This is a genomic window from Rhizobium sp. WSM4643, from assembly GCF_025152745.1.
Classification (GTDB): domain Bacteria; phylum Pseudomonadota; class Alphaproteobacteria; order Rhizobiales; family Rhizobiaceae; genus Rhizobium; species Rhizobium leguminosarum_I.
The window spans coordinates 2139405-2195698 of sequence record NZ_CP104040.1; the positions used below are offsets into that span (position 1 = coordinate 2139405).

Annotated in this window: 55 protein-coding genes and 1 pseudogene (2 of these 56 cut by a window edge); 36 read left to right on the top strand and 20 right to left on the bottom strand. The window is 61.5% G+C overall.

Features of this window, described 5'->3' with window-relative positions; genetic code table 11:
* The 3 genes in view from gcvT to gcvP are tightly spaced (at most 23 nt apart) and all read left to right on the top strand, a layout consistent with a single transcriptional unit that may run on beyond the window.
* A protein-coding gene (gene gcvT / locus N1937_RS10890; RefSeq protein WP_260058708.1) for a glycine cleavage system aminomethyltransferase GcvT crosses the window boundary here: on the top strand, window positions 1–1128 show its 3' portion. 9 nt of this gene lie to the left of the window's left edge; only the last 1128 of its 1137 coding nucleotides appear in the window; the start codon falls outside the window, past its left edge; the stop codon is at window positions 1126–1128.
* 23 nt (window positions 1129–1151) lie between these two features.
* Entirely contained in the window at window positions 1152–1514 is a 363-nt protein-coding gene (gene gcvH, locus N1937_RS10895; RefSeq protein WP_017964444.1) for a glycine cleavage system protein GcvH, read from the top strand.
* Window positions 1514–4378, top strand: a complete 2865-nt coding sequence (gcvP, locus tag N1937_RS10900) for an aminomethyl-transferring glycine dehydrogenase (protein WP_260058718.1) — start codon at window positions 1514–1516, stop codon at window positions 4376–4378. The genes gcvH and gcvP overlap by 1 nt, the downstream gene beginning before the upstream one ends.
* A gap of 285 nt (window positions 4379–4663) precedes the next feature.
* Here gcvP and N1937_RS10905 read toward each other — a convergent pair whose 3' ends face one another.
* On the bottom strand, window positions 4664–5632 hold the full coding sequence (locus N1937_RS10905; RefSeq protein ID WP_260058719.1) for an SDR family NAD(P)-dependent oxidoreductase: 969 nt from the start codon (window positions 5630–5632) through the stop codon (window positions 4664–4666).
* 95 nt (window positions 5633–5727) lie between these two features.
* Between N1937_RS10905 and N1937_RS10910 the strand changes: the two genes are divergently transcribed.
* The 3 genes from N1937_RS10910 to N1937_RS10920 all read left to right on the top strand — a co-directional run bounded on the left by N1937_RS10910 (window position 5728) and on the right by N1937_RS10920 (window position 8285).
* Window positions 5728–6348: a TetR/AcrR family transcriptional regulator gene (locus N1937_RS10910; RefSeq protein WP_260058721.1), complete on the top strand. Its 621-nt coding sequence runs from the start codon at window positions 5728–5730 to the stop codon at window positions 6346–6348.
* 430 nt (window positions 6349–6778) lie between these two features.
* Window positions 6779–7813, top strand: a complete 1035-nt coding sequence (locus tag N1937_RS10915) for a glycoside hydrolase family 25 protein (RefSeq protein ID WP_260058723.1) — start codon at window positions 6779–6781, stop codon at window positions 7811–7813.
* Window positions 7814–7979: 166 nt separating this feature from the next.
* Window positions 7980–8285, top strand: a complete 306-nt coding sequence (locus N1937_RS10920) for a flagellar basal body rod C-terminal domain-containing protein (protein WP_260058725.1) — start codon at window positions 7980–7982, stop codon at window positions 8283–8285.
* A 58-nt stretch (window positions 8286–8343) separates the two neighbouring features.
* Here N1937_RS10920 and sufA read toward each other — a convergent pair whose 3' ends face one another.
* From sufA to N1937_RS10960, 8 genes and pseudogenes are all read right to left on the bottom strand, one after another.
* A complete protein-coding gene (gene sufA, locus N1937_RS10925; RefSeq protein WP_017964450.1) occupies window positions 8344–8736 on the bottom strand; it encodes a Fe-S cluster assembly scaffold SufA in 393 nt (130 codons plus the stop codon).
* A 92-nt stretch (window positions 8737–8828) separates the two neighbouring features.
* Window positions 8829–9209 carry an SUF system Fe-S cluster assembly protein gene (locus N1937_RS10930; protein ID WP_003559708.1) on the bottom strand — a complete coding sequence of 127 codons (381 nt, stop codon included), beginning with the start codon at window positions 9207–9209 and terminating at the stop codon, window positions 8829–8831.
* A 12-nt stretch (window positions 9210–9221) separates the two neighbouring features.
* Window positions 9222–10463 (bottom strand): cysteine desulfurase, encoded by a 1242-nt coding sequence (locus tag N1937_RS10935; protein ID WP_260058735.1) that lies wholly within the window; start codon window positions 10461–10463, stop codon window positions 9222–9224.
* Between the two features lie 13 nt (window positions 10464–10476).
* A complete protein-coding gene (gene sufD, locus N1937_RS10940) occupies window positions 10477–11751 on the bottom strand; it encodes a Fe-S cluster assembly protein SufD (protein WP_260058737.1) in 1275 nt (424 codons plus the stop codon).
* A gap of 25 nt (window positions 11752–11776) precedes the next feature.
* Window positions 11777–12531: pseudogene (gene sufC, locus N1937_RS10945) on the bottom strand (Fe-S cluster assembly ATPase SufC).
* Between the two features lie 68 nt (window positions 12532–12599).
* On the bottom strand, window positions 12600–12773 hold the full coding sequence (locus N1937_RS10950; protein ID WP_158081411.1) for a hypothetical protein: 174 nt from the start codon (window positions 12771–12773) through the stop codon (window positions 12600–12602).
* A 1-nt stretch (window position 12774) separates the two neighbouring features.
* Window positions 12775–14244 (bottom strand): Fe-S cluster assembly protein SufB, encoded by a 1470-nt coding sequence (gene sufB / locus N1937_RS10955; protein WP_260058739.1) that lies wholly within the window; start codon window positions 14242–14244, stop codon window positions 12775–12777.
* 93 nt (window positions 14245–14337) lie between these two features.
* A complete protein-coding gene (locus tag N1937_RS10960) occupies window positions 14338–15555 on the bottom strand; it encodes a cysteine desulfurase family protein (RefSeq protein ID WP_260058740.1) in 1218 nt (405 codons plus the stop codon).
* Window positions 15556–15772: 217 nt separating this feature from the next.
* Here N1937_RS10960 and N1937_RS10965 point away from each other — a divergent pair, with 217 nt between their 5' ends.
* Both N1937_RS10965 and N1937_RS10970 read left to right on the top strand, forming a co-directional pair.
* Window positions 15773–16450 carry an alpha/beta hydrolase gene (locus N1937_RS10965; protein WP_003559715.1) on the top strand — a complete coding sequence of 226 codons (678 nt, stop codon included), beginning with the start codon at window positions 15773–15775 and terminating at the stop codon, window positions 16448–16450.
* A gap of 144 nt (window positions 16451–16594) precedes the next feature.
* Entirely contained in the window at window positions 16595–17770 is a 1176-nt protein-coding gene (locus N1937_RS10970) for an acyltransferase family protein (RefSeq protein WP_260058743.1), read from the top strand.
* Here the strand turns inward: N1937_RS10970 and N1937_RS10975 are convergent.
* Together N1937_RS10975 and N1937_RS10980 are read right to left on the bottom strand one after the other, a co-directional pair.
* Window positions 17767–18294: a GNAT family N-acetyltransferase gene (locus N1937_RS10975; RefSeq protein WP_260058744.1), complete on the bottom strand. Its 528-nt coding sequence runs from the start codon at window positions 18292–18294 to the stop codon at window positions 17767–17769. The genes N1937_RS10970 and N1937_RS10975 overlap by 4 nt on opposite strands.
* Window positions 18291–19409, bottom strand: a complete 1119-nt coding sequence (locus N1937_RS10980) for an anhydro-N-acetylmuramic acid kinase (protein WP_260058745.1) — start codon at window positions 19407–19409, stop codon at window positions 18291–18293. The genes N1937_RS10975 and N1937_RS10980 overlap by 4 nt, the downstream gene beginning before the upstream one ends.
* Before the next feature lie 133 nt (window positions 19410–19542).
* Between N1937_RS10980 and tyrS the strand changes: the two genes are divergently transcribed.
* Window positions 19543–20799, top strand: a complete 1257-nt coding sequence (tyrS, locus tag N1937_RS10985; RefSeq protein ID WP_170261471.1) for a tyrosine--tRNA ligase — start codon at window positions 19543–19545, stop codon at window positions 20797–20799.
* Between the two features lie 61 nt (window positions 20800–20860).
* On the opposite strand, the gene N1937_RS10990 is transcribed toward tyrS, so the two are convergent.
* Complete coding sequence (locus N1937_RS10990) at window positions 20861–21181, bottom strand: hypothetical protein (RefSeq protein WP_162117076.1); 321 nt, start codon at window positions 21179–21181, stop codon at window positions 20861–20863.
* A gap of 223 nt (window positions 21182–21404) precedes the next feature.
* Here N1937_RS10990 and N1937_RS10995 point away from each other — a divergent pair, with 223 nt between their 5' ends.
* Window positions 21405–23066, top strand: coding sequence for an alpha-amylase family protein (locus tag N1937_RS10995; protein ID WP_170255817.1), 1662 nt, complete (start codon window positions 21405–21407; stop codon window positions 23064–23066).
* 38 nt (window positions 23067–23104) lie between these two features.
* On the opposite strand, the gene N1937_RS11000 is transcribed toward N1937_RS10995, so the two are convergent.
* Entirely contained in the window at window positions 23105–26503 is a 3399-nt protein-coding gene (locus N1937_RS11000; RefSeq protein WP_260058748.1) for a DUF3971 domain-containing protein, read from the bottom strand.
* A gap of 124 nt (window positions 26504–26627) precedes the next feature.
* Here N1937_RS11000 and N1937_RS11005 point away from each other — a divergent pair, with 124 nt between their 5' ends.
* The 5 genes from N1937_RS11005 to N1937_RS11025 all read left to right on the top strand — a co-directional run bounded on the left by N1937_RS11005 (window position 26628) and on the right by N1937_RS11025 (window position 31487).
* Window positions 26628–27101: a peroxiredoxin gene (locus N1937_RS11005; RefSeq protein ID WP_170255815.1), complete on the top strand. Its 474-nt coding sequence runs from the start codon at window positions 26628–26630 to the stop codon at window positions 27099–27101.
* Window positions 27098–27925 carry a ferritin-like domain-containing protein gene (locus tag N1937_RS11010; RefSeq protein WP_260058749.1) on the top strand — a complete coding sequence of 276 codons (828 nt, stop codon included), beginning with the start codon at window positions 27098–27100 and terminating at the stop codon, window positions 27923–27925. The genes N1937_RS11005 and N1937_RS11010 overlap by 4 nt, the downstream gene beginning before the upstream one ends.
* A gap of 104 nt (window positions 27926–28029) precedes the next feature.
* Window positions 28030–29349 carry a peptidoglycan DD-metalloendopeptidase family protein gene (locus N1937_RS11015; RefSeq protein ID WP_260058750.1) on the top strand — a complete coding sequence of 440 codons (1320 nt, stop codon included), beginning with the start codon at window positions 28030–28032 and terminating at the stop codon, window positions 29347–29349.
* Window positions 29350–29488: 139 nt separating this feature from the next.
* Window positions 29489–31054: a DEAD/DEAH box helicase gene (locus tag N1937_RS11020; RefSeq protein WP_017964466.1), complete on the top strand. Its 1566-nt coding sequence runs from the start codon at window positions 29489–29491 to the stop codon at window positions 31052–31054.
* 7 nt (window positions 31055–31061) lie between these two features.
* Window positions 31062–31487: an NUDIX domain-containing protein gene (locus N1937_RS11025; RefSeq protein WP_260058752.1), complete on the top strand. Its 426-nt coding sequence runs from the start codon at window positions 31062–31064 to the stop codon at window positions 31485–31487.
* Here the strand turns inward: N1937_RS11025 and N1937_RS11030 are convergent, their stop codons facing one another.
* Window positions 31488–31805 (bottom strand): TfoX/Sxy family protein, encoded by a 318-nt coding sequence (locus N1937_RS11030; RefSeq protein ID WP_017964468.1) that lies wholly within the window; start codon window positions 31803–31805, stop codon window positions 31488–31490. It abuts the gene before it with no gap.
* A 35-nt stretch (window positions 31806–31840) separates the two neighbouring features.
* Window positions 31841–32335 (bottom strand): flavin reductase, encoded by a 495-nt coding sequence (locus N1937_RS11035; RefSeq protein WP_017964469.1) that lies wholly within the window; start codon window positions 32333–32335, stop codon window positions 31841–31843.
* Between the two features lie 182 nt (window positions 32336–32517).
* On the opposite strand from N1937_RS11035, the gene N1937_RS11040 reads away from it, so the two are divergent.
* The 5 genes from N1937_RS11040 to purB all read left to right on the top strand — a co-directional run bounded on the left by N1937_RS11040 (window position 32518) and on the right by purB (window position 37021).
* Window positions 32518–33600: an ABC transporter substrate-binding protein gene (locus N1937_RS11040; protein WP_260058756.1), complete on the top strand. Its 1083-nt coding sequence runs from the start codon at window positions 32518–32520 to the stop codon at window positions 33598–33600.
* Between the two features lie 67 nt (window positions 33601–33667).
* A complete protein-coding gene (rpe, locus tag N1937_RS11045) occupies window positions 33668–34345 on the top strand; it encodes a ribulose-phosphate 3-epimerase (protein ID WP_064247082.1) in 678 nt (225 codons plus the stop codon).
* Window positions 34342–35061 carry a DUF2259 domain-containing protein gene (locus tag N1937_RS11050; RefSeq protein ID WP_260058759.1) on the top strand — a complete coding sequence of 240 codons (720 nt, stop codon included), beginning with the start codon at window positions 34342–34344 and terminating at the stop codon, window positions 35059–35061. Before rpe ends, N1937_RS11050 begins: the two co-directional genes overlap by 4 nt.
* A gap of 2 nt (window positions 35062–35063) precedes the next feature.
* On the top strand, window positions 35064–35564 hold the full coding sequence (locus N1937_RS11055) for a hypothetical protein (protein ID WP_260058760.1): 501 nt from the start codon (window positions 35064–35066) through the stop codon (window positions 35562–35564).
* 149 nt (window positions 35565–35713) lie between these two features.
* Window positions 35714–37021, top strand: a complete 1308-nt coding sequence (gene purB, locus N1937_RS11060) for an adenylosuccinate lyase (protein ID WP_028733781.1) — start codon at window positions 35714–35716, stop codon at window positions 37019–37021.
* A 52-nt stretch (window positions 37022–37073) separates the two neighbouring features.
* On the opposite strand, the gene N1937_RS11065 is transcribed toward purB, so the two are convergent.
* The 3 genes from N1937_RS11065 to N1937_RS11075 all read right to left on the bottom strand — a co-directional run bounded on the left by N1937_RS11065 (window position 37074) and on the right by N1937_RS11075 (window position 39799).
* Window positions 37074–37562 carry a low affinity iron permease family protein gene (locus N1937_RS11065; protein WP_260059092.1) on the bottom strand — a complete coding sequence of 163 codons (489 nt, stop codon included), beginning with the start codon at window positions 37560–37562 and terminating at the stop codon, window positions 37074–37076.
* 153 nt (window positions 37563–37715) lie between these two features.
* Window positions 37716–38522: a DUF2189 domain-containing protein gene (locus N1937_RS11070; protein WP_260058762.1), complete on the bottom strand. Its 807-nt coding sequence runs from the start codon at window positions 38520–38522 to the stop codon at window positions 37716–37718.
* Between the two features lie 128 nt (window positions 38523–38650).
* Window positions 38651–39799 (bottom strand): ISAs1 family transposase, encoded by a 1149-nt coding sequence (locus N1937_RS11075; protein WP_260058763.1) that lies wholly within the window; start codon window positions 39797–39799, stop codon window positions 38651–38653.
* A gap of 160 nt (window positions 39800–39959) precedes the next feature.
* Here N1937_RS11075 and N1937_RS11080 point away from each other — a divergent pair, with 160 nt between their 5' ends.
* The 7 genes from N1937_RS11080 to N1937_RS11110 all read left to right on the top strand — a co-directional run bounded on the left by N1937_RS11080 (window position 39960) and on the right by N1937_RS11110 (window position 45950).
* Window positions 39960–40514, top strand: a complete 555-nt coding sequence (locus tag N1937_RS11080; RefSeq protein ID WP_170261483.1) for an RBBP9/YdeN family alpha/beta hydrolase — start codon at window positions 39960–39962, stop codon at window positions 40512–40514.
* Between the two features lie 96 nt (window positions 40515–40610).
* Window positions 40611–42911: a bifunctional diguanylate cyclase/phosphodiesterase gene (locus N1937_RS11085; RefSeq protein ID WP_260058768.1), complete on the top strand. Its 2301-nt coding sequence runs from the start codon at window positions 40611–40613 to the stop codon at window positions 42909–42911.
* Window positions 42912–43183: 272 nt separating this feature from the next.
* Window positions 43184–43948 carry a phosphoribosylaminoimidazolesuccinocarboxamide synthase gene (gene purC, locus N1937_RS11090; protein ID WP_003540062.1) on the top strand — a complete coding sequence of 255 codons (765 nt, stop codon included), beginning with the start codon at window positions 43184–43186 and terminating at the stop codon, window positions 43946–43948.
* Window positions 43949–43963: 15 nt separating this feature from the next.
* On the top strand, window positions 43964–44206 hold the full coding sequence (gene purS, locus N1937_RS11095; protein WP_260058770.1) for a phosphoribosylformylglycinamidine synthase subunit PurS: 243 nt from the start codon (window positions 43964–43966) through the stop codon (window positions 44204–44206).
* 44 nt (window positions 44207–44250) lie between these two features.
* On the top strand, window positions 44251–44805 hold the full coding sequence (locus N1937_RS11100; RefSeq protein WP_260058772.1) for an RNA 2'-phosphotransferase: 555 nt from the start codon (window positions 44251–44253) through the stop codon (window positions 44803–44805).
* Window positions 44802–45473, top strand: coding sequence for a phosphoribosylformylglycinamidine synthase subunit PurQ (gene purQ / locus N1937_RS11105; protein ID WP_105006267.1), 672 nt, complete (start codon window positions 44802–44804; stop codon window positions 45471–45473). The genes N1937_RS11100 and purQ overlap by 4 nt, the downstream gene beginning before the upstream one ends.
* An 87-nt stretch (window positions 45474–45560) precedes the next feature.
* Window positions 45561–45950, top strand: a complete 390-nt coding sequence (locus tag N1937_RS11110) for a hypothetical protein (protein ID WP_260058775.1) — start codon at window positions 45561–45563, stop codon at window positions 45948–45950.
* Between the two features lie 43 nt (window positions 45951–45993).
* Here N1937_RS11110 and N1937_RS11115 read toward each other — a convergent pair whose 3' ends face one another.
* On the bottom strand, window positions 45994–46251 hold the full coding sequence (locus N1937_RS11115) for a DUF1127 domain-containing protein (RefSeq protein WP_260058776.1): 258 nt from the start codon (window positions 46249–46251) through the stop codon (window positions 45994–45996).
* An 81-nt stretch (window positions 46252–46332) separates the two neighbouring features.
* Between N1937_RS11115 and N1937_RS11120 the strand changes: the two genes are divergently transcribed.
* The 4 genes from N1937_RS11120 to N1937_RS11135 all read left to right on the top strand — a co-directional run bounded on the left by N1937_RS11120 (window position 46333) and on the right by N1937_RS11135 (window position 51041).
* A complete protein-coding gene (locus N1937_RS11120) occupies window positions 46333–47751 on the top strand; it encodes an aminotransferase-like domain-containing protein (protein ID WP_260058778.1) in 1419 nt (472 codons plus the stop codon).
* Window positions 47752–47872: 121 nt separating this feature from the next.
* Window positions 47873–48436 carry an acyloxyacyl hydrolase gene (locus N1937_RS11125; RefSeq protein ID WP_260058780.1) on the top strand — a complete coding sequence of 188 codons (564 nt, stop codon included), beginning with the start codon at window positions 47873–47875 and terminating at the stop codon, window positions 48434–48436.
* Between the two features lie 117 nt (window positions 48437–48553).
* Window positions 48554–50788 carry a phosphoribosylformylglycinamidine synthase subunit PurL gene (gene purL, locus N1937_RS11130; protein ID WP_260058781.1) on the top strand — a complete coding sequence of 745 codons (2235 nt, stop codon included), beginning with the start codon at window positions 48554–48556 and terminating at the stop codon, window positions 50786–50788.
* Window positions 50789–50807: 19 nt separating this feature from the next.
* Window positions 50808–51041, top strand: a complete 234-nt coding sequence (locus N1937_RS11135) for a BolA/IbaG family iron-sulfur metabolism protein (RefSeq protein WP_003540079.1) — start codon at window positions 50808–50810, stop codon at window positions 51039–51041.
* Window positions 51042–51075: 34 nt separating this feature from the next.
* Here the strand turns inward: N1937_RS11135 and N1937_RS11140 are convergent, their stop codons facing one another.
* Window positions 51076–52257, bottom strand: a complete 1182-nt coding sequence (locus N1937_RS11140) for a hypothetical protein (protein ID WP_260058785.1) — start codon at window positions 52255–52257, stop codon at window positions 51076–51078.
* 167 nt (window positions 52258–52424) lie between these two features.
* Between N1937_RS11140 and N1937_RS11145 the strand changes: the two genes are divergently transcribed.
* From N1937_RS11145 to N1937_RS11165, 5 genes are all read left to right on the top strand, one after another.
* Window positions 52425–52655: a hypothetical protein gene (locus N1937_RS11145; RefSeq protein ID WP_260058787.1), complete on the top strand. Its 231-nt coding sequence runs from the start codon at window positions 52425–52427 to the stop codon at window positions 52653–52655.
* A 179-nt stretch (window positions 52656–52834) separates the two neighbouring features.
* Window positions 52835–53656, top strand: a complete 822-nt coding sequence (locus tag N1937_RS11150) for a c-type cytochrome (protein ID WP_260058788.1) — start codon at window positions 52835–52837, stop codon at window positions 53654–53656.
* Between the two features lie 144 nt (window positions 53657–53800).
* On the top strand, window positions 53801–54136 hold the full coding sequence (gene grxD, locus N1937_RS11155) for a Grx4 family monothiol glutaredoxin (RefSeq protein WP_017964491.1): 336 nt from the start codon (window positions 53801–53803) through the stop codon (window positions 54134–54136).
* A gap of 137 nt (window positions 54137–54273) precedes the next feature.
* Entirely contained in the window at window positions 54274–55479 is a 1206-nt protein-coding gene (locus N1937_RS11160) for a multidrug effflux MFS transporter (RefSeq protein WP_032985091.1), read from the top strand.
* A 36-nt stretch (window positions 55480–55515) separates the two neighbouring features.
* Window positions 55516–56294, top strand: partial view of a multidrug effflux MFS transporter gene (locus N1937_RS11165; protein ID WP_260058790.1) — the 5' portion only. The gene runs 502 nt beyond the window's last position; 779 of the gene's 1281 nt are visible here — the first part of the coding sequence; it begins with the start codon at window positions 55516–55518; the stop codon falls past the right edge of the window.

A 56294-nucleotide genomic window follows, 5' to 3' on the forward strand; every position in this document is an offset into this window, starting at 1 on the left:
ACTGCTGCCCTGAAGAAAACCCCGCTGCATGCCCTGCATCTTTCGCTTGGCGCCCGCATGGTGCCGTTCGCGGGCTATGACATGCCGGTGCAATATCCCGCCGGCGTGATGAAGGAACATCTTCACACCCGCGCCGAAGCCGGTCTCTTCGATGTCTCCCATATGGGCCAGGTCATCGTGAAGGCGAAATCGGGCAGCTACGAAGATGCGGCGCTAGCGCTCGAAAGCCTGGTGCCGGTCGATATCCTTGGCCTTGCCGAAGGCCGCCAGCGCTACGGCTTCTTCACCGACGATACCGGCTGCATTCTCGACGACCTGATGATCACCCATCTCGACGACCACCTTTTCGTCGTCGTAAATGCCGCCTGCAAGGAAGCCGATATAGCCCATCTCAAGGCCCATATCGGCGACCAGTGCGATGTCACCGTCCTCGACCGCGCCTTGATCGCGCTGCAGGGACCACGCGCGGTCGAGGTTCTTGCCGAACTCTGGGCCGATGTCGCGGCAATGAAATTCATGGACGTGCGCCACTGCCGCCTGCACGATGTTTCCTGTCTGGTCTCGCGCTCCGGCTATAGCGGCGAGGACGGCTTCGAGATCTCGATTCCATCAGACAAGGCCGAAGATGTCACCATGCGGTTGCTCGAACATCCCGATGTCCAGCCGATCGGCCTCGGCGCCCGCGATTCGCTGCGCCTCGAAGCCGGTCTCTGCCTCTATGGCAACGACATCGATACGACCACCTCGCCGGTCGAGGCAGCGCTGGAATGGGCCATGCAGAAGGCAAGGCGCGGCAACGGTGCGCGCGCCGGCGGCTTCCCGGGCTCCGGCCGCATCCTGTCCGAACTCGAAAACGGCGCCGCGCGCCGCCGCGTCGGCCTGAAGCCGGAAGGCAAGGCGCCGGTGCGCGGCCATGCCAAGCTCTATGCCGATGCTGAGGGCAAGGTCGAAATCGGCGAAGTCACTTCGGGCGGCTTCGGTCCCAGCGTCGAAGGCCCCGTCGCCATGGGATACGTGCCGGTCTCCCACGCTGCGCCAGGCACGCTCGTCTACGCCGAGGTGCGCGGCAAATATCTGCCGATCACCGTCAGCGACCTGCCCTTCGTCACACCGACCTACAAACGCTAAACCTTTTCCAGAGAGGACGAACAATGCTGAAATTTACCGAAGAACACGAATGGCTGAAGATCGAAGGCGGCGTTGCGACGGTCGGCATCACCAACTATGCCGTCGATCAACTCGGCGACCTGGTTTTCGTCGAGTTGCCGGAAGTCGGCGCGACCTTCTCCAAGAACGGCAATGCCGCAACCGTTGAATCCGTCAAGGCTGCTTCCGACGTCTATTGTCCGCTTGATGGCGAGATCACCGAGGTCAATCCGGCCATCGTTGCAGATCCGTCGCTGGTCAATTCCGATCCTCAGGGCGCCGGCTGGTTTTTCAAGCTGAAGCTTGCAAATGCTGCCGACGCCGATGGCCTGCTCGACGAGGCGGCCTACAAGGAGCTCACTGCGTAATGACGACGCCGACAGAATTCCAGTTCACCGACTATCAGCCCTACGATTTCGCCAATCGCCGTCATATCGGCCCCTCGCCGGCCGAGATGACCGACATGCTGAAGGTGATCGGCTATAACAGCCTCGACGGCCTGATCGACGCGACGTTGCCGCCCTCGATCCGCCAGAAGGAGCCGCTCGTCTGGGGCGCGCCGATGACCGAGCGCGAGGCGCTCGACAAGCTGCGCGAGACCGCCAACAAAAACAAGGTGCTGGTCTCGCTGATCGGCCAGGGTTACTACGGCACCATCACGCCGCCGGTCATCCAGCGCAACATCCTGGAAAACCCCGCCTGGTACACCGCCTATACGCCTTATCAGCCGGAGATCAGCCAGGGCCGCCTCGAAGCGCTCCTGAACTACCAGACGATGATCTGCGACTTGACCGGCTTGGACGTCGCCAACGCCTCGCTGCTCGACGAGGCAACCGCCGCCGCCGAAGGCATGGCGATCGCCGAGCGCGTCGCCAAGTCGAAAGCGAAGGCCTTCTTCGTCGATGCAGACTGCCATCCGCAGACCATCGCCCTCATCCGCACCCGCGCCGAGCCGCTCGGCTGGAGCGTCATCGTCGGCAATCCCTTCACCGATCTCGATCCCGTCGACGTCTTCGGCGCGATCTTCCAGTATCCCGGCACGCACGGTCACGTGCATGATTTCACCGGCCTGATCTCGCGCCTGCACCAGACCGGCGCCATTGCCGTGGTCGCCGCCGATATCCTGGCGCTGACGCTGCTGAAATCGCCCGGCGAAATGGGTGCCGATATCGCTGTCGGCTCCTCGCAGCGCTTCGGTGTCCCGGTTGGCTACGGCGGCCCGCATGCAGCCTATATGTCGGTCAAGGATGCCATCAAGCGCTCCATGCCCGGCCGCCTCGTCGGCGTTTCCGTCGATGCCCGCGGCAATCGCGCCTATCGCCTGTCGCTGCAGACCCGCGAACAGCATATCCGCCGCGAGAAGGCGACGTCGAACATCTGCACCGCCCAGGTGCTGCTTGCCGTCATGGCCTCGATGTATGCCGTCTTCCACGGCCCGAAGGGCATCAAGGCGATCGCCCAGCAGGTGCACCAGAAGGCCGTGCTGATGGCCAAGGGGCTGGAAAAGCTCGGTTACAAGGTCGAACCCGACGCCTTCTTCGACACCATCACCGTCGACGTCGGCCACATGCAGGGTCTGATCATGCGTGCCGCCGTCGCCGAAGGTGTCAATCTGCGCAAGGTCGGCGAAACGAAAATCGGCATGAGCCTCGACGAACGCACCCGGCCGGCGACGCTTGAAGCCGTCTGGCGCGCCTTCGGCGGCAATTTCACCATTGCCGATTTCGAGCCCTCCTATCGCCTGCCGAAGGGCTTGCTCCGCACCAGCGATTACCTCGCCCATCCGATCTTCCACATGAACCGCGCCGAAAGCGAGATGACGCGTTATATCCGCCGGCTTTCTGATCGCGACTTGGCGCTCGACCGCTCGATGATCCCGCTCGGCTCCTGCACGATGAAACTCAACGCGACGGCGGAAATGCTGCCGATCACCTGGCCGGAATTCTCGGATATCCATCCCTTCGTGCCGGCCGACCAGGCGCTCGGCTACCGCGAGATGATCGACGACCTGATCGAAAAGCTCTGCGCCGTCACCGGCTACGACGCCTTCTCCATGCAGCCGAATTCGGGCGCTCAGGGTGAATATGCCGGCCTGCTGACCATCCGCAACTATCATATCGCCAATGGCGATACCCATCGCGACGTCTGCCTGATCCCGACCTCGGCACACGGCACCAACCCGGCCTCGGCCCAGATGGTCGGCATGAAGGTGGTCGTCGTCAAGGTGCGCGAAAACGGCGATATCGATCTTGACGATTTCCGCGCCAAGGCTGAGCAGCATGCGGCAAACCTCTCTTGCTGCATGATCACCTACCCTTCGACGCACGGCGTCTTCGAGGAGACCGTCAAGGAAATCTGCGATCTCGTGCATGAGCATGGCGGCCAGGTCTATCTCGACGGCGCCAACATGAATGCCATGGTTGGCCTGTCCCGCCCCGGTGACATCGGCTCCGACGTTTCGCATCTCAACCTGCACAAGACCTTTTGCATTCCGCATGGCGGCGGCGGACCCGGCATGGGCCCGATCGGGGTCAAGGCGCATCTGGCACCCTATCTGCCCGGCCATCCCGAAACCGACGGCCGTTCGGGTGCGGTTTCAGCCGCCGCCTTCGGCTCGGCCTCTATCCTGCCGATCTCCTGGAGCTATTGCCTGATGATGGGCGGCGAAGGCCTGACGCAGGCAACCAAGGTGGCGATCCTCAACGCCAACTATATCGCCGCCCGGTTGAAGGGCGCCTATGACGTGCTCTACAAATCGGAAACCGGCCGCGTCGCGCATGAATGCATCATCGACACCCGTCCGCTGGTCGATAGCTCGGGCGTCACGGTCGACGACGTCGCCAAGCGCCTGATCGACTGCGGCTTCCATGCCCCGACCATGAGCTGGCCGGTCGCCGGCACGCTGATGATCGAGCCGACGGAAAGCGAGACCAAGGCCGAACTCGACCGTTTCTGCGAGGCGATGCTGGCGATCCGCGAGGAAGCCCGCGCCATCGAGGATGGCCGCATGGACAAGGTGAACAACCCGCTGAAGAACGCCCCGCACACGGTGGAAGATCTCGTCGGCGAATGGGATCGTCCCTACAGCCGCGAACAGGCCTGCTTCCCGCCCGGCGCCTTCCGCGTCGACAAATACTGGTCGCCGGTCAACCGCGTCGACAACGTCTATGGCGACCGCAACCTGATCTGCACCTGCCCGCCGGTGGAAAGCTACGCCGAGGCGGCGGAGTAGCGGTTAAGCCTGGTGAAGCGAAGAGCCGAGCAACCCGAGCCCCTTCCATCATGGGAGGGGCTTTTCTAATCCGATAGAAATGTGCGGCTAACCTTGCTCTCTAAGCGTCTATCGAAGCTCCGTTCGTCTGCGAGGGTAATTTCTGGAATAACACGCTACGCCCGGCGTAGCTCAACGTAAGAGCAGCGGTCTGGTTAGCAGCCGATCCAGGTCCAATTCCTCGGCAGGGGCACCAGTTTCCCAATTCCCCTGCTCTATCAGCGTCGAGGCGTGCGGATTTACGGTCTAGAAGCGCTCGCCGACCATATTCTCGCTTTTGGCCCACAATGCCCTGGCCGTCTCGGGGTCGAGCGCGTAGGTGCGCACGCCTTCGGAAATCGGACTGATCTCCGCATCCGTCACTTCGGAGACGTGGCAATTCTCACAATATCTGCCGCCGACCGCATCTGCCGGGGCGACGAAACCTGCCCAGACCGAGGTAGCCGCACCCTGCGGAATCGTCTTCCACTGGAAGGGTGGCTTGCCGTCGGCGGTGAGTGCTGCGTTAATCTGCGCTATCATGCCTTCAATCATGTCAGGGTCGAGATGACGGCCGAGCTCGGTCTGGATGCCGCCGGGATGCAGTGCCGTTGCACGGATGCCGCGCTCCTTGAGGCGCCGGTCGAGTTCCACTGTGAACAGGATATTTGCAGTTTTCGACTGGGCATAGGCCGCCCAGGGCTCATAGGTCTTGCTCTCGAAATTGAGGTCGTCGAGGCTGAAAGGTGCCATGCGATGGCCCGAGGATGCGACGATCACCACCCGGCCGCCCGATTTGACGAGCGGTACGATGCGGTTGACCAGCACGAAATGACCGAGATGATTAGTGCCGAACTGCGTTTCGAAGCCATCGGCGGTGCGGCCGAAGGGAGCGGCCATTACGCCGGCATTGGCAATGACGACATCGAAGGGGCGACCATCCGAAGTGAGCGCATTGGCGCAGGCGCGCACGCTTGTCAAAGAGGCAAGATCAAGCTCGACGATATCCAGGCTGCCGCCATTGGCCGCACCGGCGCGCACGGCTTCCGTTGCCGCCCTCGCCTTTGCAAGGTCACGTGCCGTACCCGTCACCTGCGCTCCATGGGCCGCCAGCACGCGCGCGGTTTCCACGCCGAGACCGGCCGAAATACCCGTCACCAGAACGCGCTTGCCCTTGAGATCAACGCCGGCAAGCACCTCATCGGTGGTTGATGTCGCGCCAAAAAGTTCACTCATAATTATCTCCTTGATCATGGACGCACCGCTCCAGGCTGGTGGACCATTGCCCGCCGGCCTCAAATGAAATAAAAGGAGGGTGCCTCCAGATAAATATGGAGGGTTCCTCCGCTTATCAAGGAGACCTCTCGGAAATGGCCAAAAAAAGTGACGAGCCCGTCCGAAAGCCGCGTGCGGATGCCGAACGCAATCGTCTGCTGCTGATGGAAACGGCAAAGACCGTCTTTGCCGACAAGGGTTCCAGCGCCAACCTGGAGGAAATCGCCCGCATCGCTGGCGTCGGCATCGGCACACTCTATCGCCATTTCCCGACGCGCGATGCACTGGTTTCCGCCATCTACCGCAACGAAACGACGCAGCTTGCCGCTGCCGCCAAAGGCCTTGCCGAGACACATCCGCCTGTCGAAGCGCTCCGCCTGTGGCTAGTGCAGTTCGTGGATTATGTCGTGACGAAACACGGCATGTCCGAGGTGCTGGAATCTTTGGTCGGCGGCACCTCCGAGCTCTATGCCGATTCAGCCAGTTTGATCATAGGCGCCGTCAATCTGCTGGTGGATCGCGCAGTCGCCACCGGTGAAATCCATCTGGCGATGGACCCGCTCGATATCCTGCGCGCCCTGGCGGGCGGCGCGAGCATCAGCTGTGGCCCTGCCTGGCGGGATGCGGCAAGGCAACTCATCGATATTCTGATTGCGGGTATGAAAGCCAGTCGCTGAGGCTGCCGTATCATTCCTGCACGACCCTCTCAGATGGAGCTGCGCGAGAATGGCAACTCGACATGGAGGATTTCCGCGCACGCGGTGGAAGAACCTCGTCGGCGATTGGGATCGCCCCTATAGCCGCGAACAGGCTGCTTCCCGCCCGGCGCCTTCCGCGTCGACAAATACTGGTCGCCGGTCAACCGCGTCGATAATGTCTATGGCGACCGCAACCTGATCTGCACCTGCCCGCCGGTGGAAAGCTACGCCGAGGCGGCGGAGTAGCAGCCATTCGCCAAGCCCTTCCCACGAGTTGGCAGGGGCTTGCCGCTTCTGGGGCAGAAGGATCAAATTTAACCTTTCTTAGCAAGTCTCTGTTAGCAATTCAGAAAGGCAGCTTCCATCAACATGGATCACCGCCGGTCCCTTGTTTTGCGTGCAGGTTCTCATGCGTCCCTCGGCAGTGCCAGCAATCCTCCTCGCCGCCCTGATCCTGTCGGGATGCGCCGCAAGCTCCGGCGCCGAAGATGTGCTTACCCCTGTGCCGTCGGCGGAAACGACCAATGCAATCAGCAAGCCGAGCGGCCCGATACCTGCTGCCGCCGTCGGCGATACCACCCCGCAGGCAAGCACGCCGCAGGAGGCGTTGAACTGGACAGGGCCGGAGCCGCAGGCGCTCGTGCCGGCGGACAGGCCGGTCGGCATGCCGATGCCGACGGAACGGCCGGTGGCGATACTGATGCCCGCCAACCCGGAAGCCGATCCCGATAACAGCACCAAATCGCCGACACGTTCGCGAATCTACGGTCACCGCTTCCGCGACGCCAAGCCGATCAACTTCGGCTCCACGTCTCCGCGAAAGCTTGCCGTGCACGGCGTCGATGTCTCGCGCTGGCAGGGCGAGATCGACTGGGAGACATTACAGTCACAGGGCGCCAATTTCGTCTACATCAAGGCGACGGACGGCGGCGATCACCTCGATCCGATGTTCAAGAAGAACTGGCGCCGGGCCAAGGAAGCCGGTCTGAAACACGGCGCCTATCATTTCTTTTATTGGTGCCGGACCGCCGGCGAACAGGCCGACTGGTTCATCCGCAACGTGCCCAGGGAAGCAAATGCCCTTCCGCCTGTTATCGACGTCGAATGGAACGGCGAATCGAGCTGCAAGCGGCGCATTTCCCCCGCCCGCGTCCGGGAAAAGATGCAGGTTTTCATGGACAAGCTGGAACGCCATTACGGCCAGCGCCCGATCATCTACACGGCGCCGGACTTCTACCGCGATAATTTGAAGGGCCAAATGCTCGACTATCCCTTCTGGCTGCGCTCGGTGGCCGCTCATCCCTCCAAGGTCTACCCCGGCCGCAAGTGGCTGTTCTGGCAGTATTCCGGCTCCGGCCTTTCCGAGGGCGTCGACGGCAAGATCGACCTCAACGTGTTCAACGGCAACGAAAACGATTGGCACGACTGGATGGCGACACGATAGCGACGCTGTCCATGGCTCTGCGTCCCTCCGATATCCTTCCGTGCCAATCCGGAACAGATGGATGGCAAGACGCGCTCAGCTATGGGTCTTTGCTAACGCAACGCCTTCAGCATTCCCTAAGCCCTTGCATGTAGAAAAATTTCATCCAGTTCTGGGGAAACGGCTGATGAGCACGTTGGGAATTACGAGCACTGCTCTTTCGGGGATGCGAGCACAGACGACGCGTGTCGGCGCAATTGCCAACAACATCACCAACAGCAGCACGCCGGGCTATGCCAGGCTGAACACCAGCCTCACCTCCGTGGTGCAAGCCGGCGTCCAGGCCGTCATCAACCCGACCGCGTCAAATGTCGATCCGGCCACCGAACTGACTGATCTGATTGAAGCCGAACAGAGCTATAGGGCAAACGCGGTTGTCTTCGAAACCGGCGCCGACATGTGGGAAATGCTGATGAGCATCAAGCGCGACTGAACACGCCCGATTTCATCGGAGAGTTGCTGGCGGAGAATATTCCGCCGCTCTGAAGTTGTCAGGAATGCGCCGGCTCGCCCTGGCGCTGGGCGGCAAGGGCCGCCAGATCGGCAGGCTTCAGTTCGACGGATTCACCGCAGCCGCAGGCCGAGGTCTGGTTCGGATTGGTGAAGGTGAAGCCGGAGCGCAGCGTCGTCGTCTCGAAACCCATTTCGGTGCCGAGCAGATAAAGGGCTGCCGACGGCTCAACCCAGACTTTGGCGCCGTCGCGCTCGATCAAATCGTCCTTGGCATTGGGCTCAGTCACCAGGTCAATGGTATATTCCATCCCGGCGCAGCCGCCCTTCTTGATGCCGACGCGAATGCCTTTGGCATCCGATCCTGAGTTCTCGACGATCGCCTTGACGCGGGCCGCGGCACCGTCCGTCATGCTCATAATTGCAAAGCCCATCGGCTCATTCTCCTTCCGCAACCGGGGTCAAGATCCGGTGCATCGTGATTCAAATGTAGTCGTCCAAGGTAAACGGATCAATACCGATCCTCTCAGTACCAGCCGACGGCGACCTGCGCCTCTTCGGACATACGATCCGGCGTCCACGGCGGATCGAAGGTCATGGCTACCTCGACGCCGGACACGCCTTCGACGGCACCGACGGCATTTTCGACCCAGCCGGGCATCTCGCCGGCAACCGGGCACCCGGGTGCGGTCAGCGTCATCATGATCTTCACCATCCGGTCGTCTTCGATGTCGATCTTGTAGATCAGACCCAACTCGAAGATGTCGGCTGGAATTTCCGGATCGTAGACGGTCTTCAGCGCGCTGATGACGTCGTCGCTCAGCCGCGCCAGTTCATCGGCCGGAATGCTGGAATGCACGATGCCTTCGCGCACGTCGATCTTCTGTTCGCTTTCGTCCAGGCTCATCACGGACACTCCTCAAGCAAAGAACTTGCGCGCATATTCAAGCGCATCGGCCAGGGCATCGACCTCGGCGCGGGTATTGTACATGCCGAAGGATGCACGGCATGTGGAGGTGACGCCGAAGCGTTTCAAGAGCGGCATGGCGCAATGCGTGCCGGCCCTGACCGCAATACCCTGCCGGTCGATCACCATCGAGACGTCATGGGCATGGATACCGGCAAGCTCGAAGGAAAAGATGCTTCCCTTGTCGGGTGCCGTCCCAAAGACATGCAGCGAATTAACGGATTTCAGCCGCTCGACCGCATAGGCGGCAAGATCGGCCTCATGGCGGGCGATCGCCTCGCGGCCAACCTTCTCCATGTAGTCGAGTGCATAACCGAGCCCGATCGCCTGCACGATTGGCGGCGTGCCGGCCTCGAAGCGATGCGGCGGGTCGTTATAAGTGACCATATCCTCGGCGACCTCGAAGATCATCTCGCCGCCGCCCTGGAACGGCCGCATCTCGAAAAGCCGCTCCTTCTTGCCGTAGAGCACGCCGATGCCCGACGGGCCGTAGAGTTTGTGACCGGTCATGACGTACCAGTCGCAATCGATATCCTGCACGTCGACAGGCAGATGCACGGCGCCCTGGCTGCCGTCGATCAGCACCGGGATGCCGCGTTCGTGCGCGATCCGGCAGACTTCCTTGACGGGAACGATGGTGCCGAGCGCATTCGACATATGGGTGATGGCAACGAGCTTGGTGCGCTCCGTCAGGCTCTTCTCGAAATCCTCGATACGGAAGGCACCTTCGTCATCCACAGGCACCCAGACGAGCTTGGCGCCCTGCCGCTCTCGAATGAAGTGCCAGGGCACGATGTTGGAATGGTGCTCCATGATCGTGAGCACTATCTCGTCGTCTTCGCCGATCTTCGGCATGCCCCAGCCATAGGCGACGGTGTTGATCGCTTCCGTCGAATTCTTGGTGAAGACGATGTCGTTGACCGAGGGGGCGTTGAGGAAACGGCGCACCTTCTCGCGCGCTGCTTCATAGGCGTCCGTGGCCGCATTCGAGAGATAGTGCAGGCCGCGATGCACATTGGCGTATTGATGCGAATAGGTATGCGAGATGGCGTCGATCACCACCTGCGGCTTCTGCGCCGATGCGCCGTTGTCGAGATAGACCAGCGGCTTGCCGTGCACCTTCTCCGTCAGGATCGGAAAATCCCGGCGGATGGCTTCGACGTCGTATTGCGTGGCCGGCACGATCTTGTCCATTTGATATATCCGATCAGGCGTGCTTTTCGAGCCAGGCCGAAATCACGCCTTCAAGCGCCTCGACCAGGTCCTCATCTTCCAGTTCCTCGACGATTTCGGCGACGAAGGCGTTGACGAGCATCGCCCGCGCCTTGTTCTCCGGAATGCCGCGCGCCATCATGTAATAGAGATGGTTGGCGTCGATATCGGTCACCGTGGCGCCATGGCCGCACTGGACGTCGTCGGCGAAGATTTCGAGTTCGGGCTTGACCGAGAATTCGGCATCGTCGGACATCAGCAACGTGTTGCAGGCCATCTTGGCATCGGTCTTCTGCGCATCGGGCGCGACCCGGATCATGCCCTGGAACACACCTTTGGCGCGGTCGAAGACGACGTTGCGGATCACTTCGGTCGAGCCGGTATTCGGCACGTCGTGGCCGAGCACCATCGTCACATCAGTATGCGTGTCGCCGCCGAGCAGATTGATGCCGCGCAGCGTCAGGTCTGCGCCCTCGCCCGTCACCTTGATGTTGAGCTCCTGGCGCACCAGCCTGCCGCCGGCATTGATGACGAAAAGCCGAAGCTTGGCGTCGGCGCCGAGATCGATGCGGATCTGGCCGAGATGCGTATCGTCGGCTCCCTGCTGCTGCAATATGATCCAGGTCAGCTCCGTGCCCTCGCCGACAACGATGTCACTGACGTGAGACACAAAGGCTGCGTCGCCAGTCACCGCAAGGTGACGCTCGATGACGGTCGCCTTGACGTTTGCGCCGAAGGAAACAGGAAGACGCGTGTGCGTCTGCCCACCGGCATGGATGAACTGGATTTCGAGCGGGTTTTCAAGCTCGGTATCGGCAGGCACGTCGACGACATAGCCGTCGCGCACGAAGCTGCCATTGATGCGGCCGACCGCGTCGTCGCTGCCGAGCGCATCCAGGCCGTCCGCGGCGGAGCCGTCGAGCAGACGTTCGGAATAGGGCGAAACGCCAAGGCCGTCAGCGGCAGCCTTCTGGTTGGAATGGCCCTGAATCACCGCCAGCACCGTGGCATCAGCAACGAGCGGCTCCAAAGCGTCCGAGCCGGCATCACCCGCCTGCGACGGGACAGTGCGCAAAAGATTCTTGAGGTCGGTATAGTGCCAAGCCTCGATCCGGCGCGTCGGCAGGCCGGCCTTCTTCAGGTCGTCGAGAAGCCGGTCGCGCAGTGCCGTCACCGCGCCATTGCCCGGCAGTTCGCCGATCTGCTGATTGAAGGCCTCGATCAGCGCCGTCTCGGCCGCAGTCAGGCGGCTCGTCGTCTGCATATTCATGGACGTCGTCCTTTCCACCCGAAACTCAGGCCGCCGTGCCGATGATGTCGGCATAGCCGTTGGCTTCCAGCTCATGCGCCAGCGTCTTGTCGCCCGACTTGATCACCTGGCCCTTGTAGAGCACGTGGACGGTATCCGGCACGATGTAGTCGAGCAGGCGCTGGTAGTGGGTGATGACCACGACCGCGCGGTCCGGCGAACGCAGCGCGTTGACGCCGTCGGCGACGATCTTCAGCGCGTCGATGTCGAGCCCGGAATCGGTTTCGTCGAGCACGCAGAGCTTCGGTTCGAGCAGCGCCATCTGCAGGATCTCGGCGCGCTTCTTCTCGCCGCCGGAGAACCCGACGTTCAGCGGCCGCTTCAGCATCTCGGTATTGATCTGCAGCTTGCCGGCGGCATCCTTGACGCGGCGCATGAAGTCCGGCGTCGTCAGCTCGTCCTCGCCGCGCGCCTTGCGCTGCTCGTTCATCGCCACCTTCAGGAACTGCATGGTGGCAACACCCGGGATTTCGACCGGGTACTGGAAGGCGAGGAAGATGCCCTTGGAGGCGCGTTCGGAGGGATCAAGCTCGAGAATGCTCTCGCCATTGTAGAGAATGTCACCCTCGGTGACTTCGTAATCGCTGCGGCCGGACAGCACATAGGAGAGCGTCGACTTGCCGGAGCCGTTCGGCCCCATGATCGCGGCAACCTCATTACTTTCACGGTCAGGTTCAAGCCACGGATGATCTCGGTGCCGTCTTCGGCGATGCGGGCATGGAGGTTCTTGATTTCAAGCATTTCGTTTTTCCTGTGTACTCGGGCACAAGCGACCCAGCGTCTGTACAAAAGTGGATGTGAAGATCAGTTTATAAGAGGCGCTTAAGTGCCACAAAGGCAATAAGCACCATGGCGGCTCCCGCAATGCTCATTATCCAGCTCATTCTCTCCGCGTTCGGCCGTTTGCGGCGAAAAACGAAAAGACTGGCAACCGCCACGCCAATCGGTGTGGCCACCTGATCAATAAACTGCGCAGTTTCCATGTCAGCCGACCGAGCCTTCTAGCGAGATGCTGATCAGCTTCTGCGCCTCGACGGCGAATTCCATCGGCAGTTCCTGCAGCACTTCCTTGACGAAACCGTTGACGATCAGGGCGATCGCCGCTTCGGTCGGGATGCCGCGCTGCAGGCAGTAGAACAGCTGGTCCTCGGAGATCTTTGAGGTCGTCGCCTCATGCTCGAACTGCGCCGTCGAATTCTTCGCCTCGATGTAGGGCACGGTATGGGCGCCGCACTTGTCGCCGATCAGCAACGAATCGCACTGGGTGAAGTTGCGCGCATTCGATGCCTTGCGGTGAGCCGAGACCTGGCCGCGATAGGTGTTGTTGGAAACGCCGGCGGCGATGCCCTTGGAGACGATGCGGCTCGACGTGTTCTTGCCGAGATGGATCATCTTGGTGCCGCTGTCGATCTGCTGGTGGCCATTCGAAACGGCGATCGAGTAGAATTCGCCGCGGCTGTCATCGCCGCGCAGGATGCAGGACGGATATTTCCAGGTGATCGCCGAACCGGTTTCGACCTGCGTCCAGGAAATCTTCGAGCGGTCGCCCCGGCAATCGCCGCGCTTGGTGACGAAGTTGTAGATGCCGCCCTTGCCGTTCTTGTCGCCGGGATACCAGTTCTGCACCGTCGAATATTTGATCTCGGCATCGTCGAGCGCAACCAGCTCGACCACGGCGGCATGCAGCTGGTTTTCATCGCGCTGCGGCGCCGTGCAGCCTTCGAGATAGGAGACGTAGGCGCCCTCTTCCGCAATGATCAGCGTGCGCTCGAACTGACCAGTGCCCCTCTCATTGATGCGAAAATACGTGGACAGCTCCATTGGGCAACGAACGCCCTTCGGCACGAAGACGAAGGAACCGTCGGTGAATACAGCCGAATTCAGCGTCGCATAATAATTGTCCGAGGTCGGCACGACCGAGCCGAGATATTTCCGGACGAGATCGGGATATTCGCGGATTGCTTCCGAGATCGACATGAAGATCACGCCGGCCTTCTTCAGCTCTGCCTTGAAGGTGGTAACGACCGAGACGCTGTCGAAAACGGCGTCGACGGCGATCTTCGGCTTCTCGACGCCGGCAAGGATCTCCTGCTCACGCAGCGGGATGCCGAGCTTTTCATAGACCTTCAACAGCTCCGGATCGACGTCGTCGAGCGACTTTGGACCCGGCGTGCTTTTCGGCGCAGCGTAATAATAGATGTCGTTGAAATCGATCTTCGGATAGTTGACGCGCGCCCAGGTCGGCTCTTCCAGCGTCAGCCAGCGCCGATAGGCCTCGAGACGCCATTCCAGCATCCATTCCGGCTCCTGCTTCTTGGCCGAAATGAAGCGGATGATGTCCTCGGACAGGCCTTTCGGCGCCTTGTCCATCTCGATGACGGTCTCGAAACCGTATTTGTACTGATCCACATCGATCAGGCGCACCCGGTCGATTGTTTCCTGCACGGCAGCCATCTCATTCTCCAATCTCGCCGGATACAAGGTCCGGCAGCTTGTAGCGTTTAGGCAATTATCTTGCCCTTTATGTAAGAGGCCAAAAGGGACTTTTCAGCCCGATTGGCAAGCGGAAATTTGCGTTTCCGCAAGTTTTGGCACGGGGCAAACGGCCTCGCCAGCCGACCTGCGTCGGTTGGCGATCTTCGCGAAAGCCGCAATCGCCCTGTCGATATCCTCTTCCGTTGTCGAAAAGCCAAGCGAGATGCGCAGTGCCCCGAGCTTGGCGTCACGGCCCATCGCCGTCAGCACATGGCTTTCGCCGAGCCGGCCGGATGAGCAGGCCGAGCCTGCCGAAAGGGCAACGCCTTCGAGATCGAAAGCGATCTGTCCGGTCTCAGCCTTCAGCCCCGGCAGAGTGAAGAAGACCGTATTGGCGACTCGCTCGCCGCCCTCGCCGTGGATCATCACATCGACTGCCGCCTCACGCATGCCGGCTTCCAAGCGCTCGCGTAGCGCACCGATCGCCGCATTGCGCGCCTCGAGTTCGTCGGCCGCGGCTTCTGCTGCCGCGCCGAAGCCGATCAGCGCCAGCGAATTCTGTGTTCCTGAGCGGTGACCCCGCTCCTGCCCACCACCCTGGATCAGCGGCCTGGGCATCAGCGCCTCGCCGCGCGCAATCAGTGCGCCGGCCCCCTTCGGCCCGCCGATCTTGTGCGAGGAAACAATCATGAAATCGGCGCCGATCTTTTCGATCTCAAGCGCGACGCGGCCGGCAGCCTGGACGGCATCGACCACGAAGAGGCCGCCATGGGCGTGGACGATCTTTGCCGCCGCCTCAACCGGCTGGACGATGCCCGTCTCATTGTTGACGAGCATGACGGCGACCATCGGCAGGCCGGCGGCCTTGTCATGCGCATCGAGCAGCTTGGAGAGTGCGTCGAGATCGACGACACCGGCTTCCGTCACCGGGATCTCCGTCATACTCTCCCTGGCGAAGCGGCCGCCTTCGCGCACCGCGGGATGCTCAATCGCCGAAAAATAAAGATGGCCAAGCCGAAGCGGCGTGCGGCCCATGCGGAAATCCGGCGTCAGCACCAGATTGGCGGCCTCGGTCGCGCCGCTGGTAAAGACCACATTGCCGGCATCTGTGCCGGCAAATGCCGCCACCTTGCGTCGTGCGCCTTCGATGGCGGCACGCGCCGCGCGACCCTCTCCGTGCACACTGTTCGGATTGCCAAACACGTCCATGGCGCGCATGATCGCCGCGCGTGCTGCGGGGTGCAGCGGCGCTGTGGCATTCCAGTCGAGATAAAGGCGTGGCGGCGCCATGATCTTCAGTCCTGCGCTTGACGAGCTTGCTTCAGCGGCCGCGGTTCATTTTTCTTGAAATTTCCGCCGGGCTTGCCTTATGACACGTTCCACGATGCGTGGATCGCCATGCAAGTTTCGAATTGTTCTAAACTGCGTTTTAGAAAAGCTGACAACACTAGTCAAGTCATGTTGTCGTCCAACGCAGCGCGAACGCGAAATAAAACCCGGAGTACCAATGCCCGAAGTTATTTTCAACGGCCCAGCCGGCCGTCTTGAAGGCCGCTACCAGCCCTCCAAGGAAAAAAGCGCGCCCATCGCCCTGATTCTGCATCCGCATCCGCAGTTCGGCGGCACGATGAACAATCAGATCGTCTATCAGCTCTTCTACATGTTCCAGAAGCGCGGGTTCACGACGCTGCGCTTCAACTTCCGGGGCATCGGCCGCAGCCAGGGTGAATTCGACCACGGCGCCGGCGAACTCTCGGATGCCGCCTCGGCGCTCGACTGGGTGCAGAGCCTGCATCCCGATTCCAAGACCTGCTGGGTCGCCGGCTATTCCTTCGGCTCCTGGATCGGCATGCAGTTGTTGATGCGCCGGCCGGAGATCGAAGGCTTCATGTCGATCGCCCCGCAGCCGAACACCTACGACTTCTCCTTCCTGGCGCCCTGCCCGTCTTCCGGCCTGATCATCAACGGTGAGGCCGACAAGGTGGCGCCGGAAAAGGATGTCAATGGCCTTGTGGAGAAACTGAAGACCCAGAAGGGCATCCTCATTACCCATCGCACAGTTGCCAACGCCAACCACTTCTTCAACGGCCAGGTGGAAACGCTGATGGGCGAATGCGAGGACTATCTCGACCGGCGCCTCAACGGCGAACTGGTGCCGGAACCGGCCGCCAAGCGGATCCGCTGACACCACGAAATCCAGGCGTCATCGATGCCGTGACGGCCCGGAACACAACCGGGCCGGATGTGCCAGAACAGATCACCTATCGAGTTGCAATCCATATTGCAGTGCGGTAGGGTCCTCGCGATCCTAACAAAAGCGAGGTCCGCAATGACCAAGTCGTTCGGGGAAGTCCTGGATAAGTATAGGGGTATTGGTCCGGGGTTCGATTTTCTTCGAATAGGGCTCGCCTTTTCCATCGTATTGACCCATTCCTTTTTGTTAACCGAGAACACTGACTTCATCAGGGGGTCGGTATTCTGGTTTACTGAATACGCTCTTGTTCCGATGTTCTTCGCTTTGAGCGGATTTCTGATCGCCGGCAGCGCACAGCGCCTGAGCCTCCGCAATTTCCTGATCAACCGAGGCTTGCGCATCGTCCCGGCCCTTGCGGTCGATATCGTCGTCTGCTCGTTGATTATCGGGCCGATCATTACGGTCGTGTACCACGCCGAATATTTTACCGATCAGCGGTTTTTCAAATACTTCCTGAATATCGTCGGCTGGATCCATTACGAGCTGCCGGGCGTCTTCCAGGATAATCCGAGCCAGCGCGTCAACGGCGCTCTCTGGACGGTTCCCTGGGAAATCTTCTGCTACATCATCATGTCGTTCCTGATGATCACCGCCATCGTCAAGACGCGCTACAAGCTGCTCGCGGTGACGATCGCTTACATCGTCATCGGCCTTATTGTGCAGAAGATGCCCTATCTGTTGCCTGATACAATCAAACCGACCGCTAGCTTCCTGTTCATGAGCCGAGGTTCCCAGCTGATAACGGCCTTCATGATGGGCATCGTCGCCTTTCAGTTCAAAGCGGTCATTCCGCATTCCCGCTGGCTGTTCGCCGCCGCCTGCCTGGTTTGCATCGTTGCTATCCTCACCCTGGACAGCCGGGCGACGGAGTCGGTGATGAACCGGCCCCTGGTCATCACCTCTCTCGTTTACATCACCGTCTTCGTCGGCCTGTCCGAGGTGCCCATCCCGGCCTTTTTCAGGAAAGGCGACTATTCCTACGGAGTCTATCTCTATCACGATCCGTTTTTGCAGATCTGGATCAGCTCGTTCCCGTCGGTTTTCCTCTATCCGAAATATGGTGCGCTGGCACTCTATCTCGTCGGCCTGCCATCGGCTCTCGCCGTTGCAGTGCTGTCCTGGCACTTCATCGAGAAGCCCATTCTTGGCCTTCGCAAGAAGTTCTCGTTCATCGCCCAGGTCAGGGGCGTCGAGGACGGCCATCAGGCTGGGCGCGAATCCCATGTCCGGCCGGTCGCCGTAAAGAGTTAGGGCTTTGCCGGCCGCATATCGGCGGTGAGTTCGAAAGCCGTGTCCAGCACTCCATCGATCAGGATCGGCGCGCGTTCGCGCATGCCGATCTTTCTGAGAACGCGCTGCGAGGCGATGTTTTCGGGATGCGTGAAGGCAATGAATCCTTGCGCAAACTCCCTTTCGAAGAACCAGTCAGCCAGCACGCTCGCCGCTTCCGTTGCCAGGCCCTTGCCCCACGCCTCCTCGCGCAGGGAATAGCCGAGTTCGAATTGCTCGTTCCTGAACTTTGAAATCCCCGCACGGCCGAGAAATCGACCGTCTTCGGCCAGGAGCTTGTATTTGGTCGTGCCGTCGCGCGCCTGCTCCTCGAACCAGCCGCGCAGCCGCTCCTCAGCCTTGTCAAGGCTCCACGGCGCGCTACCGGACAGATAGCGGGTCGTCGCCATCGTCGAATGCAGCTGCTGCACCAGGGCAGCATCGCCTTCGTCCCACATGACGAAGCGCATCCGGGACGTCTTGAGAATGACCGTCTCCGACATCATGCCTCCACGATGACGCCGCCGCTGACCGGGGCGGCCACCCCCGTCGTGCCGGGAAATGTCAGCGGCAGCCCGTCCAGCGACCGGACGGCGAGATAGGCCCAGGCCTCAGCTTCCATCGCATCGCCGTCGAAGCCTGCCTCCTCGGCGCTCAATACTCTAGAGCCTAGGCCTTCGGCCATGGCCGAGAACTCCGCCATCACGGTGGCGTTCAGACGCCCGCCGCCGCAGACGATATAGATCGCTGGGGTCTCGGGCAGGAAGCCGGCGGATTTGATGATCGAAGCGGCGGCGACATGCGCGAGCGTCCGGGCGCCGTCTTCAAGGCTCGCCTCCTCGGGTCGAAGCGGCGCGAAATCGCCGCGGTCCAGCGAACGGCGAACATTGCCGCGGAAGAACGGGCTTTGCAGATAACGCTCCGCCAGGCTGGCCACGACCTTGCCGCGTCCGCCGATTTCCCCACCGGGATCATAGGTTCTGCCGGTCTGCATCTCCACCCACTGGTCGATCAGCGTATTGCCCGGCCCGCTGTCGAACGCCGATATCCGTCCGTCGGTGCCGATAAAGGTCAGATTGGAGATGCCGCCGATATTGACGAAGCACACCGCCTGGCCCTGCTGCTGGAATTTTCCCGCAAGTGCGGCGTGATAGGCCGGCACCAGCGGTGCGCCCTGCCCGCCATGAACCATATCGTTGGCGCGCATGTCGTAGACCACCGATATGCCGGTTCTCTTCGCAAGTTCCGGCCCATCGCCGATCTGGATCGTCAATCCCTCGTCAGGCCGGTGAAGCACCGTCTGGCCATGGAAGCCGAGAACATCGACGGCATCGGCAGAAAGCCCGAAACGCTCCATGAATGCCCTAACGGCAATTGCATGCCTCAACGTCAGTTCAAGCTCGATATCGCGGAGCTCAGCCGGTCGCTGGCTTCTCTCACTGAGTGGACGCGACAGTTCCAGCGCCCGTTTGAGATGCCCGCGAAAATCCGCATCATAGGGCATGCCCATGAACGGCCCGCGCTCGATGAAGCCGCGGCCGTCGGTCCTGATCAGCGCGACGTCGATTCCGTCCATCGACGTGCCGCTCATCAGCCCGATCGCGGTCCTGATGACATCCATGAGGCTTGCCTCCCATGCGATTCCCGGATGCACTTTTATAAAAACAGTGCTAAACGCGCCGCGACAGATCAACAACAACGAACTTGCGTCAAGCCCGCATGGGGTGCGGCGCAGATATCAAGAGACGAAGGCCATGTCCGAGTTCAAGTCCGATTTCCTCCGCACGCTGAAAGAGCGCGGCTTCATTCATCAGGTCTCCGATGAAAGCGGCCTCGATAACCTGTTCGCGAAGGAAACCGTGACGGCCTATATCGGCTTCGATCCGACGGCGCCCAGCCTGCATGCCGGCTCGCTGATCCAGATCATGATGCTGCACTGGATGCAGAAGACCGGTCACCGCGCCATCTCGCTGATGGGCGGCGGCACCGGCATGGTCGGCGATCCCTCCTTCAAGGAAGAAGCGCGCCAGCTCATGACCGTCGATACGATCGAAGGCAACATCGCCTCGATCAAGCGCGTCTTCTCCAACTACCTGAACTACGGCGACGGTCCCAAGGACGCGCTGATGATCAACAATGCCGAATGGCTGCGCTCGCTGAACTATCTCGAATTCCTGCGCGACGTCGGCAAGCACTTCTCGGTCAACCGCATGCTGTCCTTCGACAGCGTCAAGACGCGTCTCGACCGCGAACAGTCACTGTCCTTCCTGGAATTCAACTACATGATCCTCCAGGCCTACGACTTCGTCGAGCTTGCCAAGCGCTACGACTGCCGCCTGCAGATGGGCGGTTCGGACCAGTGGGGCAATATCGTCAACGGCATCGATCTCGGTCACCGCATGGGCACACCGCAGCTCTATGCGCTGACATCGCCGCTGCTGACGACATCGTCGGGCGCCAAGATGGGCAAGTCGGCGACGGGCGCTGTCTGGCTGAATGCTGACATGCTCTCGGCTTACGATTTCTGGCAGTACTGGCGCAACACCGAGGATGCCGACGTCTCGCGCTTCCTGAAGCTCTACACCACGCTGCCGATGGATGAAATCGCCCGTCTCTCGGCACTCGGCGGTTCGGAGATCAACGAGGTCAAGAAGATCCTTGCGACCGAGGTAACGGCAATCCTGCACGGTCGCGAGGCCGCTGAACAGGCCGCCGAAACGGCGCGCAAGACTTTCGAGGAAGGCGGCCTCTCGGAAAACCTGCCGTCGGTCGACGTGCCCGCCTCCGAGCTCGACGCCGGCATCGGCCTGCTGTCGCTGATCGTTCGCGCCGGCCTTGCCTCATCGAACGGCGAAGCCCGCCGTCACGTCCAGGGCGGCGCCGTCCGCATCAACGACGAGGCGGTCAGCGACGAGCGCAAGATGATCGGCAGCGGCGAAATCACGACCGACGGCGTCATCAAGCTTTCGCTCGGCAAGAAGAAGCACATCCTGATCCGCCGCGCGGCGTAAGCGGCTTCAATTCCGAACCGATATCAAAGCCGGCGCCTGCGCCGGCTTCTTCTTTGCCTCACTATTCGGGTCGACGAGCAAGATCATTCAGCTCAACGCCGGCATTTCGGGTCATCTCGTCTGGTTTCTTAAGAAGATAGCCGGGTGGATCGACGCTTGAAGCGGGCTTCACCCGCGACCACCAGCTGATCGAGAAGATCGGCGGCGTCATTTCCGCGTCCAGAGGGACCATCAGGACGTGGTCGGAACGGATGACCGCCTCCTGCGATTTCAGCCGTACGCCCTTTTCCGCGGAAAGCGACACGTCGGCAATCGTGACGGCCATCATCGCGGCCGATGCGAAAGAAACTGTCCGGGCGCACTGCATGGCATCCTCCGACATTGCACCGGCCGTTGCTTCCTGGCCGGGACAGTATAGTACATCAGCTTTTCCTAAAATAGGCAAAGCATCAATGCCGGATTTGTCAGCCTGGCTTGGAATTGGCTTTGTCGTGGCGGAGCCCACGCATTTCTCTACTGCGAAGCGCCACGACCCGCATAACGAATACTTTGTCGGAACCTTTTCCGCCCGCCGGGATTTGCGACCTGTGGATTGGAGCGCCGGCATGATCAACGACCTCTGGTATAAAAACGCTGTCATCTACTGCCTGTCCGTCGAGACCTTCATGGATGCGAACGGTGACGGCGTGGGTGATTTTCAAGGCCTGATGCGGCGTCTCGACTATCTCTCCGGCCTTGGCGTGACGGCGATCTGGCTCATGCCGTTCCAGGCCTCGCCCGGTCGCGATGATGGTTACGACGTCTCCGACTATTACAATGTTGACCCGCGTTATGGCTCGCTCGGCGATTTCGTCGAATTCACCCACGGCGCCAAGCAGCGCGGTATCCGGGTGCTGATCGATCTGGTGATCAATCATACGTCCAAGGACCATCCCTGGTTCCAGGACGCCAGGAGCGATCCGCGCTCGCGCTATCGCGACTGGTACGTCTGGTCCGAGAAAAAGCCGGCGAATGCCGATCAGGGCATGGTTTTCCCCGGCGTCCAGAAGACGACCTGGACCCATGACGACAAAGCCAAGGCCTATTATTTTCACCGCTTCTACGATCATCAGCCCGATCTCAATACGTCGAACCCCGAGGTGCAGGCGGAAATCCTCAAGATCATGGGCTTCTGGATTCAGCTCGGCGTCTCCGGTTTCAGGATGGATGCCGCTCCCTTCATCATCGCGACGAAAGGCGCCGACGTTACCAAGCCTGTAGAGCAGTTCGACATGCTGAGGAAATTTCGCGAATTCCTGCAGTGGCGCCTGGGCGATTCAATCATTCTGGCGGAGGCCAATATCCTGCCGAAGGACAATTTCGAATATTTCGGCGATGACGGTGACCGCATGCAGATGATGTTCAATTTCCAGGTCAATCAAGCGCTGTTTTATGCCTTCGCCAGCGCCGATACGCGCCCGCTCAAGAAGGCCCTGGACGCCACAAAGCCGCGCCCAGCGACCGCGCAATGGGGCCTCTTCCTCCGCAACCATGATGAACTGGATCTCGGCCGGCTGACGGAAAAACAACGTGGCGCGGTATTTGCAGCCTTCGGAGCTGAAAAGGACATGCAGCTCTACGACAGAGGCATTCGTCGTCGCTTGGCGCCGATGCTCGGTGGCGACCGCCGCAGGATCGAAATGGCCTACAGCCTATTGTTTTCGCTGCCTGGAACGCCTGTCATCCGCTACGGCGACGAAATCGGCATGGGCGATGACCTTTGTCTGCCGGAGCGTAATTGCGCACGCACCCCGATGCAGTGGTCGACCGAACCGGAGGGCGGTTTCACCAAAAGTCAAAAGCCGATCTCGCCGGTCATCAAGGACGGCCCCTACGGTTTCCAGCATGTCAATGTTGCTGCACAGCGGCGCGATCCCAATTCGCTGCTGAATTGGACCGAGCGGATGATCCGGATGCGCAAAGAAGCCCCTGAGATCGGCTGGGGCGATTTTTCGGTGATCGACACCGGCAACGATGGCGTGCTGGCGCTTCGTTATGACTGGCGCGGCAATTCGGTGTTGATCCTGCACAACCTGCACCCGCAGCCGACGGAAGTGACCTTCGATCCCGACATCGGTGAAGACGGACGACAGTTGATCGATATTGCCGATGGCGCGAGCAGCAAGGCAAACGGGAAAGGATTTCATATCGTCGTGCTCGATGCCTACGCTTATCGCTGGTATCGCGTCGGCGGTCTCGACTATCTCCTCAGGCGGAGAGAGATTTAGCTACGTCACGCCACAACCTCTGCCATGACTGCTTCCTTTCACTGGAACTCAAAAATCTGCCGGAAAACACCGGGCGCGATGATCGACAGCGGGTTGATCTGCAGGTTCGGCTGGTCGAACTTGCCTGTCAGCTTGAAAGTGATGCCGATGAGGCCGCGGTCGCTGCCATTGCCGAGGATGACGCCGATCAGCGGCAGTTCGGCGAAGAGGCGGTTGAGGCCGTAGGCCGGCATGAAGGTGCCGGTCATGTCCATATTGCCCTTGCGATCGCGCACGATGCCCTGGAAGGTCGCGCCGATCTGGTCGCCGCGCAGCACGCCGTTTTCGATGCCGACCATGCCGTTGCGCGAAACGACACGGGCAAAGCCGCGCTGGAAGCGCTGCGACGACGTATCGATATCACGCTTGACGGCCTCGTTGAGGCTGCGCTGCTCACTGCCAACGGGCGTCGAGACAATCGAGCGCAGCCGTTGTTCGTTGACGATCGCGAAGCGGCGCACGTCGAGGGAGCCGTCCCAGCCGCCCTCCGCCCCCAGCCGGATCGCCAGATTGAGCAGGCCGCCCTGCATGTGCTGGTAGAGATCTGCGAAACGCGATACCGCGCCGGCATCACCGCTGGTGATGTTGATGACGCCGCCGTCCTGCATCTGGCTGACCACCGCCTCGCCGCTATCGGTAACGGCGGAAAAATTGAGCGTCTGCAGCTTGTCGCCGCGCAGTGATATTTGCGCCTGGAAATTGCCGACCTTCTCGTCGTTGAAGCCGATGACGTTTTTCAGCCTGGCGCGCACCGATACGCCGGTGTCGCCGGCATCCCCATCACCATCGTCACCCGAGCCCGATTTCAACCGCTGGATGACCGGCCGCGCATCGGCGCTGTCGCCGGAGACCGAGACGTCGAAATTGCCCTTGCTGCGTTTCACCGACAGGGCGAAATCGTCGAGCGAGGAGAGCTTGACGCTATCGAAATCGGCCGAGATCAGCCCGCCCTTGCCGATGTTCAACGATCCGCTGGCACCGAAACCGTCGCCCTTCAGGCGGAAGTTCCTGATCTGGGTATTGTCGGCCGGGCCTGATGTTTCGAACTCGGCCGTGGCGGCGATGCCGCTGCCTTTAGACCAGCCGATCCAAGGCAATTCGAGCAGCGACTTGGTGAGGTCGAGCTGGACGTCCTGCCGGTCGTCGTCGATCCGCGTCAGCACCATCTTCACGCTGCCGCCGACGATGCCGGAAAGGCCGGGTATCAGCTTGTTGCGCTGGTCCTCGGAAAGCGTCGCGGTGATCACCCGCTGCCGCGCCGCTGTATCGGATGCCTCGACCGGTTCGGTAAGATCGATATCGGCCGGGACACCGTCGATCTGGGCCTTGGCGTCGAGCGTGATCCGTTTCGGATTGCCGTTCAGCGTGCCGTCGAGATTGCTGATCATCCGGCCGGAAAACGGCTTGGCAAGATCGACGTCGGTGAGCTTCATTGCCGCTGTCCATTCGGCAGGCGGCGGGTTTTGCGAGGAGAGCAGGCCGAAATGGGCCTTCACATTCGCCTCGATCCGGCCCTTGAGATCGTCGGGCGTAAAGCCGGCGCGCTGCAGCACCCGGATCGGCCTGTAGGTCAGAAGTTCGCCGACGGCATCCGCCGGGCCGGACACCGCGAGATCGATATCGGCCATCAGCGGCTTATCGTAAGTGGCGGGCAAGATGAACGTCCCCTGCCCGAGACCGACGGACCGGCCGGACGGGAAATAGGACGTGCCGTTCTTGATCGCGATCGTCGCAACCGGGCCGCTCAGGTCGAAATGCGCTGACGTGTCGCGGATCGGCGGAATATCGCCGGCGACATTCATCCGCGCCCCCGCAATGTCGAAGCCGATGCGGATCTGGTTGGCATCGAGTTTCAATCCCTTGCCGCCGGCTGCCTCATCCAGCCTGCCGAAGGGAATGAAGACCGATATGGTGGCGTTGGTGACGGTGCCGCCAAAGAGATTGCCGTGCAGCCAGGTGCGCACCTTGGGCGCCATCCAGAACGGCCAGAGCTGCTTGATCGCTGTCGTCTGCAACTGCGCCGACTGGCCGGCGAAGCTGATTTCCGGCGATTTGTCGCCGAGTTTGACGTGCAGTGATCCGTAGAGCGCACCGAGCGGGCTGGAAGCGGTTATGTTGGGAAACTGGAATTCACGGCCGGCGACCATGTAGCGCCCGGTCGCCTGGACGTCGAAGGAGAGCGGCGGCTCGCCGGAGCCGCCGGGGGCTGCCGTGCCGCCGCTGACGAGCAGGTCGATGCCGAAGCCCTTTCCTGCCTGCGGGTCGAGCTTGTCGAGATCGATCAGCGCACCATTGATGGGAAGCGTGGTCGCGCCGAACCGGGCGTTCGATCGGGCGATCTCGATCGTCTGCTTGGCGAAATCATAGACGAGATTGATTTGCCCGCCCGACACCTCCTGCGGATCGCCGTCGGCATAGATCAGGCCGGGATCGATATCGATTGTCGCCGCAAGCGCCGGCCGAACGCCATCGCGCCCTCTGGTGGCCGACACCGTGAGGTCGGCAAAGGCGCTGAGCCCCTGCCGTATTGCGCCCTGATCGTTGCGTTTCAGCCCGAAGGGCGTGAGGTCGGCATGCTTCAGCGTCGCAACGACCTTCGACACGTGGCCGTCTTCCTTCTCGGCCAGCACATCGAGCTCCGCCACTTCGCCGTTCAGCGCGACTTCGCCGGTCAATTGCAGCGAGGATGGTCCGGCATGGGCAAAGACGAGATTGTCGATGACCAGCGACAGCGGACCGTTGGCGGTATCGGCAAGCTTGATGTCGATGCCGGAGATGCGCATCGAATTCGTCGAGCCGCGCGTCACGATGCTGTCGAACATGTCGAACTGCGAGAAGATCTTCTCCATCGCCGCCGGCACGGCGTCGATGCGCAGATCATCGAGCTTGACGGGATTGCCGGAGGGCAAAAGCGCGGTATCGAGCGCGATATCCTCCGCTTCGATGTCCGTCACTGCGATCCGGCCGCGGAAAAGCTGCAGCGGATCGAGCCCCAGGCGCACCGAACCCGTCGTCGACAGGTGCTGGCCGCTCTCCTGGTCGATCATGTTGACGTTGCGCGCTTCAAGCGCCAGCCGGAAATCCGAGGTGAAGCGGATGACGGTGGAGCCGACCTCGGCGCGGTAGCGCGGTCCGGCCACGCCATTCAGCGCCGCCTGCGCCTGCTGCGACAGCGGCTTGTCGAATAGGCCGCTCTCGACGGTGAAAACGATGGCAGCAAGAATAAGCAGGATCAGTCCCAGAAATCCTGAGCTCAGCTTCACCGTGCGGCGCATCGGCGAACGCGGCGGCGGGCAATGAACGATGATCGGATCCTCGGCCTGGGCGGACGGCAAGCGGTCCAGCGCAACGATATCCTTCTTGCGAAACGTGACCTTTTCGCCGCGGATGGCTGACATGCGCCCTCGGGCTCTCCCTTAACTGAAGAATTGAACCCGGCCATGCTGGACGGGTATCCGTCCACTATATAATTCGGGGAGAGTAAGTGTCATCCACAAACCCGGCAAAAGAAAGGTTTTCCCAATGGCGGTTCCCAGCATCGGCGTCTCTGCCCCTGATTTCAACCTTCCCCGCGACGGCGGCGGCCGCGTTTCGCTGGCCGAATTCCACGGCAAACCGCTCGTGCTGTTCTTCTACCCCAAGGACGACACCACGGGCTGCACCGCCGAATCACTGGCTTTCACCGCGTTGGCAGCCGAGTTCGAAGCGGCGGGTGCCGCCGTCATCGGCATGTCGCCCGATTCGGCCGCCTGCCATGACAAGTTCATCAAGAAGCACCGTCTTTCGGTGGCGCTCGCCTCGGACGAGGAAAAGACGACGCTGCAGGCCTATGGCGTCTGGAAGGAAAAGAGCATGTACGGCCGCAACTTCATGGGTGTCGAGCGTACCACTTTCCTGATCCGCCAAGACGGCACGATCGCCACCATCTGGCAGAAGGTGAAGGTGCAGGGCCATGCAGAAACCGTGCTCGAGGCCGTGAGGAACCTGGCGGCGTGACCGGCGATCTCACGATAACCTCGCTGCGCGGCGGCGCCATCGATGCGATCTGTTCGGCCGATCTCGACCGCAAGACGGCACTTGCGCAGGAAAGCGCCACCCGCTGGTTCGCCCGCCGGGTGTCGCTGCGCTCGCCGCTCGATGCGGCCCTGCCCGACAGGCCCGGCCGTCCCGAGAAACCGGTGCTGACGCCGCCGACCCAGGTGGAGAAGCGCTCGCTGAATACGCTCAAAGGGCGGATCGCGCTGCTCCACGCCATCGCCCATATCGAGCTCAACGCCGTCGATCTGGCGCTCGATATCGTCGCGCGATTCGCGACCGAGCAGGTGCCGAATTCCTTTTTCGACGGCTGGATGCAGGTCGCCTTCGAGGAGGCGAAGCATTTCCGCATGGTGCGTGCCCGGCTCAACGATCTCGGCGCCGATTACGGCGATTTGCCCGCCCATGACGGGCTCTGGCAGGCCGCCCATTCGACCCGCAACGATCTGACGGCAAGGCTCGCCGTCGTGCCGCTGATCCTGGAGGCCCGCGGCCTCGACGTCACGCCGTCGCTGCAGGCGAAGATGCGCCAGACCGGCGATCTCGAAAGTGCCGATGTCCTCGACGTCATCTACAACGACGAGAAAGGCCATGTCGCCGTCGGCGCCAAATGGTTCCGCTTCCTCTGCGCCCGCGAGAAGCGCGACCCTGCAAAAGCCTTCGAGGAGCTGGTGCGGGCAAATTTCCGCGGACCGCTGAAGCCGCCTTTCAACGACCTTGCCCGCGCCGAGGCTGGGCTGACGCCGTCCTTCTACCGCTCGCTCGCATCGATCAGCCACGCTTGAAGTCACTGAAATTTATGATGCGCCGGCGACAATGAAAGCATTCATTAACCATAACGGTGTCTAATTTCCGAAAGAGGCGTAGAGCATCAATCGGGAGAGCCTGCGTGAACAGCGGACATCAGCACCGGGTATTCGGCAGACGGGCGCAGGAACATATCCTCATCCTGGCAAGCGGCGACAAGGTCCGCCATATGACGGTCCGGCCGTGGATGGCTGCGCTCGCCCTCTGCTTCGTCGGCGTCTTCTCGATCGGCTATCTCCTGGCCACGTCCTATCTCGTGCTGCGCGACGATCTGATCGGCGCCACCATGGCCCGCCAGGCGCGCATGCAGCACGACTATGAAGACCGCATCGCCGCCCTCCGCGCGCAGGTCGACCGCATCACTTCCCGCCAGCTTCTCGATCAGCAGGTGGTCGAAGACAAAGTCGACAAGCTGATGGAGCAGCAGATGGCGCTCACCTCGCGCCATGGCAAACTCGACAATCTGCTCGACCGGGCCGAAAGCTCCGGCCTGACGGAAAAAGACGGCGCCCTGCCCGCGCCGACTTCCCCGGTTCAGTCTTATGCGCCCGATAGCAAGGACAAGCGTGCATCGCTTAGCCGTGGCGGCGTCGAGGCGATCGAGAAACAGCTGGCGAGCGGCGCGCCCGCCGATGCGACACCGGACAATTCGACGCTCGCCTATGTGCCGGCCACTGACACGGTCGGCGACCGCGCCGACCGCATCTTCTCCAAGGTGACGCTGTCGCTGAAAGATGTCGAACAGGATCAGCGCAGCCGGGTCGAACAGCTGACGAGCGATGCCGGCAATGCCGCCAACGCCATCGAGACCGTGCTGACCCGCTTCAAGATTCCGATGCCCGAGAGCGCTGCCGAGAAAGACGATGACGATGCGGTCGGCGGCCCCTATGTCGAGCCTGAAAGCAACGACGGCTTCAACAATTCGCTGGTTGCGCTCGACGGCGCACTGACCCGGCTCGAGGCAGTGCGCAGCACCGCCGAATCCCTGCCCTTCCGCAATCCCGCTATCGGCAAGGACGTGACCAGCCCCTTCGGCAACCGCCGTGATCCGTTCCTCGGCCGCCTCGCGCTCCATTCCGGCATCGATTTTCGCTTTTCGCCGGGCGAAAGGATCCGCCCGACGGCGCCCGGCAAGGTGATTTCGGCCGGCTGGACCGGCGGCTACGGCAACATGGTCGAGGTCGATCACGGCAACGGCATCTCGACGCGCTACGGGCATATGTCGGAGGTTCTGGTCAAGGTCGGCGACACAGTCGATCGCAACGACGTCATCGGCCTTGCCGGCAGCACCGGCCGCTCGACGGGCACCCACCTGCACTATGAAGTGCGACAGGACGGCAATGCCGTCGATCCAGTATATTTCATGAATGCCGGCCTTAAACTCGCCACCTATATCAAGTAACTCCTGCCCGGTAACCAACGCTTCACTCTGCAATGAGTGCGGCGTCTCTAATTCTTGACTTGCCGGCCATTCGGGGCTATGTCGCGCTGCATTGCGGCATGCAATCCCGCCGACTCGTTCAGAGTTCGGCCGAACCTGAATGGAAACAGTTTTCCCTTTGACGACATTTGCTGACCTTGGCTTGAGCCAAAAAGTGCTATCCGCTGTTACGGATGCGGGCTACACGATCCCCACGCCCATTCAGGCGGGAGCCATCCCGTTTGCGCTCGAGCGCCGCGATATTTGCGGCATCGCGCAGACCGGCACTGGCAAGACGGCATCCTTCGTGCTGCCGATGCTGTCGCTTCTCGAAAAGGGCCGTGCACGTGCGCGCATGCCCCGCACGCTGATTCTCGAACCGACGCGCGAACTCGCCGCTCAGGTCGCCGAGAATTTCGAGAAATACGGCAAGAACCACCGCCTCAACGTCGCCCTCCTGATCGGCGGCGTTTCCTTCGAAGACCAGGACCGCAAGCTCGAGCGCGGCGCCGATGTGCTGATCTGCACGCCCGGCCGCCTGCTCGACCATTTCGAGCGCGGCAAGCTCCTGATGAGTGGCGTCGAGATCCTTGTCATCGACGAGGCCGACCGCATGCTCGACATGGGTTTCATCCCCGATATCGAACGCATCGCCAAGATGATCCCGTTCACCCGCCAGACGCTGTTCTTCTCGGCAACCATGCCGTCGGAGATCCAGAAGCTCGCGGACCGCTTCCTGCAGAATCCCGAGCGTATCGAAGTCGCAAAGCCGGCTTCCGCCGCGGCGACCGTGACGCAGCGTTTCGTCGCTTCGCATGGCAAGGATTACGAAAAGCGCGCCGTCCTGCGCGAACTCGTCCGCGCCCAGACCGAGCTCAAGAACGCCATCATCTTTTGCAACCGCAAGAAGGATGTCGCCGATCTCTTCCGTTCGCTCGAACGCCACGGCTTCTCGGTCGGCGCCCTGCATGGCGACATGGACCAGCGTTCCCGCACGATGACGCTGCAGAGTTTCCGTGACGGCAACCTCCAGCTTCTGGTCGCTTCCGACGTCGCCGCCCGCGGCCTCGATATCCCTGATGTCAGCCACGTCTTCAATTTCGACGTACCGATCCATTCCGAGGATTACGTCCACCGCATCGGCCGCACCGGCCGTGCCGGCCGCTCGGGTGCCGCCTTTACGCTCGTCACCAAGCGCGACACGAAGTTCGTCGATGCCATCGAGAAGCTGATCGGCGAAAAGGTCGAATGGCTGAGCGGTGACCTGACGTCGCTGCCGCCGCCGGCAGAAGACAGCCGGGACAGCGAACGCCCGCGCCGCAACAGCCGCGAGCGTGGCGCCAGAGATGGTGCAGGCCGAGATCGTGCGCCGAGAGAGAATGGCGACAAGGATCGTGGACGCGGACGCGGCAATCGCGCCGCCGCGAGTCATAAATCTGACAACGACATACAGGATAATGGCGTCGACGTGATTGAAGCAGCACCAGTAAAGGCCGACATCGTGAAGAACGAGCGCAAAGCAGAGCAGAAGCCGCAGAACAATGCGCGTAACAGTCGGCCTTACCCGGCAAATGATGACAGCCGCGACCGCCGCCGTCATCGCGACCACGACGACGGCCCGACCCCGGTCGGCTTCGGCGATGATATCCCGGCCTTCATGCTGATCGCCGGCAGCGCCAAGGTCTGAACATCCAATGGGCAGGCCCGGCCTTGATTTTCCGGGCTTCGGCGTCGGCCTGGTAATTCTGCGCGACGCCAAAATCCTTCTCTACAAGCGCTTGCGCGCACCTGAAGCCGGCTACTGGAATATTGTCGGCGGCAAGGTCGATCACATGGAGCCGGCGGAGCGAGCCGCTCGCCGCGAGGCCGAGGAAGAAACCGGCCTCGTGATTGGCCGTATCGAACGGCTCGGCATGACCGAGCAGATCATCGACGCCGACCGCCAGCACTGGATCTCTTTGCTCTACGTCACCCGCGACATCGAGGGCGAGCCGCAACTCACCGAACCGGACAAGCTTTCGGATTTCGGCTGGTTTCCCCTGACCGATTTGCCCGAGCCGCTGTCGGCCTTCACTAAGGCCGCGATAGCAGCCTTGCCGGCTGCAGCACGGGGCGAATAGCTATTCGGCGCGAAGCGACGCCTCATAGGCAAGCCGCACCCATTTCGCCATCAGATCGGGATCGTCATAGGCCTCGTCGGGGATCGACCAGTAGGGCATTTTTACCGGCTTGCCCTTCTTGCCCTCATAGGTCCATTGCGTGGCCCCGGCGGCGGCAAATTCAGGCGCGCTCGTCTCGTCGGCCTTCAACAGCATTTCGTCGCGCACTTCAAGCGCGATGATCCGTCCGAGATGATAGATGCCTTTACCGCCGAACATGCGCTTGATCGTGACTGGCCCGAGCCCCTGAAACATTTCCTCGATCCCGGCATTGTCCATCCTCTATCCCCTTGAAATCTCGATCGCTGCGGAAATCACAACGCGTGATAATCCCGGTTCATATAGATCAGCGCCGGGTGTTTTTCGCTGAAGCGGACGGCTGCGACCTCACCGAAGACGACATTGTGCGTCGGCATTTCCTTGATGTCGGTCACCCGGCAATCGAAGGCGGCGAGCGCATCGAAGAGAACCGGCGCGCCGGTGACGAGTGTGTCGAAACGGGCGCTGGCGAAGCGGTCGTCATTGGTAAGCGCAGTGCGCCCGGAGAAAGCGTCGGCAACGGCCTGGTGATGGGCGCCAAGCGTGTTGAGCACGAAGACGCCGCTGCGGAAGAAGATCTCGTTCTTCGGATTGGTGTTGTTGAGGCAGATCAGCACCGAGGCCGGATTGTCGGAGACCGAGCAGGCGGCGGTAATGGTAACGCCGCGGCGCACGCCTTCCATCGCCGTCGTCACGAGCTGTACATGGCCGGCATAACGGCTCATGGCGTCGCGATAAAGGCCAGGGTCGATATGCTGCCTGTTCAACACCTGCTTCTCCGTGCGCGCGCTATATGCCTGGATTGTCTTGCCATCGCGCCAATATGGCGAGCATCGGTTACCTTTTCTACAATAGGACCGGTGAAAAGCGCCGTGTTGCGCTTGTTTTTCTTTGACGATCGCGGCCTTGCGGATAAAAGGGCATGGACGATGGCTAGGGATGTCCGCCTTTCATGATCAACCTGCGTGGCATAGCAGCTTTTCTGGCGCTGCTGGGAGCGGCGGCCGAAAGCCATGCGGCGGGCGTGACGATCGGCGTCGTCGCTCCTCAGAACGGCCCGCTCGCCCTCCTCGGCGCCCAGATTGCCGCGGGCGCCGGCTTCGAGATCCAGCAGTCGGGAAATACTCTGGTCGCCGTCAACGAGACCTGCGTAGACAATAGCGGTGCTGCGGTTGCCGACGCGCTTGTCAGTGCCAAGGTGCAGGTCGCGATCGGCTTTCTCTGCAGCGAAACGCTCGAAGGAGCGCTGCCGAAGCTGAAGGACGCCAGCATTCCCGCGATTACCGTCTCCGTGCGCTCCCGCATCCTCATGGAGGATGCGTTGAAGAACGGCTGGCCGCTCTTCCGGGCGGCGCCCGCCGACGGCGCCGAGGCGGCAAAGATCATTGAGGTGATCCTGAAGGACTGGGCCGCCGATCCGATCGCCCTGATCGAGGACGGCACCATTCATGGCCGCGAACTGACGGAATCGGTGCGCAATGCGCTGGAGCAGAACGGCCTGAAGCCGGTCTTTACCGATACCTACCGTCCGGGACAGGAGCAGCAGATTGCCCTGGTCCGCCGGCTGAAACGGGCCGGCGCCACCAGGGTCTTCATCGGCGGCGACCGCAACGACGTCGCCGTCATCGCCCGCGACGCCAAGGCCGAGAACATCCAGCTTTCCATCCTCGGCGGCGATGCCATGCGCGCTGCCGACCAGCCGCTGCCGCTGAATTCAGGCGTGCGCGCCGTCGCCCTGCCCGAATACGCCATGCTGCCGGAAGGCACGGCTGTTGCCGGCGCGCTGCATGCTAAAGGCGTCGAGCCGGAAGGTTATGTCCTGCCGTCGCTGGCCGCGGCCCTGATTGCCGGCCAGGCGGGACAAGCCGCCGTTGCGGCGGGCAAGCCCCTCCAGGAGACGCTTCTCGGCACCACATTCCAGACACCGGTCGGCACTATTGCCTTCACCGGTGGGCATGAACTTTCGCAAAATCCCTACCGCCTGCTCGAGTGGCGGGGCAATGGCTTTTTTCCACCTGCGGCGCCGACGCAATGAGCAGTGGCCGCCAGCTTTGAATTCTGGCGCCGCAGTGAAATGGCGCGCCCTATACGGAGTAGTTTTGATGACGCTGCCCATTCGCATTGCCCCCTCGATCCTCGCAGCGGATTTCGCCAGGCTCGGCGAGGAGGTGCGCGACGTGACGGCCGCCGGCGCCGACTGGATCCATCTCGACGTGATGGACGGGCATTTCGTGCCGAACATCTCCTTCGGCCCCGATGTCATCAAGTCGTTGCGCTCCTATACATCAGCCACGTTCGACTGCCACCTGATGATCTCGCCGGTCGACGACTATCTCGAAGCCTTCGCCAAGGCCGGCTGCGACCGCATCACCGTCCATGCCGAAGCCGGACCGCATCTGCACCGCTCGCTGCAGACTGTCCGCAACCTCGGCAAGAAGGTCGGCGTGACGATCAATCCGGCGACACCGCTCAGCGCCATCGAGAACGTGCTCGACGATGTCGACCTCATCCTGATCATGTCGGTCAATCCCGGTTTCGGCGGGCAGAAGTTCATTCCGGCGATGGCGAAGAAGATCGCGGCGGCGAAGTCACTGATCGGTGATCGGCCGATCGAACTCGAGGTCGACGGCGGCGTCACGGTGGAAACGGCGCCTGATATCGCGCGGGCGGGCGGCAACGTCCTCGTCGCCGGCTCGGCAATTTTCAAAGGCGATACGGTCGAGGATTACCGCCGGACCGTCGCCGATCTGCGTCAGGCAGCCGAAGGGGCACGAGCATGAAGAAGCGTCTCATCATCGGCGGCATCATTGCCGCAGCATTTGCCGGCCTGCCCGGCCTGTCACTTGCCGGCGACATCGCCAATATCCAGCCGATCGGTTTTTCGGCTGACGGCAAGGTTTTCGGATTCCAGGAATTCGGCATCAAGCAGAGCGTCCCCTACTCCAACACTTATTTCGTCGATACCGAAGACGGCCACTATCTCGAGGGCACACCCTTCCGCACCGAACTGACCGATAAGGACGCCAATCTCTCCAAGGCGCGGCGGCAGAACCTGACGGCGGCGCGCAGCCAGATGGACAAATACGATCTGTTGACCAATCCCGGCCTGATCGCCGCCTTCAATCCACCGACCGAACTCGGCTCGCCTTCGAAGACGATCCGCTACACGACGCTTGCGACCGACGGTCCGCCGAAGGCGCCCTATACGCTCTCGCTCGGCGAGATGCCGGTGCCGACGCCGAAGGATTGCGCCGCGATCGATAAACGCGTCATCGGCTTCAGCCTGCAGATGATCGAGAAGGAAGGCGCTCCGAACCGGCAGGCGGCGCGCCAGGTCAGCACGGTTCCGGCCGAGCGCACGTGCTCGGTCGAATACCGGATCGGCGGCGCGATGGTCTATCAGCCGGAAGGCGGAAACCAGGTTCACATCGCCCTCGTCCTGGCCTTCGATGCGACAAGGAACGGACGCTGGATCGCCGTTCCTGTTCATCCCTAAGCATGGATCGCTCCCCGGTAGATCGTCTAAGAGCTGCACGGCCGCCCTACCCCGATCTGATCGCCGGCGCATTGCTTTGGGGCATGCAGATGCTCGCCGCCGCCATGCTCGGCCTTTACCTGCGCAACGGCCTGCAGACGGGCCGCCTTGCCGAGGTGGCAGCACTTTATTTCGCCGGCGGCCTGTTGGCCTGGCCGTTCGCCCTGCCGGTTGCCCGCTTCTTTGCTTATGGCAGGCAGCCGGAAGCGCGTTTTGCCGCTTTTTTCGTGACGCTGACCGCAGCTACGATCCTGATGACCGCCTTCCTCTTCGCCATGGAATACCGGATCTTCTATGCGCGCTGGCACGCGCCCTTCGGCAGTATCGTCTGGGCCTTCCAGTTCGTCTTCACCAGTATCAGCGCCGTCTACCAGTTCCTGGTGATCGGTCTGCGCCTCTTCCTGCCGCTCGGCCTCGTCTGTCTTGTCGCAAGCAGCTATCATCTTGCCAAACGCATGCGTTGAGATTGCCGCCCGTCTTTGCTACAGGGGCGCTAAAGCAATTCCAGCAAAAGTGTGCAGCGGTTTTGCCAGGCAAAGCGCGAAGCGATTTCGCCGGGAATTGCGCATAAACAAAGTGTCGAATAAACCTCTCGAAGTGAAGGCAGCCGCCCATGATCCCGCGTTATTCCCGGCCAGAAATGGTCGCCATCTGGTCTCCCGAAACCAAGTTCCGCATCTGGTTCGAGATCGAGGCGCATGCCTGCGACGCGCTGGCCGAACTCGGCGTCATCCCGAAATCGGCGGCAAAGACGATCTGGGAAAAAGGCGGCGCCGCCACCTTCGATGTCGACCGCATCGATGAGATCGAGGCTGTCACTAAGCATGACGTCATCGCCTTCCTCACCCATCTCGCCGAGATCGTCGGCCCGGATGCGCGCTTCGTCCACCAGGGCATGACCTCGTCCGATGTGCTCGACACCTGCTTCAATGTCCAGCTGGTCCGCGCCACCGACATCCTGATCGCCGATATCGACCGGCTGCTCGAGGCGCTGAAGAGCCGCGCCTTCGAACACAAGGACACCGTCACCATCGGCCGTTCGCACGGCATCCATGCCGAGCCCACCACCTTCGGCGTCAAGCTGGCGCTTGCCTATGCCGAATTCGAGCGCTGCCGCCAGCGCCTCGTCGCCGCCCGCGAGGAAGTCGCGACCTGCGCCATATCGGGCGCCGTCGGTACCTTCGCCAATATCGATCCGCGCGTCGAGGAACATGTCGCCGAGGCGCTTGGGCTGAAGGCCGAGCCGGTTTCGACGCAGGTCATCCCGCGTGACCGCCACGCCATGTATTTTGCCACCCTTGGCGTGGTCGCCTCGTCGATCGAGCGGCTGGCAACCGAGATCCGCCACCTGCAGCGCACCGAGGTGCTGGAAGCCGAGGAATATTTCTCGCCCGGCCAAAAAGGCTCTTCGGCCATGCCGCACAAGCGCAACCCGGTTCTGACCGAAAACCTGACCGGCCTTGCCCGCATGGTCCGCTCCTACGCCATGCCGGCGATGGAAAACGTAGCCCTCTGGCACGAGCGCGATATCTCGCATTCCTCGGTCGAACGAATGATCGGCCCCGATGCCACCGTGACGCTGGATTTCGCCCTCTCGCGGCTCGCCGGCGTCATCGAAAAGCTGCTGGTCTACCCCGAGAACATGGAGAAGAACCTCAACAAATTCCGCGGCCTCGTCCACTCCCAGCGTGTCCTGCTGGCACTGACCCAGGCCGGCACCTCCCGCGAGGACGCCTACCGCCTGGTGCAGCGCAACGCCATGAAGGTCTGGGAACAGGGCAAGGATTTCCTGGAAGAGCTGCTTGCAGACGCCGAAGTCCGCGCTGCGCTTTCCGAGGAGGATATCCGCGAGAAGTTCGACCTCGGCTATCATACCAAGCATGTGGATACGATCTTCCGGCGGGTGTTTGGCAACGCCTAAGCGATCTGCAATCAACGATATAGCGGCGCCCTTGCAGGCGCCGTTTCCATATCTAGCTTTTCTCAGGCGGCCGTTGTTTTTGCTTCGGCCCTTTGGCGGCCGCAGGACGTTTGCGTGCCTCCGCCTTCTTTGACGGTGCCGCCTTCGCTGCTTCGGTTGATTCCGATGTCCTGCAAGCCTCCGTCTCGCCCCTGCCCTTTGCGGCCTTGGCGACCAGCTCGTCGAGACGTTTCAGTTCTTCCTCCTCGAGATTCTCGATACCGATGAAACGGTTCTCGGCGTGGCTGGTCAGGATGATTTCGTTGAGCTTGGCCTGGATCGCCCGCGTGTCGCGCGTCTGGGCGTTCTGCAGCACGAAAACCATCAGGAAGGTGATGATCGTCGTGCCGGTATTGATGATCAGCTGCCAGGTTTCCGAATAGTCGAAGAAGGGGCCGAGTGCCGCCCAGATAACGACCACGATGAGTGCCAGGATGAAGATGACGGGTTTGCCCGCCCATTCCGATACCTTTGTTGCGAACTGGGCGAACAGATGCTTCATCGTCACCTCTGCAATCCTCCCTCGAAGCCTCCGGACCATGATGTCGACGACATCACGCTCTCGGCTAAACAAACTCCGAGGCAGGTTCGAGGTTCCCCCCAGGGATCCGATATTCCCCCGGGGGTCCGGAATTCGCCGCAGGCAAGGCCGTGGTTATGCGGTCGCTTCCCCCGCAATCAGCTTGCGATAGAGATGCCAGGTCGCATGGCCGAGGATCGGGATGACGAGCGCAAGGCCGGCAAAGACCGGGATCGTGCCGATGACGAGCAGCGCGGCGACGATCAGGCCCCAGAGCAGCACCGGCACCGGATTGAGAATCGTCGCGCGGATTGACGCCGTCACGGCGGCGACTGCCCCGACGTCGCGGTCGAGCAGCAGCGGAAAGGTGATGACGGTTATCGCCAGCACGACGAGCGCAAAGACGAAGCCGATGAGATTGCCCCAGATGATCAACTGCATGCCCTCTGACGTGCCGAAGACCTGGCGGAAGAAATCCGCCATGCTGCGCGGAAAGACCTCGCCGAGCAGATTGCTATAGAGCGTCTGCGCCGTCACCAGCCAGACGATGAAAAGGCCCAAGAGCATCAGCCCGACCGCCACGATCGACGGCAGCGCCGGCGAATGGCGCACGTCGAGTGCATGCGTCCACGACGCGTCGAGGCCGGCCTCGCGCCGGCGGCTGATCTCATAGAGGCCGATCGCTGCGATCGGGCCGATCAGCACGAAACCTGCCATCAGCGGGAAGACCATCGGTAAAAGGTTGGCGCCCGAGGTCCATAGCGTCAGGAAGACGCCGGCGATCGGGTACATCAGGCACAGGAACACATAATGGGACGGTTTCTCCATGAAATCTTCATATCCGCGCTTCAGCGCGTCGAAAACGTCAGCGATACCGATGCGATTGACAACGGGCCGCGCGAAGCTTTCGCTTGCACCCGTCATGACGTGAAATGCCGCCATGGCTTTCTCCTCCTCAGCCGAGACCTGATCGGCGGCGGACAGCATCGGCGGGCAAGCCGACACGAAATCCGCAACCGGCACTGGAGGAATATAGCAACTTTCACGGCCCGTGTCGCAGGGGAATCGCTTCAGGTTAATTTCTGGGTCTGAACGATGATGCTTTCCAGGTAGTCGTCGTTGAGATTTGCCTTTTTGCGCCTGACCTTGAGGCTGTGCCTGTCGTTTGCGGATCTGACGAGGTTGATGGCCATGTGTTTGACGACCGCCATGTTTTGCGGTCCAAAGCCGGTCCTGAGACGAGCGAGATCGTCGTGGAAGACGACATCGAGGACCCAGTGCAGGCGATTTTCGATGCCCCAATGGGCGCGGACGGCGGCGGCGAATGTGCCGGGGTCGAGCTTTGCTGAAGAGAGATAGTAGCGCCGTTCGGTCTCGATTTTCCCGGCCCTTTCGGTGCAGCTCTCGACCATGGCGATCATGGCCAGATGCGGGAAGTGCGGTTCCCCCGTATATCGGCGATCAGACCAGAGCCAATCGACCTCGTGGCAAACCGTGTGGCGGCGCTGTTCCAGCCGGCCATGATCGCTTTCGACGATGGTCTTGCCGCGTTCGATCATGTCGGCGGGCGGATCGGCGAAGAAGCGGGCGACCTCCTCATGCAGGGCGGGCCGATTGGCCTTGAGGGCAAGAAGATAGTCGCCGCCGCGCCGCACGATGGTCTCGGCAATTGCCGTCTGGGTGCCCATGGCATCGATGGTGACGATCGCGCCGGTGAGTTCGAGCCGTTCCAGCAGCAGCGGAATGGCGGTGATCTCGTTGGACTTGGCGTCGGTCGCCTCCTGCCCGAGCACCAACCGCTGCCGGCTCGCCCAGGCCGAGACGATATGCAGCGGTTCGCGGCCCTTGCCGCGGGCATGGCTGCGGCGCGAGGTCTTGCCATCGATGGCGATAACCTCGGGATCGTTGTCCCTGAGCGCCTCCACCCACGCGGTGAAACAGGCTTTGAACAGGTCCGCGTCGAGCGCATTGATCACGTCATTGAGAGTGTCATGGGACGGGAGACCGCACTCAAAGGCTAAGAAACGCCGCAGGAAATCCATCCGCTCTTCGCCCCAGAGCCGGATCTCGACAAAATCCTCCATCCCACAAAGCGTCGCGCAGAGTACCAAAAGCAGGATTTCCGGCAACGGATAGACCACCCGCCAGCTTTGCCGAGGATCGCTAAGCGCTGAAAAATGATCGAGAATGGCGCGGGATGCTTGCGGCGCAGTAGACATGAGAGGCTCCGACGAATCAAAGCCCTCCATGAATCACAGGAACACCGTCAAGCGCTACCGCTCTCCGAAAAAGCTGAAGCGATTGCCCTGCCCGTGTCGCTCCCTCCCTTGACATTCCCCTCTTGACATCTTGGACCAGCTTTCTCACATCGGCGGCATCATGAAAGCCTCAGACGCAGATATCCTCATCATCCCCGGTTACACCAATTCCGGCCCGGGCCACTGGCAGAGCCGCTGGGAGGCAAAGCTCAGCACGGCGCGGCGCGTCGAACAGGCCGAATGGACGAAGCCGGTGCGCGAGGACTGGATCGCCCGCATCGCCGAGGAGGTGAACGCCTCGACCCGTCCGGTCGTTCTCGTCGCCCACTCGCTGGGCGTACCCTCGGTGATCCACGCCATCCCGCATTTCCGCAAGCCCGTGGCCGGTGCCTTCCTCGTCGCCCCGCCCGATGTCGCCAATCCCGATATCCGCCCAAAGCACCTGATGACCTTCGGCCCCTACCCTCGCGACCCGCTGCCCTTCCCGTCGATCACCGTCGCCAGCCGCAACGATCCGTTCGGCAGCTACGATCATGCCGACGATGTCGCCAGCAGCTGGGGCTCCTTCCTCGTCGATGCCGGCGAGGCCGGTCATATCAATGCCGATTCCGGTCACGGTCCATGGCCCGAAGGCACCATGGTCTTTGCCCAGTTCCTCGGCCGGCTCCCTGCCTAATCGAGGAAAAGGCGCCATCCCGCTTGTTGAGCAAGTGCTTTCTAAGTCTTTCTTAATGGAATGACAGCAGACTGCACCGAGGTGAAGTAAGCGAGAATGCCCGTGAAGAAAGCCCATCCAGAAGCCGGTGATCCGCACGGCTATGCCGCAGCGGCCGAGACAGGCATCGGCAATGGGGCAGCGGCCGACGATTCCGATCCGGCCGAGCGCGAAAGCCGCTGGAACCATGCGCTCGTTGGCTCCGGCCTTGGCGTATGGGATCACAATTACCGTCTCGACACGAAATATTACTCGCCGACATGGAAAACCATTCGCGGCATGGCGCCCGACGAGGAAGCCGACGGCGATTACGAAGCTTGGCTGCAGCTCGTCCATCCCGACGATCGCGATTTCGTCGTCCATGCGATCGACCGGCAGAACGCCGGCGATCCCAATTACCAGATCTTCGAGTATCGAGAGCGTCACAAGGACGGTCACTGGGTCTGGATCGAGTGTCGCGGCGCCTGCGTCGAATGGGACGAGAACGGCGTGCCGACGCGCATCATCGGCACGGATACGGATATCACCGCCCGCAAGCAGGCCGAGGAGACGCTGTCGCGTTTGTCGCGCCGGCTCGATCTGGCGCTGGAGGTTTCCCGCATCGGCGTCTTCGAGGCCGATATCGAGCATGATAGCGTCGAATGGGACGATCGCCTTATCGCCATTTACGGGCTGCAGGGCGCCTCGCGCCAGATCGCCAGCGACGCCTGGGCGAAAAGCCTGCATCCCGACGACCGCGAGCGCGTGCTTGGCTTATCCGACCGCAGCGTCGAAAGCGGCCGCGATTTCCAGCAGGAATACCGCATCATCCGCGGCGACGGCGTCGAACGCGTCATCCGCGCCCGCTCGGCCTTCTTCATCGATGGCAACGGCCACCGCAAGCTGATTGGCGCCAACTGGGACGTCACCGAGGAAGTCGCGCTCCGCAACGAGCTGCAGCGCGCCAAGGATCTGGCCGAGGCGCGCAACCGCGAGCTCGAAGCCGCCAAGGAGAGCATCGAGCACTTGGCGCTGCACGATTACCTCACCGGCCTTCCGAACCGCCGCTATCTCGACAAGATGCTGGGCGAGCGTTCGGCCGAATGCCAGGCCAAGGGCGCGGCACTGGCGATCCTGCATATCGATCTCGACCGCTTCAAGCAGATCAACGACACGCTCGGCCATCGGGCCGGCGACGCCATGCTGCAGCATGCCGCCAGCGTGCTGAGGAATTCCGTCCGCGCCGCCGATTTCGTCGCTCGCATTGGTGGCGATGAATTCGTCATCCTCTGCGCCGTCGATCCCGCGTCGAAGAAGATCGGCGGCCTTGCCGAACGTCTTATCCGCGAATTGCGCAAACCTGTCAGATATGAGGGGCACGACTGCCGTTTCGGCGCCAGCGTCGGCATCGCCATCGACAGCGGACCGAAGCTCGACCCTAAGCAGATCCTGCTCGACGCCGATATCGCCCTCTATCGCGCCAAGGGCCTCGGCCGCAATCGCTTCGAATTCTTCTCGGCCTCGGCCCGCCGCGACATCATCTCCGCCAAGCATCTCGCCGACGAGATCCTGATCGGCCTCGAACGCAACGAATTCGTGCCCTTCTACCAGCTGCAGTTCGATGCCCGCACGCTGGATGTCACCGGTGTCGAAACGCTTGCCCGCTGGCAGCACCCGGTGCACGGGCTGCTGACGCCCGACCGCTTCCTCGATATCGCCGAGGATCTCGACGTCGTCTCGACCATCGACGCCCTGATCCTGGAGCGCGCCATTGCCGACCGGAAGGCGTGGCTGAAGGACGGGCTGCCGATCCCGAAAATATCGGTCAACGTCTCCGCCAGGCGGCTCGCCGATCCCGATCTGGGCAAGAAGCTTCGCGCCCTGAAGATCGAGCCCGGCACATTCTCCTTCGAACTGCTGGAATCGATCTCGCTCGACGATTGCGACGAGGCGGTGGCCGCCAACCTGAAAAAGCTGCGCAAGCTCGGCATCGACATCCAGATCGACGATTTCGGTACTGGCCATGCCTCGATCGTCAGCCTGCTGCGATTGAGCCCGAAGACGCTGAAGATCGACCGCGAGTTGATCCGCATGCTGCCGCAATCGGCCGAGCAGCGCAAACTCGTCGGCTCGATCATCGATATCGGCCGCTCGCTGAACATCCTCGTCATCGCCGAGGGTGTCGAAACGGCGGATCATATCCGGATTCTCGAAGAACTCGACTGTGACACGCTGCAGGGCTACGCGCTCGCCCGGCCGATGCCGGCCATGCAGATCCCCTCCTTCATCCGCGCCGGAAGCTGGCGCCACGGGCAAACCGCCGCTCGCGCGCTGCAGACGCAGCTTCGCCGCGCGCTGCCAGGCAGAGCCGCCAAATAAAAACCTGCATAAGCGGCCCGCCATTTCGCCTTCATTCCACCGTAGATGAAAAGGCGCTAAACTCCTCTTGCGAATTCATTCGATTCTCTTGGCAGTATTCCGTAAAATTGGAAACCGGGACCGCGAAATCTGGAAACCGGGGCCACGAAATCTGGAAACCAGGGAAGGAGCGACAGGCGGATTGTGAAACCCTCTCTTTTCCTTTAAGGGGACGCCACGAGATCGATCCACTCGCGCTATCCCAAGAGCGCCAACAATAGAGAATGACCACGATGAACCGTCGCCGCCGTATCTACGAGGGCAAGGCAAAGATTCTGTATGAAGGCCCGGAACCGGGCACTTTGATCCAGTTCTTCAAGGACGATGCCACTGCCTTCAACAAGAAGAAGCACGAAGTCATCGATGGCAAGGGCGTCCTCAACAACCGCATCTGCGAATATATCTTCAGCCATCTGAACAAGATCGGCATCCCTACTCATTTTATCCGCCGGCTCAACATGCGCGAGCAGTTGATCAAGGAAGTAGAGATGATCCCGCTGGAGATCGTCGTGCGCAATGTCGCGGCCGGTTCTCTCGCCAAGCGCCTCGGCATCGACGAAGGCGTCGTGCTGCCGCGCTCGATCATCGAATTCTATTACAAGTCCGACGCGCTCGACGATCCGATGGTCTCCGAAGAGCACATCACCGCCTTCGGCTGGGCAAACCCCGCCGAACTCGATGACATCATGGCGCTTGCCATCCGCGTCAACGACTTCATGACCGGCCTCTTCCTCGGCGTCGGCATCCAGCTCGTCGATTTCAAGATCGAATGCGGCCGCCTCTTCGAAGGCGATATGATGCGCATCATCCTCGCTGACGAAATCTCGCCGGACAGCTGCCGGCTCTGGGATATCGAAACCCACGAGAAGATGGACAAGGACCGCTTCCGCCGCGACCTCGGCGGGCTGCTCGAAGCCTATTCCGAAGTTGCGCGCCGTCTCGGCATCATCAATGAAAACGAGCCTGTGCGCGGCACCGGCCCGGTTCTCGTCAAGTAAGGCAGGAAAGACAAAGTGATCAAGGCTCGTGTCACCGTCACGCTGAAAAACGGCGTTCTCGATCCGCAGGGCAAGGCTATCGAGGGTGCGCTTGGCGCCCTCGGCTTCTCGGGCGTCGGCCATGTAAGACAGGGCAAGGTCTTCGACCTGGAGCTGGAAGGAACTGACAAGGGCAAGGCCGAGGCCGACCTCAAGGCCATGTGCGAAAAATTGCTCGCCAACACGGTGATTGAGAACTACGCAATCGCGATCGACTGATGATCACAGACCCGTCGTCCGGCGGATTTTGAGGATTTGGCGTCATGATGAAAGCAAAGCTGGAGACGGAAGTCTCCAAGTATATGAGCTATGTTTTACGTCATGCGCCTGATGCCGCGGGTTTGACGCTTGATAGCGAGGGTTGGGTGTCGTTCGATGAGCTCGAAAAGGTGTTGGCGTCGAAATACGACGTTTCCCGCGCCGATATTATCGAGATTGTCGACAACAATCCGAAGAAGCGTTTCACGCTCGCCGATGGCAGAATTCGCGCAAACCAAGGCCATAGCGTCGACGTCGATCTCGCATTGAACCAGGTTGAACCGCCCGCCGCTCTTTTTCACGGCACGTCTCTGACGAACTGGCAGTCGATCGAGCGCGAAGGCTTGAAGAAAATGCAGCGGCACCACGTTCATCTGTCGGCGGATGTCGAAACGGCAAAAATGGTCGCAGCCCGCCGCAAGGGTGAACATCTCATTCTGCATGTGGATGCTGCCCGCATGTTTTCAGAGGGTCATTCTTTCTTTGTCTCCGACAATGGAGTATGGCTCGCCGAAAGCGTTCCAGTTCAATATCTTTCGCTAGACGCAGGGACCCCATGAAATCAGCCGTCGTTCAACTTCCGGGCCTCAACCGCGACCGCGACATGATCGCCGCCTTGACCAAGATCTCCGGCCAGCCACCGGTGACGATCTGGCAGACGGAAACCGAGATCCCCGACGTCGATCTGATCGTCATCCCCGGCGGCTTCTCTTATGGCGATTACCTGCGTTGCGGCGCGATCGCCGCCCGCATGCCGGTCATGCAGGCGATCATCGACAAGGCTGCAAAGGGCGTGAAGGTGCTCGGCGTTTGCAACGGCTTCCAGATCCTCGTCGAGGCCGGCCTGCTGCCCGGCGCGCTGATGCGCAATTCCTCGCTGAAATTCGTCTGCCGTGAGATCAAGCTCGAAGTCGTCAACGCTGAGACGGACTTCACCCGCGCCTACGCGCAGGGCCAAGTCATCCGCTGCCCAGTTGCCCATCACGACGGCAATTATTTCGCCGACGAAGCGACGCTGGCCGCGATCGAGGGCAATGGCCAGGTGGTGTTCCGTTATGCCGAGGGCACCAATCCGAACGGCTCGATCAACGACATCGCCGCCGTCATGAATGAAAAGGGCAACGTGCTCGGCATGATGCCGCATCCCGAGAACCTGATCGAAGCTGCCCATGGCGGCTCGGACGGCCGTGGCCTCTTTGCCTCGGCGCTCGACGTCATCGCCGCCTGAGTCAATGCCTTGCCCAAAAAACACAATGCGGTCTTGGGCAACGGCATGCACCCAAAAATCCTTCCGTCCGGATCTGGAGCACGATTGATGCGCCCTCGCCTCGCCAACGCCGCCCTGTTTACCGCTGTCGCAACCATGGTCGCAGCCTGCCAGACGCCGGCGCCGACAGGCCCGAACCGCGCCGCGCTGCCGACCATGGAACGCGTGGCGCTCGGCGCCAATGCCTGCTGGTTCAAATCGGGCGATCCGGCCTTTGCAGCCTATAAGCTCGCGCCGGAGCTCAATTCCTTCTCCGGCCGGCCGCGTATCCTGCTTGTCCACAAGGGCAGCCCGGAAAGCCGGCCGCTGCTCGTCGTTCAGGCCGAGGGAAGCCCGTCGCGCCTGCAGGCCTTCGGGCCGATGATGCAGGAGCCGGTCGCAGGCCGCATCACCGCCGACGTCAATCGCTGGTCGACAGGCAACAAGGCCTGCAGCTGATCGCCCAATCAGCCCTGAAAGAATGATCTGCCCAAAAGCATGATCAATCCCAGAAAAACGACTTGCTGACTTCGCGCGCCGCGTCGGACTGTGACACTCCGATATCCTTAAGCTCGGTCGCAGTCAGGCCCCTCAGTGCGCGCCGGCCTTCCCGCTTCTGATGCCAAAGAAGAATAGCGGCCCAGATGCGGCCCAGGCGCGTCGTCGCCTCGGCGGGCGCGACGGGGAGGACGATCTGTCTCCTGTCTTCGTAAGAGACAATCGGTACAATCGGCATTTTGATCTCAGGTAAGGCAGACATTCCAGGAATCCTCTCGGCGTGCCATTGGAATTGACTCATACGCTTGACCGATACAATGTGCCAATATATACAATTGTCACCATGACAAATTGGCTTCCCGATATTTCCCGCGGTTCCGGGCCGGTCTATCTCCGGCTTGCCGACAGCATCGAATCCGCCATATCAAGCGGCGCCCTGCCCGCCGGCAGCAAGCTGCCGCCGCAGCGCAACCTCGCCTACGACATCGGGGTGACAATCGGCACGATCGGCCGCGCCTATGCGCTGGTGCATGAGCGCGGCCTGGTCGCCGGCGAAGTGGGGCGCGGCACCTATGTGCTGAACCGCTCCGAGACGCCGCCCGGAGAGCAAATCGATCCGCTGACCGTCTCGCTCGGCGGCACCCGCATCCAGGATGCGCCCGCCAACAAGATCCGCTTCGATACGACAGCCGCACCCGATCTCGGCCAGGGCAAGATCATCGCCGGCATCCTCGCCGAGATCGGCGAGCAGCATCTTGCGGAAATCTCTTCCTATTCCCGGAGTTTCCCGCGCAACTGGTTTGAGGCCGGCCGCCTGTGGCTTGCCCGCAGCGGCTGGACGCCGGACGCTGAAAACATCGTGCCGACTCTCGGCGCTCATGCGGCGGCGATATCAGTCGTCGCCGCCGTCTCGGCGCCGGGCGACAAGATCGTCTTCGAGGATCTCACCTATACCCAGGTCAGCCGCAGCGCCCGCCTTCTCGGCCGCCGTACGCTGACGGTCGATTCCGATGAGCTCGGCGTGATCCCCGAGGATTTCGAGCGGCTCTGCCAGCAGCAGCATCCGAAGATCGCCTTCCTGATGCCGACCGTCCACAATCCGACGCTGGCGATCATGCCCTATGAGCGGCGCGCGGCCATCGCCGCAATTGCCAGGAAACACAGTGTCTGGCTGATCGAGGACGACCTCTACGGCGGCATGGCCGACGACGATACGCCGCTGCTGGCCTCGATTGCGCCCGATCGCACCTTCCTCGTCAATGGCCTGTCGAAAGCGGTCGCCGCCGGCGTGCGCGGCGGCTGGGTCGCCTGCCCGCCGCATTTTGCCCAGCGCATCAAAGTGACGCACAGGATGATCACCGGCGGCCTGCCCTTCATCCTGGCGGAGACCTGCGCGCGCCTTGTCGAAAGCGGAATGGCGCACGAGATCCGCAAGGCAAGTGTCGAGGAACTCTCCCGGCGGGTCCGGCTCGCCCGCGAACAGTTGCAGGGCTTCGATTTCGAATCGCACCCGCACGCGCCCTTCCTCTGGCTGAAACTGCCGGAGCCCTGGATGTCGGGCACCTTCAAGAATGCCGCCTTCCGCGATGGAGTGCTCGTCGACGACGAGGACGAGTTCAAGGCGGCGCGGGGGGAGAGGCCCTATCATCGCGTTCGCGTCGGTTTCTCCTCGCCGAAGACAGGGCAGGAACTGATCTCGGGACTGATGATCCTGCGCCGGCTGCTGGAAAATGGCGGCTCCGCCTATGATGGCGAAATATGATGTGTTGCAAATACACGTCATAGTCTAAAAAATCATCTCGCCCGGGTCCTGCCGCTTTACCCATCGAACCGTCATGCTACCTCTTGTCATCCCCTCAGGTGAGGGAATCAAAGGACAGCATATGACGATCGACTTCGGAAAAGTCGCTCTGCTATTGTTGGGTATAGCGTCAGTGGCAACGGTGGCCGGCTCGGCAAGTGCAGGCGAGCAGATATTTGATGAATTACGCTTCGGCGCTTCGGCCTCGGTGCAATCGGGCAACTCCAGGGAAGACGGCGTCTTTCCCGAAATTACCGCTCTCTTCGATCCTTTCGGCTACGACACGGCGGTCGGCTGGCAGCAACAACTGTTGCATCCCCGCCTCCATCTCGGCACCTCGATCGGCACGTCGGGCGAAGCCACTCAGTTCTTCACCGGCTTCACCTGGACGGTCGATTTCAACGAGAAGCTCTTTGCCGAAGCCGGCTTCGGCGGCGTCATCCATACCGGCGATCTCGAGGGCAATGATGACGGCCCGGAACTCGGCTGTCGCGTCCTCTTCCACGAATATCTGGGCGCCGGCTATCGTTTCAACGCCCACTGGAATGTCATGGCCCAGTTCGCCCATTCCTCGCACGCCAATCTCTGCGACGGGCCGAACGACGGCATGACGCGCGCCGGCTTGCAGGTCGGCTACAAGTTCTGAGTGGTTGCTCTTTTGGATAGGTCTGCCCGCCCTCTGTTGACGGCGGGCATTTTCCTGTCGCGCGTCGCCGCTACATAAGCTAAAGACAGCGCAAAACGCGCCAGGGACTTTCCGCTCATGACCATTCCAAACACCATCCCGATCACGCCGGAACTCATCGCAAGCCATGGCCTGAAGCCGGACGAGTACCAGCGCATTCTGGATCTGATCGGCCGCGAACCGACGTTTACCGAGCTCGGCATCTTCTCGGCCATGTGGAACGAGCACTGCTCCTACAAATCCTCGAAGAAATGGTTGCGCACGCTGCCCACCAAGGGGCCGCGCGTCATCCAGGGCCCGGGCGAAAATGCCGGCGTGGTCGACATCGATGACGGCGATTGCGTCGTCTTCAAGATGGAGAGCCACAACCACCCCTCCTATATCGAGCCCTATCAGGGGGCTGCGACCGGCGTCGGTGGCATCCTGCGCGACGTCTTCACCATGGGCGCGCGCCCGATCGCCGCGATGAACGCGCTGCGCTTCGGGGAGCCGGATCATCCGAAGACCCGCCACCTCGTCTCCGGCGTCGTCTCCGGAGTCGGCGGCTACGGCAATTCCTTCGGCGTGCCGACGGTCGGCGGCGAGGTCGAGTTCGACGCTCGCTACAACGGCAACATCCTCGTCAACGCCTTTGCCGCCGGTATTGCGAAGTCCAACGCCATCTTCCTGTCCGAAGCCAAGGGCGTCGGTCTTCCGGTCGTCTATCTCGGCGCCAAGACCGGCCGTGACGGCGTCGGCGGTGCGACGATGGCGTCGGCCGAATTCGACGAATCGATCGACGAGAAGCGCCCGACCGTTCAGGTCGGCGACCCCTTCACCGAGAAGTGCCTGCTGGAAGCCTGCCTCGAGCTGATGAAGACCGGCGCCGTCATCGCCATCCAGGACATGGGTGCGGCCGGCCTCACCTGCTCGGCCGTCGAGATGGGCGCCAAGGGCGATCTCGGCATCCTGCTCGAACTTGACAAGGTGCCGGTCCGCGAAGAGAGGATGACGGCCTACGAGATGATGCTGTCGGAAAGCCAGGAGCGCATGCTCATGGTGCTGCAGCCGGAAAAGGAAGAGGAGGCCAAGGCGATCTTCGTCAAGTGGGGCCTCGATTTTGCCATCGTCGGCTGGACGACCGACGACCTTCGCTTCCGCGTCATGCACCAGGGCGAAGAAGTCGCCAACCTTCCGATCAAGGATCTCGGCGACCAGGCGCCGGAATATGATCGACCCTGGCGCGAATCCGGCAAGCATGCCCCGCTGCCCGCCAATCTCGTCGCCGCACCCGAAGATTACGGCCAGGCGCTGCTGCAACTCGTCGGCTCCGCCAACCAGTCGAGCCGCCGCTGGGTCTATGAGCAATACGACACGCTGATCCAGGGCAATTCGCTGCAGCTTCCGGGCGGCGATGCCGGCGTCGTGCGCGTCGACGGCCATCCCTCCAAGGCGCTCGCTTTCTCCTCCGACGTCACCCCGCGTTATGTCGAGGCAGACCCCTTCGAAGGCGGCAAGCAGGCGGTCGCCGAATGCTGGCGCAACATCACCGCGACAGGCGCCGAACCGCTTGCCGCCACCGACAATCTGAACTTCGGCAATCCCGAAAAGCCCGAGATCATGGGCCAGCTCGTTGAGGCGGTGAAGGGCATCGGCGAGGCCTGCCGCGCGCTGGATTTCCCGATCGTGTCAGGCAACGTCTCGCTTTACAACGAGACCAACGGCGTCGCCATTCTGCCGACCCCGACGATCGCAGGCGTCGGCCTGCTGCCGGACTGGCGCAAGATGGCTTGCATCGGCACTGCCAACGACGGCGACAAGGTGATCATGATCGGCGTCGACGGCAGCCATCTCGGCCAGTCCGTCTATGTGAGAGACGTGCTTTCCAGCCGCGAAGGTCCGGCACCGGAGGTGGATCTGTTTGCCGAGCGCCGCAATGGCGATTTCGTTCGCTCCGTCATCCGCAACGGCCAGGCGACCGCTTGCCACGACATCTCCTCGGGTGGCCTTGCCGTGGCGCTCGCCGAAATGGCGATGGCCTCGGGCAAAGGCCTGACGATCGATCTGAGCGAAGGCAAGGGTGCGCCGCATGCGCTGCTCTTCGGTGAGGATCAGGCGCGCTACGTCCTCACCTTGCCTGCCGATGTCGCCGATTTCGTCTGCGTCAATGCAGAAGGTGGCGGCGTTCCTTTCCGCCGTCTCGGCACGGTCGGAGGAACGGCGCTCGTCGTCGGCGATCTCATCTCGCTGCCGATTCAGCAATTGCGCGATGCCCATGAATCATGGTTCCCTGACTTCATGGAAGGCCGCGGCGAACTTGCCGCTGCGGAATGATGCGCAAGGAGTAACGATCATGGCCATGAAACCCGGCGATATCGAAGACATGATCAAGGCTGGGATTCCCGGTGCCAAAGTGACGATCCGCGATCTGGCGGGCGACGGCGATCACTACGCCGCCGAAGTCGTCGCCGAAGCCTTTCGCGGCAAGAGCCGCGTGCAACAGCACCAGATGGTCTACGAGGCGCTGAAGGGCAATATGGGCGGCGTGTTGCACGCGCTGGCGCTGCAGACCTCGGCGCCGGAATAGAGCCGACGCAATCCGGACGGACGATGCCCGGCCCTTAGCCGGCCATTCTCTTTTCGTCGGGATCGGCAAAGACCGAGGCCGGCATCGGCCCAGATGTCAAAAGTGTGAAGTCGAAGGGCGCCTGCAGATCAGGCCCAAGCACATATTGCCGGTGGACGCGCAACTGGTCCGTGCGGATCTTGCGGTAGTGCTCGCGCGTCAGCATCTGCTTGACGCGGATCAGGATCATCTTCGCCTGAGGCGCATCCGCATGGCCGGAGACGGCGACGACCGGCACCTTGTAAAAATTGATCGAATCCGTCAGGCACTGCACATCGAGCCAGGAAATCTCGGGACAGCGGGCGATCAGCCCGACACGGGCGCGAAGCAGCTTTGCCGATGACATGAGCGCACATTGCAGGATGGCGCTGCCGAGGGTGGCAAACACCACGCGCTTGCCTTTGAATATCTCCGGCTCTCTTTCCAGCAATATGCCGATGACATGGGCGGCGACGCTCGATCCCATGCTGTGCGAGGAAATCACATATTCGTCCGCCTCTTCGTCAAGCGCCTTGCGCACGCCAGCGGCCCGGTCTTCCAGCCAGTTGTTGAAATCGGCCCGGTCTATACGGCCGAGCGCCACGGCCATTTTCCAATCGGCAAAGAGATGCAGCGTATGGAAACGCTCGGAAAACGGCAGGAAGGCGAAGATGAAGAAACAAAGCGCCAGCGGCCCGCTCCAGAGCATGTGCCACGGCGAAAAGCTAAGAGCATAGGGCAGGATGGCGATCTGCGCCGTCAGCGCGATCGCCAGCGCGGTCAGCAGGAACGGGAAAAGGAAGAACAGGCCGAAGCGCCAGGCATGGCGGAAATAGCCCCGCATCCCGCCTTCGAGCATGATCTCGGCGCAGCTTCGGAAGCCCGCTATGATCTGGCTCAGCGTGTTGCCGGCACGCAGTCTGCGCACCAGTGCATCGTGATCGACCATATGGATCCGGCTCTTCGTCTGCCAGCCGGGGGATCCGGCCCCTGCCTCCGGCGCTGTGGCCTTCTCACCCGTCGTGACCACGAAACTGACCGGATCGCTCCTCCCGTCCGCTGCCCCTGTCTCAACCGAATAGCCCCAAACGGCTGCACTCTGCCTCGCCGAACGCTCGTAGCGCGCCCTGTGAGCAACGCCGTCAAGCGGCTCGAAGCCCGGGAAATGCAGGACGACCCGCTTCTCGATCAGTTTCATTCCGCTCTTCCGGCCGGGCAAATGGCCGGCATGTTGCTGCGATCCGGCTGCTGTGCCGCTGATATCGGCAAAAAAAGGCAGCTATGATCTCGAAGCCGTCTTGCTAACCGAACTCTTCCGGAATTCAATAGCATCCATGTCGATTCCACCACGAACGGAGGGGTTTTGTGGCCGACCTAGTCAAAGAATTGGTATCGGGCGTCGTCGACAGCGTGCTGAAGGAGATCCTGAAGAAAACCACCGGCCGCGCCACGACGAAGCGCAGGAGGCGTAAGACACGCCCCGCCGCGACGACCATAGCTGCGCGCAAGACGATCTCGGCCAAACCCAAGCCTCCCCGCAAACAAGTCAGCAAGCGCCGCACTGCCGCCGGCCGCAGCCGTCAACGCCGCAGTTGAGGTACAATGAAAATGTGAGCAGTTTTCGGACGAATTATGCTCCGGCAAAGTGCCGTCACACTCACGTTCTGGATCGACCTTCCGAGCGTCGCCAATACCCCGGCTCAAGATGCTGCGGCAACGCAAAAGCCGACGCTTCGCCTATCCCGCCTCCACAACGTCATTGAAGGCCCGAACCGATGAAACGCATTTTGAAAATCATTTTCGCGGCCATCGTCGCGATCTGTCTCATCGCCGTTGCCGGCGTATACGCCCTGTCGGAGATGCGTCTCTCCAGGACCTATGACGTCGCAGCGGCCGATTTCACCGTCAAAACGACGCTGTCTGCGGAAGAAGCCGAACGCCGCGCCCGTACGCTGATGTGCGGCGGCTGTCATCACGATGCCGGCAACGTGCTCATCGACGAGCCGGGCGTCGGCCGCATCGTGGCGCCGAACCTGACCCGCTTCGTGCCCATGTACAGCGATGCTGAACTCGTGCGCCTCATCCGCCACGGCATCAAGAAAGACGGCACCGGTGTCTTCATCATGCCGGCAAGCAACTTCGCCAATATCACCGATGACGACATGGCGGCGATCATTGCCTGGCTGCGCAGTCTGAAGCAGCTTCCCGACGCGGTGGTGGGAACGACGCAATGGGGACCGCTCGGGCGAATCGGCCTGGCGCTCGACAAAATCCCCTTCGAAGCCGATCTGGTGCCCGCCGTCATCACCCCTGCCGCCACGCGTCCGGCCGATATCGGCGAATATGCCTTCAGGACCGACTGCAGCCATTGCCACAATCTCGATACGGCAAAGCAGTCGGAAGCGTTCCTGGCACCGGCGCTTAAGCCCCTGGCGCAATCCTATTCGGCTGCCGACTTCAAGACGCTGCTGCGCACCGGCAAGGGTGTCGGCGGCCGCGATCTCGGCGTGATGACGCAGGTTTCACAATGGGATTTCAGCCACGTCACCGATACTGAAATCGAGCAGATTCAGATCTATCTCGCCCACCGACCGTAACGCGACGGCAACAACCCGGCAACGGCCTGCCCGAATTGGTCTTTTTTTGGTTCGGGCGGCTGGAATTCCTGCTGTCGCATGCTATTTAAAGGCAACGATTGAAACGGTGGGCCTTTAACCCGCCTGTTGAAAGGATTAGGTCCCATGAGCGGTATTCACGAATTCATCGACAACGAAATCAAGAGCAACGACGTCGTCCTCTTCATGAAGGGTACGCCGCAGTTTCCGCAGTGTGGTTTCTCCGGCCAGGTCGTGCAAATTCTCGATTACATCGGCGTCGACTACAAGAGCGTCAACGTGCTCGCCGATTCGGAAATCCGCCAGGGCATCAAGGAATACTCCAGCTGGCCGACAATCCCGCAGCTTTACATAAAGGGCGAGTTCGTCGGCGGCTGCGACATCGTCCGGGAAATGTTCCAGGCTGGTGAACTGCAGCAGCACCTCCAGGAAAACGGCATCGCGGTGCGCGCCGCCTCCTGACCGGTCACCGGGCGTCCGCCCGGTTTCCAAATCTGTATCTTGAGTCCGAGGCGCTGCGGCAAGCAGCGCCTTAGCCTGTTTATGGGAATTTCATTGTGACAGATTCATCACAAGCCGTGTCCGCGGGCCGCCTGCCCATGGGCAAGCGAGAATTTATCGCGCTCGCCGCCTTCCTGATGGCCGTCAACTCTCTGGCGATCGACATCATGCTGCCGGCCTTGCAGCAGATCGGCGCCAGCCTCGGCGTCGAGAGCGAAAATCACCGGCAATTCGTCGTCTCCACCTATCTGCTCGGCTTCGGCTGTGCCCAGCTGTTCTACGGGCCGCTCTCTGACCGTTTCGGTCGCCGCACGCCGCTTTTGATCGGTCTCGTCATCTATATCCTGTCCGCCATCAGTATCGTCTTCGTGCCGTCCTTTGCAGGGTTGCTCGCCCTGCGCTTCGTGCAGGGCGTCGGTTCGGCCGCAACCCGCGTCATCACTGTCTCCATCGTTCGCGATATCTATGGCGGCCGGCAGATGGCCGAAGTCATGTCGCTGATCATGATGGTCTTCATGATCGTACCGGTCATTGCGCCCGGCACCGGCCAGATCGTCATGTTCTTCGGCAACTGGCACCTGATCTTCCTCTTCATAGCTACCATGGCGACTGGTATTGCCGTCTGGGCCTATCTCCGCCTGCCGGAAACATTGCATCCCGCCAATGTCCGTCCCTTCACCGCCCGCTCGATCTTCGGCGCCTTCAAGCTGGTGCTGACCAATCGCGTCGCGCTCTGCTACACCATCGCCAGCACCTTCATCTTTGGCGCGCTGTTCGGCTTCATCAATTCGGCCCAGCAGGTCTATGTCGGCATTTACGATCTCGGCGTCTATTTCCCCTTCGCCTTCGCCGGCGTGGCGATCTTCATGTCGCTGTCGTCCTTCTTCAATTCGCGCTTTGTCGGCAAGCTCGGCATGCGCCGGCTGTCGCACGGCTCGCTCATCGGCTTCATCGCCATCAACGCCATCTGGCTGATCGTCCAGATGGCCAGCACTGAGCCGATGCCCTTCGCACTGTTCATCTCGTTCTTCGGCCTTGCCATGTTCCAGTTCGGCTGGATCGGGTCAAACTTCAATTCGCTCGCCATGGAGCCGCTCGGCCACGTCGCCGGTACCGCCTCCTCGGTCCTCGGATTCATGAGCACGGTCGGCGGCGCCCTCATCGGCGCCGGCATCGGCCAGGCCTTCGACGGCACCGCGCTGCCGATGGTCGCGGGTTATTTCTTTGTGTCGATCATTGGCCTTGTCTTTGTGCTGATCGCCGAGAAGGGCCGCCTCTTCCAACAGCAGAACCCGGCCGTCTGAACGGCCGGCCTCCCTCGCATTCGGAATCTCAATTAAATGACGCCGTCGCATAAACCGCACCAGGAAAACCAGGGCTCCGGCCGCATCGGCATGGGCTTTGGCGAATTCGTCGTCACCATCGCCATCATGACCGCCAGCGTCGCCATGGCAATCGACAGCATGCTGCCGGCTTTGCCCAATATCGGCAATTCTCTCGGCGTCACCAATACCAACGACGCGCAGCTGATCATCGGCGTGTTTTTCTTGGGATTCGGCGTCTCACAGATCTTCTTCGGCAGCCTTTCGGATACGTTCGGCCGCCGCAACATCCTGCTCGGCGGCCTCGCCTGCTATGTTGTCGGAATGTTTGCCGCCGCAGCAACCGGCAGCTTCGAAATGCTGCTCGTCATGCGCTTCATTCAGGGTGTGGGCGGTGCTGCTGTGCGCATAACGACCATGGCCATGGTACGCGACTGCTTCGGTGGCCGCGAAATGGCCCGCGTCATGTCCTATGTGATGATCGTCTTCATGATCGTGCCGATCGTTGCCCCCTCCGTCGGCCAGCTCATCATCCTCTATGCCAACTGGCACTGGATTTTCATCCTGCTCGGCATCATCGCCACCATCCTGTTCGTCTGGGCTCTCCTGCGGCTGAAGGAATCGCTGCCGCCGGAAGAACGGCTGCCGCTGTCGGTCGGCTCTGTCGTCGATGGCTTCAAGACCGTGCTCACAAACCGCATCACCTGCGGCTATATGATCGGCCTCACCATGTTCACCGGCGTCATCAGCGCTTATGTGATCTCGGTGCAGCAAGTGTTCGGCGAGGTCTATGGCCT

Bases quoted from the DNA above. Each gene is read 5' to 3' on its own strand.
- N1937_RS11135 (WP_003540079.1), top strand. From the start codon at position 50,808: ATGGCCATGAAACCCGGCGATATCGAAGACATGATCAAGGCTGGGATT.
- sufD (WP_260058737.1), bottom strand. From the start codon at position 11,751: ATGAATATGCAGACGACGAGCCGCCTGACTGCGGCCGAGACGGCGCTG.
- N1937_RS11030 (WP_017964468.1), bottom strand. From the start codon at position 31,805: ATGGACAATGCCGGGATCGAGGAAATGTTTCAGGGGCTCGGGCCAGTC.
- N1937_RS11150 (WP_260058788.1), top strand. From the start codon at position 52,835: ATGAAACGCATTTTGAAAATCATTTTCGCGGCCATCGTCGCGATCTGT.
- N1937_RS11140 (WP_260058785.1), bottom strand. From the start codon at position 52,257: ATGAAACTGATCGAGAAGCGGGTCGTCCTGCATTTCCCGGGCTTCGAG.
- N1937_RS10970 (WP_260058743.1), top strand. From the start codon at position 16,595: ATGACCAAGTCGTTCGGGGAAGTCCTGGATAAGTATAGGGGTATTGGT.
- N1937_RS11085 (WP_260058768.1), top strand. From the start codon at position 40,611: ATGCCCGTGAAGAAAGCCCATCCAGAAGCCGGTGATCCGCACGGCTAT.
- N1937_RS10960 (WP_260058740.1), bottom strand. From the start codon at position 15,555: ATGGCGCCGCCACGCCTTTATCTCGACTGGAATGCCACAGCGCCGCTG.
- N1937_RS11125 (WP_260058780.1), top strand. From the start codon at position 47,873: ATGACGATCGACTTCGGAAAAGTCGCTCTGCTATTGTTGGGTATAGCG.
- gcvH (WP_017964444.1), top strand. From the start codon at position 1,152: ATGCTGAAATTTACCGAAGAACACGAATGGCTGAAGATCGAAGGCGGC.
- sufA (WP_017964450.1), bottom strand. From the start codon at position 8,736: ATGGGCTTTGCAATTATGAGCATGACGGACGGTGCCGCGGCCCGCGTC.
- N1937_RS10920 (WP_260058725.1), top strand. From the start codon at position 7,980: ATGAGCACGTTGGGAATTACGAGCACTGCTCTTTCGGGGATGCGAGCA.
- N1937_RS11020 (WP_017964466.1), top strand. From the start codon at position 29,489: ATGGAAACAGTTTTCCCTTTGACGACATTTGCTGACCTTGGCTTGAGC.
- N1937_RS11065 (WP_260059092.1), bottom strand. From the start codon at position 37,562: ATGAAGCATCTGTTCGCCCAGTTCGCAACAAAGGTATCGGAATGGGCG.
- N1937_RS10915 (WP_260058723.1), top strand. From the start codon at position 6,779: ATGCGTCCCTCGGCAGTGCCAGCAATCCTCCTCGCCGCCCTGATCCTG.
- N1937_RS11120 (WP_260058778.1), top strand. From the start codon at position 46,333: ATGACAAATTGGCTTCCCGATATTTCCCGCGGTTCCGGGCCGGTCTAT.
- N1937_RS11115 (WP_260058776.1), bottom strand. From the start codon at position 46,251: ATGTCTGCCTTACCTGAGATCAAAATGCCGATTGTACCGATTGTCTCT.
- N1937_RS11070 (WP_260058762.1), bottom strand. From the start codon at position 38,522: ATGGCGGCATTTCACGTCATGACGGGTGCAAGCGAAAGCTTCGCGCGG.
- sufB (WP_260058739.1), bottom strand. From the start codon at position 14,244: ATGGCTGCCGTGCAGGAAACAATCGACCGGGTGCGCCTGATCGATGTG.
- N1937_RS10980 (WP_260058745.1), bottom strand. From the start codon at position 19,409: ATGGATGTCATCAGGACCGCGATCGGGCTGATGAGCGGCACGTCGATG.
- N1937_RS10935 (WP_260058735.1), bottom strand. From the start codon at position 10,463: ATGGACAAGATCGTGCCGGCCACGCAATACGACGTCGAAGCCATCCGC.
- N1937_RS11160 (WP_032985091.1), top strand. From the start codon at position 54,274: ATGGGCAAGCGAGAATTTATCGCGCTCGCCGCCTTCCTGATGGCCGTC.
- N1937_RS10965 (WP_003559715.1), top strand. From the start codon at position 15,773: ATGCCCGAAGTTATTTTCAACGGCCCAGCCGGCCGTCTTGAAGGCCGC.
- N1937_RS10910 (WP_260058721.1), top strand. From the start codon at position 5,728: ATGGAGGGTTCCTCCGCTTATCAAGGAGACCTCTCGGAAATGGCCAAA.
- N1937_RS11055 (WP_260058760.1), top strand. From the start codon at position 35,064: ATGGATCGCTCCCCGGTAGATCGTCTAAGAGCTGCACGGCCGCCCTAC.
- purL (WP_260058781.1), top strand. From the start codon at position 48,554: ATGACCATTCCAAACACCATCCCGATCACGCCGGAACTCATCGCAAGC.
- N1937_RS11000 (WP_260058748.1), bottom strand. From the start codon at position 26,503: ATGTCAGCCATCCGCGGCGAAAAGGTCACGTTTCGCAAGAAGGATATC.
- N1937_RS11110 (WP_260058775.1), top strand. From the start codon at position 45,561: ATGCGCCCTCGCCTCGCCAACGCCGCCCTGTTTACCGCTGTCGCAACC.
- N1937_RS11075 (WP_260058763.1), bottom strand. From the start codon at position 39,799: ATGTCTACTGCGCCGCAAGCATCCCGCGCCATTCTCGATCATTTTTCA.
- N1937_RS11040 (WP_260058756.1), top strand. From the start codon at position 32,518: ATGATCAACCTGCGTGGCATAGCAGCTTTTCTGGCGCTGCTGGGAGCG.
- purC (WP_003540062.1), top strand. From the start codon at position 43,184: ATGAACCGTCGCCGCCGTATCTACGAGGGCAAGGCAAAGATTCTGTAT.
- N1937_RS10995 (WP_170255817.1), top strand. From the start codon at position 21,405: ATGATCAACGACCTCTGGTATAAAAACGCTGTCATCTACTGCCTGTCC.
- gcvP (WP_260058718.1), top strand. From the start codon at position 1,514: ATGACGACGCCGACAGAATTCCAGTTCACCGACTATCAGCCCTACGAT.
- N1937_RS11025 (WP_260058752.1), top strand. From the start codon at position 31,062: ATGGGCAGGCCCGGCCTTGATTTTCCGGGCTTCGGCGTCGGCCTGGTA.
- N1937_RS10905 (WP_260058719.1), bottom strand. From the start codon at position 5,632: ATGAGTGAACTTTTTGGCGCGACATCAACCACCGATGAGGTGCTTGCC.
- N1937_RS11100 (WP_260058772.1), top strand. From the start codon at position 44,251: ATGATGAAAGCAAAGCTGGAGACGGAAGTCTCCAAGTATATGAGCTAT.
- purB (WP_028733781.1), top strand. From the start codon at position 35,714: ATGATCCCGCGTTATTCCCGGCCAGAAATGGTCGCCATCTGGTCTCCC.
- rpe (WP_064247082.1), top strand. From the start codon at position 33,668: ATGACGCTGCCCATTCGCATTGCCCCCTCGATCCTCGCAGCGGATTTC.
- grxD (WP_017964491.1), top strand. From the start codon at position 53,801: ATGAGCGGTATTCACGAATTCATCGACAACGAAATCAAGAGCAACGAC.
- N1937_RS10990 (WP_162117076.1), bottom strand. From the start codon at position 21,181: ATGTCGGAGGATGCCATGCAGTGCGCCCGGACAGTTTCTTTCGCATCG.
- N1937_RS10930 (WP_003559708.1), bottom strand. From the start codon at position 9,209: ATGAGCCTGGACGAAAGCGAACAGAAGATCGACGTGCGCGAAGGCATC.
- N1937_RS10950 (WP_158081411.1), bottom strand. From the start codon at position 12,773: ATGGAAACTGCGCAGTTTATTGATCAGGTGGCCACACCGATTGGCGTG.
- N1937_RS11005 (WP_170255815.1), top strand. From the start codon at position 26,628: ATGGCGGTTCCCAGCATCGGCGTCTCTGCCCCTGATTTCAACCTTCCC.
- N1937_RS11080 (WP_170261483.1), top strand. From the start codon at position 39,960: ATGAAAGCCTCAGACGCAGATATCCTCATCATCCCCGGTTACACCAAT.
- N1937_RS10975 (WP_260058744.1), bottom strand. From the start codon at position 18,294: ATGATGTCGGAGACGGTCATTCTCAAGACGTCCCGGATGCGCTTCGTC.
- purQ (WP_105006267.1), top strand. From the start codon at position 44,802: ATGAAATCAGCCGTCGTTCAACTTCCGGGCCTCAACCGCGACCGCGAC.
- tyrS (WP_170261471.1), top strand. From the start codon at position 19,543: ATGTCCGAGTTCAAGTCCGATTTCCTCCGCACGCTGAAAGAGCGCGGC.
- N1937_RS11050 (WP_260058759.1), top strand. From the start codon at position 34,342: ATGAAGAAGCGTCTCATCATCGGCGGCATCATTGCCGCAGCATTTGCC.